Genomic DNA, 57,671 nt, shown 5'->3' on the forward strand with positions numbered 1-57,671 from the left:
TCGTAGAAGCGACGCTCAACGCTGACCGCACAGGTGTTGAGGGAGTTGATGATGGCCTGCTTCAGCACCTCGCTGTTTTCGAAGTGTGCGAAGTCAGCTGCACGGAGGGACGTGACATCACCATCGTGACCGCGACCACCAGAGATTGCACGCAAGTTCTCCTCAGAGACTTCAAGTTCGCGGTCTCGGCTGGTCCTCACACCACTCCAGTGGGAAGGGATTCCTACAGCAATGATGCGGGATCCCTGCGACTTAACAAGGTTAGCGGCGCCCATTGCTCCTTCAACATCGCGGAACTCAGTCCAGGCTCCGTCACTCATCCACTCATCGAAACGTGGGTTGCCCGGCGTCGGCATCCTGTACGTCGGGTTACCATCCGTGACCATGTACACGGCGTCGTACTTGTTGTGCGGATTAGCAGCGTTGTACTTAGCTACCTCATACAGCGCCTCCTGCCAGTTTGTTGCGTCATAGTCGTGCGGAGCTCGACTCAAAATCCTGACCCAGTTATCAATAGCGGCCCTGCCTTGCGGCGAGCTAAGATCTGCTGGCGCACTGAAGTTTCGGGGATTTCCCGCAGCGGGGGAGTTTGATGCGAAAGTGAACAGGCCCAAATGTGTCGAAGTATTCTGAAGACCGTCGGCGACGGACCTAATCACACCTTTGATCGTGCGAATACCGTTGTCACCCATACTTCCGGAAACGTCAACGATCATAGCGACGTTCATTCCACAGCGAGAGGGCATGGCTGGATTGTCACGTACTTGCTGGAACACGCCAAGGGAGCTTCGAGCGTTCGCACGGCCACCACGAGCTTCGTACATGAACGAGGCGGACTTTCCGGTACCTTGCCAGTCGGAGCCATACTTATAATCGACTTGCCAAGCGGACCCATTTCGTGTGTAGTTCACACCGGAGAAATAGGTTCGTCCACTTTCCAAGTAAGGCGTAGCATAAGCGTACCGCTTCTTCGTTCCGGGGTCGGTGTACCAGTTTCCAGAACCGCCGATACGGATGAAGGGTTGGTTCTTGAATCCTGGTGAAGCCTCCGCCATACCAACCCAGTAGTAGGAAGAGCCACGGCTAAGAGGAATATCGAATACACACTCGCCATTCGCATCAGAAGTACAGGTTGCCCACGGTTCGTTGACTTTCACCGGGCGGGCGTTGGCTGTCATGTGATGATGTGCTTCCGCATTACCGAATGTGCTTCCGGAAAGCGGATAGTACAGCTGAAGTTTTGCCCCCTCGCCAGCAGTGAAACGATCAACACTGTTGAGGCGCCCGCTTACACGAGTGGAGTTAGGGGGGTACTTGCCTGCGGAAGGCAGAACTTGGTCCCCACCCACCTGCACGACAAGGCGTGAGTAGCCAGCACGGACAGGCCCGCGGTTGGATCCATAGTTCGCATGCTGGAGACGCGCGCCACGGTAAAGCCCCCATTTGATACTACGGGGAGCAATTTGGGTGGTGTAAATCGTAGCGGTGAGGTCAGTCTCAGCGTCGAGAACCTTTGCGGCGGTGTCCAGGGTGATCACGTCACCGGTCACCTCATCGGGGATGAGCTCTTCCTCTTCCTCGGTGGGGTTTTCGGGGTAGTTGAAAACGTCGACAGAATCCTCATCAAGCTGTGCTCCATCAACCTCAGCGTCCTCGACGGACTCGATGTTGAGGGAAGCTTCGGTGCTCATGAGGGAAATTTCCTCAAGCGGGAGTGCCTGGTCGCTGCCCTCAAATGCGGGGAGGTTCAGCTTGGCTTCAAGCTTGTATTCCTCGGTGCCATCCGGAAGCGTGCGCACATGCTTGAAGGTGGGTTCCTCAGCCAGTTCCGGCTCAGTCACCGTCTTCTTCTCTTGTGTCTCTTGCTTCAGCGTGGGTACTGCTGGCAGCTCACCATTGGCGTCAGCAGCCTCATCATCTGACGGATCTTCAGGGAAGTCCGGGATCTCAGCGGCCGGAACAGCTGGCGCCGCTTCAGAGGTTGCGCCAGACTCGTCGGTCACCATCCACGTGGGGTCAGCGGTGGTGTCAACGGGTTGCGCGACGGCCGGCACCGTACCAAACAGCACCGTTGCCGCGGTGAGCGCCGCAGCGACTCGCTTCTTCAGGAAGTTCTTGTGAGCACGCATTAGTTCGCGTTCCTCCTAGAGATAAAGGCACCAAGACCAATAAGCATCAGACCAGCAATAACGATCCCCAAAACACTTGCACCTGTTTCCGGCAGCCACCCTGGTTTCCCAGGAGTTTCCGGTGGGGTTCCGGGAGGTGTTGCCGGAGGGGTAGCCGGCGGCGGAGTGGTTGTTGTCGCCGGCGGTGTTCCGGGTGGAGTGGCCGGCGGCGTTCCCGGGGGTGGTGTCGGCGGGGTCGTGGTAGTCGGCGGCGTCGTGGTGACCGTCGGGGACGGCTTCACCACCATGACGTTGTCGTAGACGAAGCGGTTCCCGTGCGCGTCGGCAAGCGGGAGCACAACCCACTGGGGTGCGGACACGTGATAGTTATGCGCGGTGTCTGGGGCGACCTCTTCAAGCAGGTACAAGGCGGGCTTGAGGTTGGTGAAGGTGACCTCACCCTTCGCATCCGTGGTCAAAGTGGCCACCGGCTCGCGCTTGATGGCGTTCCACTCTTCCTGCGTGCGTGCGCGGTTAGCTCGCTCACGGTCCGCATCATTTCTGATCAGGTAATCCGGGGCGATGTACAGCGTGAACTTCACGCCCTCCAGACGGCCCTCCGGCAACTGGCCTTCCCGGTGATCGTTGTAGGGATTGCCACGCGCCTTGGTCACCTTGAGCGACAACCCACGGCTCGTGTCCACAGACTTCATCGAGATGTTGCGGTCATTCCCGTTCGCAGGACGCGTTTGCGCATCTGCGATTCCGCATGGCACAGCGCACAGCATGACAGACATGGCTGCGCTTGCCGCGAACATCCTAGTTTTCATTGTCGCCTTCACCTTCAGCATCGATTGCTGTTTCAAATTCATCTACCTGCTCCTCAGCAGCACCATCAACCGTTTCCAAGTCCTCGACCTGTCCAGGCTGACGCTGCTTACGCAGCCACCAGATAATGCCAATAATTGCCACCGCAGCGATGGCCAGGATTAGCCACATCCACCACTGCATGAGCTTGTTCGACTGTTTGAACACGCTTTCTTCGGCCTGATCCATGGGCACACGGTGCGCATGAACCAGCAGACGGTGCGTGTTAATGCCGTATGGTGTACACGTGATCAGCGTGACTAGATCCTCACCGGCCTGCGCTTTCAGCGAATCCGTCTCATTCGGCAGAACAACTTCGATCTTGTGAACCTCGTACTTCATCTTGTGCCCGTACGTGTTCAGGTAGATCGCGTCGCCCTCTTTGACATCAATGAGGTTGTCCCACAACGTCGCATTGGTCAGACCCGTGTGGCCCGTCAACACAGTGCGGTTACCCTCCCCACCGATCGGCAGCGCCGACCCGAAGAGGTGCCCAATGCCCTGCTGCAGCACTTCTTCATCCGTGCCGTGATACACGGGCATGTTGGACTTAATCGACGGGATGGCCACCTGGGACATCGCCGGATAATCGCTGAGTTCCTTCAGGTAGTCCTGGTACTCAGTATTATCCTTGGAAATGCGAGCCAGCCATGGATCCAGGATTGGCCCATCCGTGTGCTCCTCGTTGTACACGCGGGCAGATTCCAGTGCGCGTTCCATCGCCGCTGGGTCTGTTTCCTCAGTGTAGAGAAGCTCACTGTTGTATTCGTTCACGGATCGCTGTTGCAGCCAGTTGTTCCATTGCGTTGAAACAACCGGGTAGAGCAACACAGCTAGCCCCAGCAGCATGATCAGCAACGGCATGAGCACGCGACGGGCCCCGTTTGGCTTGGCTGCGTTCTTGGCAGCACCGCCTTCGGGCGCATCTGTGTCTACCGGCACCAGCGATGACATTGGGTCTCCTCGTTGAAAAATGGGCGGGGATATTTTCTTTTTGCTTTTCGACGCCTCCCCGCGTGGGTACGCCAAGCCCCTGACTGGGGCGCAGCAGGCTCTTACTGGAAACCTGCTGCAGCTGTTCTAACCAGCAGCACCCGGTCAGTTCGGGCGGTGCCGGCTAGAACCTGCCAGTTCTCACTGGCTAGATCCGCCTAGTGTTTAGGCGTTCTTGCGGCGTGCTGCGAAAGCACCGCCACCCAGAAGCGCCAGACCAGCCAGGATCAGGGCTGCGACACCCATGCCACCGGTCTGCGGCAGCTCGAACTTCGGACGCTTCTTGTTCTCAACCTTGGCGGTGGAGCTGAAGGTCAGCTTGTTCTCGGTCTTCGGGTTCTGAGCATCTTCCTTAGTGACGCTCAGCTGACGCGGGGTGGTGTCCAGGGTGTAACCGGACGGAGCAGCGGTCTCCACGATGCAGAACTTGTTGGTTTCAACACCCGGGGTCACAGCCTTACCATCGACGAAGTCGGTGACGTGCAGGCCGTTGATGACAGCCTCGCCGCCAGTGACCTTGAAGTCCTTTTTGATCATGGTGCGGTTGTTGGTGTCAGTGCATGCGCTGGCAGCCGGTACGGAGTAGACGTCGAAGACTGCGCCGTCGAGCTTCTTCTCCTTGCCTTCTTCGTCCTTCTCGAACTTGATCACGCGAACAGCTGCGAAGTAGGACTCAACGCGGGTCTTCGGGGTCTCGAACGGCTCTTCCGGCTTGTCCTTGGAGCCTGGCTGGCCGGTGACCTTGGTCTTACCGGTGGTACGAGCGAAGTTAGTCACCTCGCCGTCCTCGATGCCCTTGCCTTCCTTGTTCTGCTGGATCTTTTGGACCTCACCCTTGAGGGTGACAACGAGCTTGTCGCCGCCCTTGAGGCTGTCAATAATGGCCTTGTCGCTCACAGTGACGGTGCGGGTGGTGTCAGCAACGACCTTGCCGTTCTCAACGACCTCTTCAGTGCCGTTGGCGACGGTGTACTGGTTAGCGTTCAGAGTCTGTCGGGTGCCGTCAGCGCGAACGATCTCAACCTTGTCGATGTTCAGGCCATTAACAAAGTCGCCGGCCTTGTAGATATCCACAGCGCTGAGCTCGGTGAGCTTGCGGTTCGGCGGCAGGTACGGAACCGGGGAGGTAACGGTGTACTCAAGAACATTGTTCCTCTCGGTGCCCTCGGTGCCGTCCTGGATCGGGTTCTTGCCCTTGTCCTTGACTTCCTTGACAGCCTTCAGCTCAGTGTTCTTCGGGTAGACGTGGACAACGCGGTTCCACTCGTTGTCCGCCGTAGCCATCGGCGCGAAGACGATGAACGGAGCGGACGGGATGTAGGTTGCGCCGTTGGCGTCTGCCGGCGGCTCCTCAGTGACCAGGTAGGCACCTGCCGGGATGTTGTCGAACGCTGCAAGACCGCTAGCATCAGTGGTTTTGGTGCCGATGATCTCGCCCAAACGGTTTTCCGGGATGTCTGCGAGACCAGACTCGGTCTTCTGCAACTTAGCTGCTTCAGCGAAGTCAGCTTCCTTGCTCAGGTCGTAGTTCAGTTTGCGCAGGGTGAACTTTGCGCCCGCCAGCGGCTTACCATCAACGTTCTCCACTGCGGAGCCGTCCGGGTTCGGGTTACCGTGAGTCTTTGCGCCGACTTTCTTGTGGATCTTGATGCAGACCTTTGCCTTGTTGATGTCTGCGAGGCTCTGCGCGCTTGCGACCGGCGCAAAAACAGCGCCAGCGGAGCCGGAGAATGCGAGACCTGCTGCCAGGGCAATAGCAGCAGTCTTCTTAGTGAAGTTGGTTGCCATGTGTGTCTGCCTTTCAGAGACTGTTCTTTTAGGCCGCCAAGCTGCCTCAGCCGACGGCAAGGATGTTCCAAGGAATTTCCTCGAGTCGGGTGCGTTTTCCTTGCAGCACCCCAACCTGGATAGGTTCCCCGCACCCGCAGGGTGCGTTTCTCGCGAGGCCATGGTGGGGGCTGCGCAACTGCCAGCTTCCTCCATAAATTCTCGGAGCAACTTTGTATTGTAGGGCCAGAAAGGGCATTTTCCTAAGGGGAACTTAAGGAAAGGGGGGAGGGCAAGATTCAATCAAGCGACCGATTGTCGGCCCCTAAGGAGGATGTATAGGGTGAACCTAACAAACTTTTATGCCCAATCAGCAATACGTAAGCGCTATACGAACTGGGCTTTCTCTTAGGTTCCAGATAATTTAAATACACCCAATTCTCATAATTCGGCCTCAGAATTCGAGGTTTTCTTAGCTTGAAAAATCGCCATAAACGGGGGTAGTTTGACACCTCCTGCGCCCCCTTTCCCACCGCTTGCCATAAGTCCATACACCTCCCGCTCACCGCGATAGTTACGATAGGTCCAGAACGAAGGCCAACTCACACGACAAGGAGCACCGCATGGCTATTGAAGTCACCATCGAAATCCCCAAGGGTTCCCGCAACAAGTACGAGCTCGATCACGAGACCGGCAAGGTCTACCTCGACCGTTACCTGTTCACCCCCATGGCATACCCGCTCGACTACGGCTTCATTGACCACACGCTTGCGGACGACGGCGACCCACTGGACGCCCTCGTCATCACCCCCGAGCCGGTCTTCCCAGGCGTCATTGTCAAGGCCCGTCCGCTCGGCGTTTTCAAGATGACCGACGAGGCCGGCGGCGACGACAAGTTGCTCTGTGTGCTTGACGACGTCCGCTTCGACCACTACCAGGACATCTCCGACGTCTCCGACTTCCTGAAAGACGAGATCGAGCACTTCTTCGTCCACTACAAGGACCTCGAGCCGAACAAGGAAGTCACTGGCTCCGGCTGGGGCGACAAGGCTGAGGCCGAGAAAATCCTCGAGGACTCCCTCAAGAACTACAAGGGCTAAACCGGGCTAAACCCTCCAGCTCAGCCCCGACAGCGCACAGGTCACCACCGACCTGTGCGCTTTGCTTTGTCCACCCCACATAGGACACCCGGATCCCACGCCCCCAGACTCGCTACTCCCTCACCGCCTCGGCAGGCACAACCCCGGTGAACTGCCACCCAACAACGGCATTCCGCACCTGCCCAGAACCGGAACCAGAACCAGCACCAGCCCCCTCCGGCTGAATAGCGCTAATGGTCAGCAACCTCCCCGGCATGGGCCCGGCTCCCCAGATGTCAGCGGACTGGGAGAGGCCTTCCTCTTCCGCCGAGTGGAAGTCAGTCGCTTGGTATTTCAGCCATTTGTCTCCAGAAGCTTCGGTCCGGAGGTACAGAGCATCATTCAGGCTCACTCCCGCTTGCCCGGTGGAGTCAGACCACAACTTAGAAAACACCGCCAGCCCATCGCCATCGGCTTGACCAGCAACAACCACAATGTCCTCCGCCGCGGATCCCGGGAGTTGGTATGGCTTGTTCTCCGCGGTAAAGATGCACGCCTCCGAGGAAGATTCCGGGTCCAGGACCCCGTGGTGGAAGCGGCAGGCCCCGTCTGAGAAGTTCGCGCGCACGCCGATCGCTGGGATGATGATCTCCACGGGACGGGACTTGTCTACTGACTCGCTGGCCTCAACACTCGCGGTCGGCGCTAAGGATTCGAAGAATTCCTGTCGGGCTTTCATTTCCCGGTCGTGCTCGCTGGGCACGCAGCAGCGGATGAACAGGAGCACCAGCAGGAGCATGAGGTAGAACGCGCCCCACCGGCGCCGTTTGTACACGCGCGCGGGTTGCGGTTTGAATCGCCGTTGCTCGGGTGGGGGCGCGATGTTCGCGCGGGGTCGCCGGGCTGGGGATCGCCGCCGCTCGTTGCGCACCCCAGACTGTCCAGACATACCGCAAACTTTACATCTAGACTGTCTCCATGCGTTCAGTACAGGTCACAGAAGTTCCCCAGGATGCTCAGCTTATCGACGTCCGCGAGCCCGACGAGTTCTCCCACATCCACGCCCTCGGCGCGGTCAACCTCCCGTTGTCCAACCTTGCGGCTTTGACGGACAAGATTGATTTCTCCCAGCCTGTGTACGTGATTTGTAAGGCCGGCGGGCGTTCCGCGGAGGCCCAGCAGTACCTCTCCACGCTCACCGAAAACCCTGTCATCAACGTTGAGGGTGGCACCCAAGCGTGGACTGAAGCGGGTCTCCCTTCCGAGTAACCCCCGTCGAGTAGCGGCGCCCATGGAAGGTCGAGCGGTACCAACCATAGGACTTCCCCACTACTGATAGATTAGGGCCATGTCCAAGAATCTCGACCTCCCCGCCGGGCTCATTCAGTCCCCTTCTTTTCAGATCGAGCGGGTCCGTCGTGCCACGAAGGACGAGGTAGAGGCCGCGTTAGCCAAGCACAAGACGACGATGCGCGAGTTCTGGGTGCTCACGTGCACCCTCGAGCACGCCGCCAGCCAGAATCAGCTTTCAGAGCTCCTGAGTGTCGACGCCTCTGACATGGTCCGACTCATCGATTCCCTGGAGCGCCAAGGTTGGGTGGAGCGCAAGCGCGACCCGAAGGATCGCCGCCGCCAGCTTGTCACCCCCACGAAGAAGGGGCACAAGATTCACTCGGAGTTAGCCAAGCTCGTGGAGGCCGCTGAAGATCGCGCGCTTGACGACGCCACCACGAAGCAACTCAAGCACCTCCGCAAACTCTCCCGCACCATCATGCACTCTTCCGACCACCCCTAAAACACGAAAAGCGGCCCGTCCAATATTCGGCCCACATTCTGCCCATATTCGTCCCGCATTCTGCCTATCCTCGGCCTCTCTCCGGCCTCTCTCCGGCCTCTCTTCGGCCTATATATGGCAAATCAGCATGCGGACAAATCTGTCCGTCAGCAACCACGCAAGACTGTGACCTGCAAAGAACCTTGATTTCAAAGCGGACACACAGTGTGTCCACTCGGGATGACCCCATTCCCACTGGCCAGCTCATCGCAAGCGCTTAAACGGACACATTTGTCCACATCGCTCCCAGCCCACACACCCACGCTGCCACCAGCGCGCGAGAAAGCGCAACAAAAAGGCCACGCTTACGGGGCTAAGCGAATGATTCCTTGATCGAGGCAATCGTCTCCGGGTCGCCGAATGCACAAACACGCGCTACTTCCACGGCAGCCTCGACATCACCCTCCGCTGCCGCGAAGCCACAAGAAACAGCGTCGGCGCAAGAGAGACGCGCCCCGGTCATGAGCAGCATGCGGGAACGGGAACCCCCCAGAAGTGCTGTCATCGATTCGGCCAACTGGCGGTCCACCTTCACACCCATGCGCGCCACGGGGATGGCAAAGAAACTAGATGAACTGACCACGCGAATATCGCAGGCAGCAGCGAGCATCGCGCCTGCACCGATCGCAGGTCCATTGACGTAAGCGATCACTGCGATGGGAGTAGTGCGAATGAGATCAATCAGCTTCACCAATGCGGGATAAATATCCTCTGGATTCCCCTCCGAAAGGTCCGCACCGGCACTGAAGCACGAGCCAGCGCCAGTGAGAACAATGGCAGAGGGGTGGGATGTGAGGGTGTGCTGGAAGGCACTAATAAGCGAGTTCAGCAATGAGCTGCTCAGCGCATTACGCTTCTCATCGCGATCGATCGTGAGCTGTGCGATGCCCTCTGCGGGCCAGGTGATGCGGATAGACACGCTATTAGCGTAAAACGCAGGCACGAATTGCGCATGCAAAAGGGCCAGATACACATGACATCTGGCCCTCAAACCCTAGAAACTAGTCCCCGATCTGGTCGCGACCACGCTTCACAATCAACGGATCGGGTTCGCCGACCACGCTGTGGTCCTTGTTCGTGTACTCGAACTTAGACAGGATGTAGCGCATCGCGTTCAGGCGAGCGCGCTTCTTGTCATTGGACTTAATGGTGATCCACGGGGATTCATCCGTGTCCGTGTAGCGGAACTGCTCCTCCTTGGCACGGGTGTAGTCATCCCACTTATCCAGGGAGGCAAGGTCCATCGGCGAGAGCTTCCACTGACGCACCGGGTCGACCTGGCGGATAGCAAAGCGGGTGCGCTGCTCCTTCTTGGTCACGGAGAACCAGAACTTGGTTAGGGAGATGCCGGAACCGAGGATCATGTTCTCCAGCATGGGCACCTCGCGCAGGAACTCTGCGTGCTGGGACTCGGTGCAGAAGCCCATGACGCGCTCCACGCCGGAGCGGTTGTACCAGGAGCGGTCGAAGAAGACGATCTCGCCACCGGCTGGGAAGTGCTCGATGTAGCGCTGGAAGTACCAGGACGTGGACTCACGCGGCGACGGCTTCTCCAACGCCACCGTGCGTGCACCACGCGGGTTGAGGTGCTCATTGAAGCGCTTGATGGTGCCACCCTTACCGGCAGCATCGCGGCCTTCAAAGATGATGATGTGGCGCTGGCCAGTATCCTTGGTCCAGTTCTGCCACTTCAGTAGCTCAATTTGCAGCGCGCGCTTCGTCTTTTCGTATTCGTCGCGCGTCATGCGCTCGTCATACGGATAGTTCTCACGCCAGGTTTCAATCGGGGTGCCGTCCGCCTGCAGCAGCACCGGGTCATCTTCATCGGAATCGTCGACGTAGTAGCCCTCGGTCTGGGTGAGGTCGATCATCGGCATATCGTCATCGTTGGCCATGCCTACCAGTGTAGTCACCCATCGCTTCCCACGCCCCACTGCGGGAGTACGGATGCACTTTTCGCCTATCGCCACCACCTCCACCCCAACAAAAAATCCCGCCGCACGAAGCGACGGGATTCATGTGCTTGCTAGTGACCTAGCAGCGCTGGCTCCTATTACGGGAGGAGCTTCAGCAGCCTGACGAGGCCCTCAGCGGAATTAACCAGCGGCATGATGAACTTGAAGGTGGTCTCGATGATCTCGCCAAGACCGTCAGAGAACTTGGAAGAACCGTCAATGAACTTGGTGAAGTTTTCCATTTTTAACTCCTTGTGGATCGATTCGTGAAAGGTGAATTACTTACTTGGAAGAGGAGCCGGCGAACAGGTCCTTCAGGGTGCCAGCACCCTTAGCGAAGCCACCTTCACCCTGACCCGGCTTCTCCTGAACCCACTTCAGGTACTCATCCCACTGGCCGAAGAACTTGGTCAGGCCACCCAGGAAGTCGTTCCAACCCTTGTTGGTGTTGATGAAGTTCTCGAGGTGCCAGATGATGTCCTTGACATCCATGTTGTATCTCCTTACGAAAGTCACCGGTTTCTTTCACCGATGAGGGTTTCTGAGTGTCAGACACCCCGATCGGGCGTCACGGCAATAATCCTGCCACAAAACACAGGACCCGCAAACGAAATTTTTAGTTTCCACAACGAACTTCCTCAAACTTAGACATCACTAAGAAGTTGAACATTGAATTAACAGGAGCCAGAAACATTTGCTGACCTGCACCTTTTCATGAGGGAAAATTAATGGAGAAAAAAGTACGTCACGGATGCGTAACGTCCGGCATCACTAAATCGATGTTGCATTTTCGCCCCTAATCTATTTCATTTTAATTTTCCTACTTCCCCAATACGGGGGTATTTTTTGGGGGTGAGCAGGACGCAATCTCCCTGACACTAAGAAGGGACTGTAAGAAAACGCGAACGGTAGCACGCTAAGAAACGCCGAAACCGGCCACCGCGCGGGGATAAGTCAGTGCGCGGGGGCCGGTTCGTCGATAAGCAATGAGTGCTTACATCATGCCGCCCATGGCCTCCGGGTCCATGGCCGGGGCTGCGGGCTCCGGCTTCTGGGCCACGACTGCCTCAGTGGTGAGGAAGAGCGCGGCGATGGAGGCGGCGTTCTGGAGTGCGGAACGGGTGACCTTGGCCGGGTCGTTGATGCCGGCGGCCATCATGTCCACGTATTCGCCGGTAGCGGCGTTGAGGCCCTGGCCGGTGGGCAGGTTAGCCACCTTGTCGGCGACGACACCCGGCTCCAGGCCAGCGTTGAGGGCGATCTGCTTGAGCGGAGCGGTGATGGCTTCGCGGACAATCTTCACGCCGGTGGCCTCATCACCCTCGAGGCCGAGGTTGTCCTCCAGGGACTTGGCGGCCTGCAGGAGGGCGACGCCACCGCCGGCGACGATGCCCTCCTCAACAGCGGCCTTAGCGTTGCGGACAGCGTCCTCGATGCGCAGCTTGCGCTCCTTGAGCTCGACCTCGGTGGCAGCGCCAACCTTGATCACAGCGACACCGCCGGCGAGCTTGGCCAGGCGCTCCTGGAGCTTCTCGCGGTCATAATCCGAGTCAGAGTTCTCAATCTCGGCGCGAATCTGCTTGACGCGGCCCTCGATCTGAGCCTGGTCGCCCGCACCCTGGACGATGGTGGTGTCTTCCTTCGTGATCACAACCTTGCGTGCCTGGCCCAGCAGGGACAGGTCAGCGGTGTCCAGGCTCAGGCCGACCTCTTCAGAGATGACCTGGCCGCCAGTGAGGATCGCGATGTCCTGAAGCATTGCTTTACGACGATCACCAAAGCCCGGCGCCTTCACCGCCACAGACTTGAAGGTGCCACGGATCTTGTTCACCACGAGGGTGGACAGAGCCTCACCCTCAACGTCCTCGGCGATGATCAGCAGCGGCTTGCCGGACTGCATGACCTGCTCCAGAACCTGCAGGAGGTCCTTGACGTTGGAGATCTTGCCGGAAACCAGCAGGATGTACGGGTCCTCCAGGACAGCCTCGCCACGCTCCATGTCGGTGGCGAAGTAAGCGGAGATGTAGCCCTTGTCAAAGCGCATACCCTCGGTGACCTCAAGGTCAACGCCGAAAGTGTTGGACTCCTCAACGGTAATGACGGACTCCTTGTTCACGGAGCCGTTGCCCACGGCGTACATTGCCTCGGCGATCTTCTTACCGATGTCCGGGTCGGACGCAGAAATACCCGCGGTGGAGGCGATCTCCTCCTCGGTCTCTACTTCCTTCGCGGTCTCCAGAAGAATCTGGGACACCTTATCCGTTGCAGCCTGGATACCGCGCTTGATGCCCATCGGGTTCGAGCCAGCAGCCACGTTGCGCAGGCCCTCACGCACGAGAGCCTGGGCGAGGACGGTAGCGGTGGTGGTGCCGTCACCGGCAACATCATCAGTCTTCTTCGCTACCTCTTTAACAAGCTCCGCACCGATCTTCTCGTACGGATCTTCCAGCTCAATATCCTTAGCGATGGTCACACCATCGTTAGTGATCGCCGGCGCACCCCAGGACTTCTCCAGGACAACGTTGCGTCCCTTCGGCCCCAAGGTCACCTTCACAGCGTTGGCCAGGGTGTTCAGACCCTGCTCAAGGCTGCGGCGTGCTTCCTCATCGAATGCGATCATCTTTGCCATGTGAGTTTGTTGCTCCTCTTATATATAGGAAAGGCGACGCCACTCTCACGTCTAAAAGGTCCAAGCAGGCGCCCGCGACGGCACGGATGGTGAGCGCTACCAACCTCACCCGCTCGAAATTGACTTTTTAGCACTCACTTGGCTGGAGTGCTAAAGCCTTTTTTAGCAGTCAACGGCCCCGAGTGCAAGGTAGGGCGCGAGACGCTGCTACTTCTCCGCCGCCACAGCTGCGGGCAGATCCTTCGCCGAGTGCGCGGTGCGCCTATAGATAAAGACAACCGCGGCGATGAAGAGGATGACGCCGAGGGCGGTGGACCAGCGGGCACCGTCGAAAATCTCGAGCGGGCTCTCTCCCTGCGAGGCGGCGATAATGCCGGCGTTGACCACGCCGAAGAGGGACTCACCCACGATGAGGCCGGTGGCGCCGAGCGTGCCCATGCGGATCACGGACTGCGGGTTGCGCTGGCCTGATGCCCAGCGGTTGTACAGGTAACCCAGCAGCGCGCCGACCGGCACCATCACAGTGACCGCGACCGGCAGGTACATGCCCATGCCCACGGCCAGCGGCGGCAGAGCGTACTTCTTCTTGGTAGTCACACCCAGGACCTCATCAATGATGATCACCACAGCACCGATGGCCACGCCGAGGAAGATGAGGTTCCAGTCCAAGGAGTCGTCGAAAATGCCCGTTGCTACGGACGACATCAGGACCGCCTGTGGCGCCGCCAACGCATCCGCACCGGCACCCTCCATACCCTGGAAGCCGAACGCGGTGAGCATGAGCTGCAACACCGGCGGAATAACCACGGAACCGAAGATCACACCAATGACCAGGGCCACCTGCTGCTTCCACGGGGTGGCGCCGACGAGCTGGCCAGTCTTGAGGTCCTGCAGGTTGTCATTGGAAATGGTGGCGATGCCGAAGACAATCGCCGCCGTGAACAACGTGTAGGCCACCAGCGAGGACGCACTCGCATCCGTACCCGCCATGAACGCCGCAATGAGCAGCGCGGACGCAATCACAGCGATGATGCCCACCGAGGAAATCGGCGAGTTCGACGCACCAATGAGGCCAGCCATGTAACCACACACGGAAGCAATGACCAGACCCGCGATGAGAATGAACAGAACCGAAATAATGGTCAGGCTCACCGCATGCTCATGGATGTCCGTGCCCTGCTGGAAATCCCACAGCAAGAAACCAATAGGAAGCATGGACACCAGGATGATGCCCAGAACGATCGGGAACGGGATGTCCTGCTCCGTCACATCCACCTCCGTGCCGGCCGCGCGCTTGCGGGAGCTGGCCAGGGAGGCACTCACACCCTTGACCACCGGGCCGGCGATCTTGATCAGGGTCCACAGTGCGGCCACCGCCATCGTGCCCACGCCGATGAAACGGATCTCGGAGGAGAAGGTGGTGGTGACGATGTCGGCGAGGTCGGTAGCGGAGGCGTCGATAAGCGCAGAGGTACGCCATGGAAGCAGGACGAAGAAGGAAATGACCACACCCACGAGCATGGCGATACCCACCGTCATACCCACGAGGTGGCCCACACCGATAAGCGCGAGGGAGAGCGAGCCGCCGAGCATCGTGGCACCCGGGCCGAATTTGAACACCGCGGAGACTTCGCTCGCGGCCGCCTTCATCGCGGCGAGCAGACCGTACGCTGCGGAGACGAGGCCACCCACGACGATCGTGCGCAGGCCCTTCACATTCTCCTCATTGCTCGGATCCCCATCCCCCACGCGGAGCACCTCCGCCGCGGCGACACCCTCCGGATATGGCAGGTCAGAGCCCGTGACCAGCGCGCGACGCAACGGGACCGAGAACATCACGCCCAAGATGCCGCCGAGTGCGCACACGAGCGTGGTGGTCCAGAACGGGAAGCCCTGCCAGTAACCAATCATGACCAGGCCCGGCAGAACGAAGATGATCGCGGACAGCGTGCCTGCTGCGGACGCAATCGTTTGCACAATGTTGTTTTCCTTCACATTGTGCCCAGCGAATTTGCGCAGCACCGCCATCGAAATGACCGCCGCCGGAATGGACGTAGCAAACGTCAGCCCCACCTTGAGGCCCAGGTACACATTGGCCGCCGTGAACACGAGCGTGATCAGGCCACCAATGATGATGCCGCGCAGAGTCAGCTCGCGCAGTTGCGTCCGGTTGTCCATGTTGAGCCTTTCTTGGGGTGCCTTCAGACTGGTGGGATGTTACTCCTGCCCTACTAAAGGTGGAAACCGGTAGAGCTAGAACTCCAGATCAAACCTGCCGCTCTTCCGGCGCAACACCACCACGGACGTCGGCTGCGGGAGCTCAAAGCGGTAGAACTTCGCCTTCATCTGCTCTATGGCTGCCTCCTGCTGTTCTGGTGGCACATTGATCTTCGGCGCGTACAGGTTGATCCAATTGCCCTGGAATACCTGCTTCCTGATGCCGTTTCGCAGCCTCCCCGTCGAGTCATCCCACCTGGTCAGCAGCTCCTCCCCCGACCCCATGCGCACGAGCATCCGCGTGTGCATGGGCTCCGAGTTCCTACTGGACAGCGGGCGCCTAGTCACCGAAATATCCACCGCCACCACATGCCCGTACTCACGCTTCACCACTTTGTCGAAGTTTTTGCGCACCACGGGCCACACAATCGAGAGCGCGAAAAACCCGAATAGCACGAAAACGAACTTGTTCTCGAGTAGGTCCGAGAACAGACGCGCGAACAGGTCCTGGAAATCCTCTAGCATCGCGGCCTCCTCTAGGTTGAGGTCCTTTTAAGTAGGCCCGATCCTAGCCACGCAACTGCCGTTTCGCTCCCCGGTGGTACGTTCAAAAACATGAACACTTTTAGCCCGAACCGCGAACGGATCTTCAACGACCTGTCCGCACTCGTGTCCTTTAATTCCCCTCACTCAGTCCCTGAATTGGCTGATCAACATGCAGCTGCCGCTGATTGGGTGGCCGCGGCGCTAGCGGAGCGGGGGTTGGAGGTGGAGAGGCACGCGACCATCGATAAGGCTGACGCTATCATCGGCCGCCGGCATGTGAGCGACGACGCCCCCACCGTCCTCCTCTACTCCCACTACGACGTCGTGCCCGCCGGCGACCCCGCCGCATGGACCGCCGACCCCTTCACCCTCACCGAACGCGACGGCCGCTGGTACGGGCGCGGCGCCGCCGATTGCAAAGGCAACGTGGCCATGCACCTCGAGGCCCTCAGGCTTATCGACGCCACCGACGGCCCCACCGCCAACCTCATCGTCCTCGTCGAAGGCTCCGAGGAACTCGGCGGTGGTGGCCTGGAAAAGCTCATCCAGGAAAAGCCCTCGCTGTTCGAGGCTGACGTCATCCTCATCGCCGACTCCGGCAACGTCGCCGTAGGCACCCCCACCCTGACCACCGCCCTGCGCGGCGGCGCCCAACTCAAAGTCACCGTGGAGACCCTGCGCGGCGCCATCCACTCCGGCACCTTCGGCGGCCCCGCTCCCGACCCGGTCGACGCCCTGATCCGCACCCTCGATTCGCTTCGCGACGCCTCCGGCCACACCACCATCGACGGCCTCTCCGACGCCCTCACCGCCACCTGGCCTGGTCAGCCCTACGACGCGGAAGCCTTCCGCGCCGACGCCGGTGTCCTCGATGGGGTGTCCCTGCTGGGTGGGGTGGAGTCGGGTGCTTCGGGTGCTCCTTCGGCTGGTGCTCCTGGTGTTGCCGACCTCGTGTGGGCCCGCCCCGCCGTCACCATCATCGGCTTCACCTCCACCCCAGTCAGCAAGGCCGTCAACGCCATCGTTCCCCGCGCCGAAGCCCAGCTCAACCTGCGCGTTCCCGCCGGCATGGACCCCGCTGCTGCCGCCGAAGCCCTGAAGCAGCACCTCATCGCCCACATCCCGTGGGGCGCCAAGGTGTCCGTAGAGATCTTCGACATCAACAACGGCTTTGCCACCGACCCCTCCCAACCAGCCATCGCCCTACTCGGCGAATGCCTGCAGGAGGCCTACCAAGAAACCGCCGGCTCTGACCCCACCGTCACCGCCCCGACTGACCTGGTCACTGTCGGTTCCGGTGGCTCCATCCCGCTCACCGCGACCCTGCAGGAGCACTTCCCCAACGCCGCGATTGCCATGTACGGCGTGGAGGACAACCAGGCCGGCATCCACTCGGTCGACGAGTCCGTCCACCCCTACGAGATCGAACGCATCGCCGTCGCGGAGGCCAAGTTCCTGCAGCGCGTGGCGTCGCTGTAGGGCTAGGGCGGGGCCCTTTCCCACTTCCAGCAAACCCCGAACTCTAGAACCCGAACCTCGTCGCTTTTTAGCCAGTATTCGGGTTCTAAGGTTCGGGGTTTGGGTTTTCTAGGGAGAATCAACGCTTGCATACCGAGTACCGCCTCGCCCAAGCTCTGCTAACGTCCCCCTAAGAGCGCTCGGGGGAGCGCAACCATAAGGGGACCACAGGGGGGACCAATGAAGAATATTGAGCTGCGCGACTTACTCCTGCCGCGCGGGCAGGCCCAGCACCAGGAATGCGTGAAACTCTCAGCTACAAAATTCATCGCAGCCGAGGACTGGAACCAGCTCAAGCGCTACCAGCAGAATTATCTCAGGTGTTATGCGATTGCGACAGCCTCACACAAAGCGATCCTTGTCGGACGTTCCGCCGCCCAGTTCCTCGAGCACTGGGTTCTCCCACTGCAGGACGAGGTCGTCGAACTTGCCCACACCTCGGGCAAGCCACCTTCCATGCAGAAGTGGCCACCTAGCACCATGTTCCACCACATGATCATCCCGGACATGGACTACAACACGTTTCAGGCCAGCGACGGCACCGGCTCTAGCATCGTGCGGGCAACGACGGTGGAAAGGACGATCGTCGATATCGCTCGTCTGCATGGTCTGCGCCACGGCGTTGCGGCGCTGGACAGTTGGCTGGAGGGCGAAGCACCGATCAACGTGCAGGTAAAACAGAATCAGATCGCAGCAACTATCGCGCGGTTGACCGGCAAGAAGGGCATCGCGGTGGCACGGGAGGCGCTCGCGATGAGTATTTCACTGTCGGAGTCACCCTATGAATCGCTCTTCCGCATCATCCTCACCGAGCACGGCATCACGACACAGCCGCAGATGCGGATCGGGCACCGCGTGCGCGTTGATCTGCTGTGGGATCAGCTCGTCATTGAGATCGACGGCGCGATGAAGTTCGAGGACCTCCCCCACGAAACGGTGATGAAACAGCTCCGCCGCGAAAACTGGCTGCGCGAGCAGGGCTACGAGGTCATCCGCCTGTTCCCCGCCGATATCCTCCGCGATGAGGATGACTGTGTCCAGCGTGTCATCACTGCTTATCGACGCTCCCAGAACCGCGGCCCCATCCTCACCCCCGCCCGGGCAAGCCGGACCCTCTAAAGGTCAGACCGACTCCATGCCTGTATCCCCCCGCCACTTTCCCCCTCCCGCCCCCTCTTACCCCTTGCCACCCCCTCTCGTCGCCCCTTGCCCAGCCAAACCCCGAACTCTAGAGCCCGAACTTCGGCCAAAAAGCAGTGATGTTCGGGTTCTAAAGTTCGGGTTTTGCGTGATTGGGGGTTGGGCGGTGATGCTGGGTGGAGCTAGGCGGAACTGGGTGACGCAGCACGGGCGCAGGACGGACGCTGTGCAGGATGCAATGCAGAGCGAGCCCACCATCAAGGCGTTCCATATAGTGGGATCAGGGGTAGATTTTTTGAGACAGCACCAAGGGGTCTGAGCTGCGACAATGTCAAAAATGGACGAAATAGCCAGAAAAAGTTGCCCCCAGTGTGTTGCGCATCACCAGACGGGTGGGCTACTGTCACAGACATGCAAAAGCAGATTCTTCTACGAGCCCTAGCGCCGCTAGCGCTAGCGGTGGTAATTAAGGCCACCGACCCCAACGCGGAGTAACCGACTCCCTGCGGTGTGGGGTAGTGGTCCTTAGCCACCCAGTACTAGCGAGTCGGTACACCCCCAACACAAACCGCAAACGTAGAAGGACATACTCGTGTCTTACACCGAGACTCAGACTCAGACCCAGCAGACCACCCAGACTCGCTTCGAGGGTTTCACCTCGGAAACTCCGGAAACCCCGGCTACCCCGGCACCGCAGCAGACGACGCAGCAGGACACGCAGCAGCATGAGGCTCTGGATCCGTTCCAGCTGCGCTACGAGACGTCGCGTCGTTTGCCGCGCGAGCTGCGCGAAGAGGCCATGGGCATGTCCTGGTCCTTGTTCACTGCCACTTACGCGCCGACGCCGACGGTTAAGTTCTCCGACATCACCGCTACCCGCGAGAACTGGTGCTACACCACCTACGCTGCGGATGTCACCCGCACATCCAAGACCTACCCGCCGCAGACGGAGCACCGTGAGGTCACGGCTTCTGGTCCGGCGCACGCTTTTGCGGCGATGTTGGCGGAGGAGGATCGTTACGTTGAGATCCTCGAGTTCCACCAGTTTGAGATCTTTGAGGCGAAGTTCACCGCCATCAAGGTCGCTCACCAGATCAACGAGCGCAACACCGCTTGGGCTGTCGGTTTTGGTACGACCAGCGAGATCTCCATTGCCTCCGCAATGGCCTCTGGTGCGCAGCGCATCTACGGCTAGACCAGAAGCTAAGCCAGCGACTCAGCCAAAAACTAAGCCAACCCTTTGTTGCCACGACACCATCGGGTAAAAATCTGTAGACTGTCTGAAGTTGGCCGCGCCTCCATGACGCGCCTTTTGATTTGGTTTCACGTGTTTCCCAAGTTGGCAGGGTGTGTTTGTTAGCTGCTGCATCCTTAACCGATTGATCGATCTTCTCGGGAGGACCGTGACACCGTGATCACCCTGCTCATCGCGCTCATTGCCGCAACTGCGGCGGCGCCAGTCCTGGTTCGTACGCTAGGCAGGCCCGCTTTTGGTTTGTTGGCTCTGGTGCCCGCGGCGGGGTTTTTCTGGTTGGTGTACCACTTCACGGCGGGGACCTTCCACAACGGGGGCGAGATCCTGGCCACGTATCCGTGGATGCCGGGGATGCACCTGAATATTGAGTTCCGGCTCGACGCGTTCGCGGGGCTGTTCGGCCTGATCATCCTGGGTATCGGCGCGCTGGTGTTGCTGTATTGCTGGGGCTATTTTGATTCGAATCCGCGGCGGTTGAGTATCTTCGCGGCGGAGCTCACCATGTTTGCCACGGTGATGTACGGGCTGGTGATCTCGGACAACATCTTGATGATGTACATCTTCTGGGAGATCACCTCCGTGCTCTCCTTTCTGCTGGTGTCGTATTACGGGGAGCGTGCGTCCTCACGAAGGGCGGCGACGCAGGCACTGCTGGTCACCACGTTTGGCGGGTTGGCCATGCTAGTGGGCATCATCCTGTTTGGCACCCAGACGAATGTGTGGAAGTTCTCGGAGATCCCCGGTCTGACCAACCTGGCGGACATCCCGGGAATCACCGCGGCGGTGATGCTCATCCTGCTCGGCGCACTCACTAAATCGGCGCAGGCACCGTTCCACTTCTGGTTGCCCGGCGCGATGGCGGCACCGACACCGGTGTCCGCCTACCTGCACTCCGCTGCCATGGTGAAGGCCGGTGTGTATGTGGTGGGAAGGTTGGCGCCGGATTTTTCGTCGATAAGCGTGTGGCATGTGGTTGTGCTTCCGGCGGGCGTGTTCACGATGCTGCTGGGTGGCTGGATGGCGCTGAAGCAGCGCGATCTGAAGCTGATTCTGGCGTATGGCACGGTGTCGCAGCTCGGGTTTATGACTGCGGTGGTGGGCATTGGCTCGCGCGAGGCGATGCTTGCGGGGCTAGCGCTCGTGTTTGCGCACTCGCTGTTTAAGGCGGCGCTGTTCATGATCGTCGGTGCGATCGACCACACAGCCGGCACGCGCGACATCCGCGAACTCTCCGGGCTTGGGCGCAAGGAACCACTGGTTGCGGTACTGGCCACGCTCGCGGCGGCGTCAATGGCGGGCATCCCGCCGCTGTGGGGCTTCGTGGCCAAAGAAGCCGTGCTCGAGACGACGATGCACGAGGAACTGCTGGTAGGCATGCCGCGCAATGTGCTGCTCGTCGGTTTCGTCGCGGGCTCGATCCTCACCATGACCTACTCGCTGTACTTCCTGTGGGGCGCCTTCGCGCGCAAGCAGCCGCGCAACGTGGGCATTGAGCTTATCCGCGGCGTCTCCCCCGCCGTCGCCACCATGAAACCCATCAACTTCCTGCAGTGGGCACCGCCGGGCCTGCTGGTGCTGCTGACCATTGTGTTCGGTCTGGTTCCCAAACCCCTGTCGGCGATTTTCAACCAGTATCTGCACGTGCGTTTCCCGCAGGGCGAGCACCAGGATCTGGCGCTGTGGCACGGCATTACTGTCCCGCTGGCGCTAAGCGCGGTGATCATTGCTACCGGTGCGCTGATGTTCTGGCAGCGTGAGCTGCTGAACAAGATGCAGTTTGAGCGTCCGGCACTGGGCGATGCGGATGAGCTCTGGGACAATATGTTGCGGGTACTGCGACAAGCGAGCCTTCGCTTGACCGCTTCGACGCAGCGCGGTTCTTTGACCATCAACCTGGCCGTGATTTTCAGTGTGCTGTTAGTGGTGCCGCTGACGTCACTGGTGTTTGGGGATTCCGCGGATGTTCACATGAAGCTGTGGGACAACCCCTGGCAGGGCATGACGGTGCTGGTGCTGATCAGTTGTGCGGTGGCGGCGACGATCATTCGGAATCGTTTGTCCATGGTCATCCTGGTAGGTTTGACGGGCTACGGCTCCGCCGTTATCTTCGCTTTCCACGGCGCGCCGGATCTAGCGCTGACGCAGGTGCTGGTGGAAACGCTGGTGATGGTCGTGTTCATGCTGGTGTTGCGCAAGCTGCCCACCGAGGTGGACGTGCGCGATACCGACAACCGTCTGCGCGCTTGGCTGGCCGTGGGTACTGGTTTCTCCGTTGTGGTCGTGGCCATCGCGGCGATGTCCGCGCGGATCACCGAACCGATCTCCCGTTTCATGCCGGACCTAGCCTACGACATCGGCCACGGCCGCAACACCGTGAACGTGCTGCTGGTGGACTTGCGTGCCGCGGATACTCTCGGCGAGATTTCCGTTCTGGTCATCGCCGCGACTGGTGTGGCCAGCCTGATTTACCGCACCGAATCCTTCACTCGTGACTCGCGCCGCCCGACGTTGTCCACCCACCGCCCGCGTTGGCTCGCCGCGGGCGTGGAAGGCGAGAAGGCACAGAACCGCTCCATCATGGTGGATGTGGTCACCCGCCTGCTCTTCCCGGCGATGGTGTTGCTGTCTGCTTACTTCTTCTTCTCCGGCCACAACGCACCGGGCGGCGGTTTCGCCGGCGGCTTGGTCATGGGCCTTGCGCTGACGTTGCGCTACCTCGCCGGTGGTCGGGAGGAGCTCGAAGAGGCGCTGCCGGTGGATCCGTCGAAACTGCTCGGCGCGGGCCTCCTGCTCTCCGGCCTAGCAGCGGTGATCCCGATGTTCCTCGGCTACCCACCGTTGACCAGCGGGTACATCGAGCCGGTGTTGCCGCTTATCGGCGCAGTCACCATCCCGTCAGCCCTGCTTTTCGACGCTGGCGTGTACACCATCGTCGTCGGCACCACCATGCACACCTTGACTTCCCTTGGCGCACAAATCGACCGTGAGGAAGAGGAACGCAAGGAACGCGCACGCGATCGTGCCCGCGCGCTGCAGCAGAAGAATGAGGAGCGCCGACGGGCACGCGAAGCGGCCAAGTCTGCAAAGGCCGCTCAGACCCCTGTGTCCCCGATCAACTCTGAGGAGGCGAAGTAATGGAAGCGAATCTGTTCCTCCTCATCGCATCTGGCGTGCTGATTACCGCCGGCGTGTACCTGATGTTGGACCGGGCGATGACGCGCATGCTGCTTGGCGTCATGCTCATTGGTAATGGCGCGAACCTCCTCCTGCTGCAGGCTGGCGGGGAGGCTGGAGCACCGCCGATTGTGAACCGCGATTCCGCAGCCGCTGAGCAATCCGCAGACGCTTTGGCCCAGGGCATGATCCTCACCGCGATTGTGATCTCCATGGCGCTGGTGTCCTTCATCCTGGCGCTGATGTACAGGCAGTACCGCTACCGCACGGACGATGTGATTGAGCACGACGCGGAGGACCAGGCCATTGCGGCCCGCCCCGCCACCCCGGCAGCGGCACCGGATGCGGACGCGTCGGATGACCCAGAGACCGGCCGTATGAGTAGTAGTGGTGATGCCTTTGGTCCCCGCTCCTTTGAGAGCCCAGTGAAGGAGGTCGACGATGAATAGCGCGGTGAACGCTCCCACGCTTTTTGAGCAGTACGTTGACTTCCTGCTCCCCTACATGCCGTACCTGATTCCCCTGCCGGTGCTCATCCCTGCGTTGGCAGCCGGGCTGATCTTGTTGGCTGGTGGCCACCGTGGGCTGCAGCGCAACATCGCGTTCATCACCTTCTTGGTGCTGGCCGGTGTCGCCGCGTCCATGATTTTGGTGGCGGATATCTCCGGCATTCAAACACTGCAGATGGGTGGCTGGGACGCCCCCATTGGCATCACGTTTGTGGCGGACCGGCTCTCCGGCATCATGCTCTTTGTGTCCGCCATCGTGCTGTTTTGCGTGATGTGGTTTGCCATCAGCCAGGGTATCCGGGACGGCAATGAGAATGACCCGGTTGAGGTGTTCCTGCCGGTGTACATGCTGCTGTCCATGGGCGTGAACTTGTCCTTCCTGGCGGGCGACTTGTTCAACCTGTATGTGGGCTTTGAGATCTTCCTGGTTGCCTCCTACATCCTGCTCACCATGGGTGCCTCGCCCCAGCGTGTGCGCGCGGGCATCAGCTACGTGATGGTGTCCATGTCCTCGTCGATGGTCTTCCTGTTTGCCCTCGGCCTGGTGTATGCCTCCGTGGGCACGGTGAACATGGCGCAGGCGGGCATCCGGTTTGAGGACATCCCGGATGGCACCCGCACCGCGATCTTTGCCACTTTGCTCGTGGCCTTTGGCATCAATGCGGCGGTGTTCCCGCTGGATGCGTGGCTGCCGGACTCCTACCCCACCGCCGCATCCCTGGTCACCGCTGTGTTCGCGGGCTTGCTCACCAAGGTCGGTGTGTACTCCATCATCCGGGTGAAGATGACTATGTTCCCGGATGGCTCCTTAAGCACCCTCCTCATGTGGGTCGCGCTGGCCACCATGGTCATCGGTGTGATGGGCGCGCTTGCCCAAAACGACATCAAACGTCTGCTGTCCTTCACCCTGGTCAGCCACATCGGTTACATGATCTTCGGTGTCGCCTTGGGCACCCCGCACGGTTTGAGTGGCGCGATCTTCTACGCGGTCCACCACATTCTGGTGCAAACCTCCCTGTTCCTCGTGGTCAGCCTTATCGAACGTCAGATGGGCTCCTCCCAGCTGCGCCGCCTCGGTTCACTGCTGTACACCGCGCCCGTGATCGCGTTGTTGTACATGATCCCGGCTCTCAACTTGGGCGGTATCCCGCCGTTCTCTGGCTTCATCGGCAAGGTCCTGCTCATCCAGGCCGGTGCTGAAGAAGGTTCGTGGCTGTCCTGGGTACTCATCATCGGCGCTGTGGTTACCTCGCTGCTCACGCTGTACGCGATGATGATCGTGTGGTCCAAAGCCTTCGTTCGCGACCGCAAAGACGCCCCCGAAGGCAATGTCGTCTCCGTCCGCGTCAGCCCACTCGGGGACATCTCGGACACAGTCTCGCTGGAAGATAGCCAGGACGCCGGTCGCGTACCCGCCGGAATGCTTGCCTCCACCGCTACGCTCGTCGCGGCATCCGTGGCCATCACATTCCTCGCGGGCCCCATCGCTGCGATCACGGGCCGCGCCGCGGACTCCTCCTTCGACACCAACCTTTACCGCACCGCGGTCCTGGGCACGGACTGGTCGAACCCCTCCCGGACGCTCGATCAAGGATCGCTTAACGACGACTCCGATGCCCTCCCCAACCGCCGCCACCACATCGAGGAACCGAGTGCCGGCGTGACCACCGTTCCGGTACCGACGCCGGCCGAGAAGACGACCGGAGAGGAGGCCTCCCGATGAGCCCCACTCGATTCACCCCCAAACGCCGCTTTGGCCGTAACCTCGCTGACCGCTTCCGTCCGTGGTTCATCGTCTGGCTCACAGCCATGTGGATCCTGCTCATGGGCGAGCTCACCTGGGCTAACGCCTTGGCGGGTCTGCTGCTGGGCACCGCCATCACGATGCTGCTGCCCCTGCCCAAGCTGCCCACCAGTGGTATCCGGGTGGATTTACCCAAGCTGTTTGTTTTTGTCATCCGCTGGGTCGGGCAGCTCATCGTCGCTGCCATCAATGTCTCCTGGCTGGCCATTCGCCCTGCGGACCCACCCCGCAGCGCCATCTTCAAGGTTCCCATGCGCCTGGATTCAGAGCTGGCACTGTACTTTGCCACCTGCGCGTATAACCTCCAGCCCGGTGGGTGTGTGACGGATATTGATCTGGCTAATCGCACCTGGACCATTCACGTGTTGTCGGCGGGGACGCAAGATGACGTCGAAAAGGCATTGGCTGATGTGCAGAAACTGGAACGCTCAATGATCGAGATTTTTGAGAAGCGAAAGGGCCCCAAACATGGATGACGCGATTTATAACACCGTGCTCGCCTTCGCGGCGATCCTCCTCGTGGCTGGGTTTTTTGTCACCACGTGGCGCCTGATCATCGGGCCGAACTCGCTGGACCGCGTCATTGCGATGGACGGCATCGTCGCCTCCATCCAATGCGCCCTGGCCACCTACATCTGTTGGACGCTAGACACCACCGTGGTCAACGCCATGTTCGTGGTAGCCATGCTGGGCTTCATCGGCTCCCTGTCCGTCGCCCGCTTCCGTAAGAGGGACGGTGCACTGTAACCATGTGGAACCTCGCTTTTATCACCGATGTCCTGTCGCTGATTTTCATCGTCGCCGGCGCCCTCCAGGTGTTCTTCGCCTCCGTAGGCATGAACCGCTTCCGCAGCACACTGGCGCGCGTTCACGCGGTGACCAAACCACAGACCGTGGGCCTGATCATGGTCATCATTGGAGTCATCTTCCGGCTCATTGGGGATGAGCATTTCGACGTCGGCCAGCGCGGCGACGTTGGCATGCTCCTCCTGCTCGTCCTCTTCGCGCTCATGACCAACCCGGTCACCGCGCAGCGCCTTGGCCGCGTCTCCCGCCGCGAGGGACTCTACGGTGAGGAAGAGGACATTGCTATCAACGAGCACCCGGGGGACCTTCACAAATCGCTTTAATCGTAGGTCGGACTTATCCGACCTACGGGTGCCCGGCGCGCAGTTCCTCCACCGCCTGGTCCACCGCACCACGCCAATCCCCCGTGGCCTCGAACACAGCGCGTTGACGCTGGTAGGCGGCACCACCGTCGATGATTTCGTTGACGATGTTCAACTCCTCCACACACCCCAACCGCTCTGCGATCGGCTGGAGCTCCTCCACTAAGTCGCGCAGATCGTCCGTGACTAGGCGCTCATCGGTGTCGCGGCTGGTGATGATCTCAGCTTCCAACCCATAGCGAGCACCCCGCCACTTATTCTCCGCCACATGCCACGGTTGGAGGGTGGGGAGGGGGCGGCCTTGGTCCAACATGTCGTCGAAAAGCACAACGAGGCAGTGTGTGAGGGCGACGACTCCGGCGAGCTCACGTAGGTTCGTGGCGGCGTCGGAAATGCGCACTTCGATGGTGCCCCATTTGGCGGCGGGGCGGACGTCGAAATGCATGGAGCCCGTGTGTGACGTGACGCCGGAGATAGTCTGGTCGCGCATGAAATCGACCCACTCCTGCCAGCTGCCGAATTGGTACGGCATGCCCGCGGTGGGAAGCTGCTGGTAGAGCATCGTGCGGTTGGATGCGTAGCCCGTGTCCAGGCCCTCCCACGCGGGGCTCGATGCGCTGATGGCCAGCAGCTGCGGGTACTTCGTCATGATCGCGTTGATGATCGGCCACACCCGATCCTCATGCCGGATCCCCACGTGCACGTGCGTCCCCCACAGCAGCATCTGCTGCCCCCAATACTGCGTGCGGTTGATGATCTCCTTGTACGTCGGCTTATCCCCCACCGGCTGCGTACGGAAATCCGCAAACGGGTGGCCGCCGCCCGCCCACAACTGCAGGCCCATATCGTCCGCAACCTGCTGGATCTTGTCCTTCGTCTCCGCCAGATACGCCATTGCCTCGCCCGTGTTCTGGCACACCGGCGTGACCAGCTCGATGGTGTTCTTCAGAAACTCCTTCTCCAAGTGCGTGCCGGGCCAACGCTTCTCCACTTTGTCGATCACGTCCGCCGCAAACGGCACCAAATCCCTGCTCAGCGGGTCAACTAGCGCGATCTCCCACTCCACGCCCAACGTCGGACCCGCCGAACGGTTGAAGTCACGGAACGGATCCATGTGTTGGTTCAACGTCATTCCTCCTACAGGGCAACCGGGCCCGTGAGCACCAGCGTCAAAGAGCCAGGCTTCGCCGCGTTCTCAGGCACCGACGCATCATTTGGCTTAGCGACGCCCCCCACTCTCTCCGCCAGCACCCTCGCCCGCTCTTCCGCCCCCGGCGTTGCCGGGTCAAAGAACACGGTGTTCTCAGTCAGAATCGCCTGCGCCTCGGTGATATTGCCCACCTCGCCGATACGCGTGCCCTGGTCCTTCAGCGTGCCAGACACATCCGCCGCCAGATTCGGAACCGTGGAGTTGTTAAAGACGTTCACCGTCTCATTCTCCGCCGTCATCGGCTCGTTGTTATTGGTGGCGCCGTCTGCGCCGTCCGTGCCGGCCTGGTCAGCCCCTTCGGTCCCTTCAGCCGGGCTGTTCGGATCCGCCGGATCCGCCGGGTCCACTGGGTTGCCGCTATTCGGGCCACGGTTCGTATCGCCTGGGTTCCGGCCCTGGTTCTGACCTTGGTTCTGGCCCTGCTGTTCCTGCTGGTTCTGCTGCTCCTGCGCGGTCGTGTCCCCACCTTCCTTGCCAGACTGCGTCATTGCGTAAACACCCCACAGGCCAAGGAGGATGGCCACGGCAATGAGGATCATCGCCAGCCCACGCTTCGGCACACCACTCACAGCGGCCGCCCCGCCGGCGAGCGCTGCACCACTGCCGGTCGCTGCACTGCTGGATACGGTGCCAGCACCTGCACCAGCCGCACCCGCTGCACCCTCCGCACCAGCCGCAGCTGCGTCGCTTTCCGCAATGCTCGCACCCATGGCTCCGGCTGCGAGGACGCCTCCGCGGTCATCCTCTTCCGATTCTTCCAGTTCAGCCACGTAGTCGTAGGGTTCGTCGGCGTAGCCGTCCTGGTCGTAGTCGTCGTAATCCTCGTAGCCTTCAACGTCCTCGAACTCGACGTCTTCCACCCGCTCCAAACGGTGGTGGCGGCCAGCAGCGGGTTCGTCGTAGAACTCCTCGAAGGCCTCGTCGAAGGAGCCGTCCGCCGCCTCCTCATACAGATCGCGGGCGCGGTCAGCGCCCTTACCGGAGTTGTCGCGGTTGCCATTAACAGGATTCACATTAGTCACAACCGTCACCCTAATGTGGGTCGCGCGACAGGCCCCGAGCGACGCGCCGGTGGGCCAGCTTTCCCCGCCCCACAAGCTCTCAAAGTACCCATCCGAGAAATCTCACACCGGCCCGAACGCGACCTGGGCGAATACGGACCCACAACCTCGTGGGGCGTGAGAAATATCGACCCCGACCCACAAACCCCTACCCCAGGGCCCGCTGGTCGCGGATGCGTTGGAGGCGGCGGACGAGTTGGGGGCGAGCGGCGAGGGCGGAGGGGTCGTCAATAAGCGAATTGAGCTTTTGGTAGTACCTGAAGGGCGACATGCCGAGCTCAACGCGGATGGCTTCCTCGCGGGCGCCGAGGCTGCGGGGCGCGCGGGCGGCGAAGTCGAGGATGGTCAGGTCGGAGGGCTCCACGCCCCCACCTTATACTGGCCCCATGATCCGACCCATTGTGATTTACGGCGACCCGGTTTTGCACAACCCTACGGAGCCGGTGACGGAGCCGATTGAGGAGCTCAAGCAGCTGATCGCGGATATGCACGAGACGATGGACGCCGCGCACGGCGTGGGGCTGGCGGCGAATCAGATCGGTGTGAACAAGCGGCTGTTTGTGTACCACTGCCCGGATGGGGACACGATGCGTCGGGGCACGGTGATTAACCCGGTGCTGGAGACCAGCGAGATTCCGAAGACGATGCCCAGCGACGACGATGAGGAAGGTTGCCTGTCGGTCCCGGGCGAGTCCTTCCCCACGGCCCGCGCGGAGTGGGCGAAGGTCACGGGCCTGGACGAGAACGGCAACGAGGTCGAGGTCGAGGGCACGGGCTTTTTCGCGCGCTGCCTGCAACATGAGGTCGGCCACCTGGATGGCTTTGTGTACCTTGACGTGCTCACCGGCCGCTACAAGCGCGAGGCGAAGCGCGCGGTCAAGCGCAACGGCTGGGATCACGCGGGTAACACATGGTTGCCGGGGACGGATCCGGACCCGTTCGGTCACTAGTGGTGTTTCGTCAGGGCCCGGCGCAACCGGGTGATCGGGTGGTGGTGCGGCGCCGCGCGGGTTCGCATTTGACGGATGTGATCGGGCACGTGGTCTCGCTGGATCCGCTGGTGGTACGACCGCAGAAGGTGGGCGGGTTGCCCTCCGAAGCCGAAGCGATCCGTATCGACGACCCGCTGATCGTGCGCCGGATGAGCCCGCGCCGCATCCGCAATTCAGACATTCGCGCAGTTGAAACCGCCTATGCCCGCGCGTTTCCAGGCCAATCGCGCATGCTTTTCGACGACTGGCTCACCCGCGCCGGCTCCGACATCGCCGAACGCTCCAACTCCGCAACCCCAATTGGCCATTCGGGTGGTTTCCGGCAGGTGCCGCTGGACCAGATCGTGGAGTTTTACCGCGAACGGGGCCTGCCAGCGCAACTGCTGATCCCGGAGCGGATTGGTGCGCCGGCACTGCGAGCGATTGAGGGCCGGCCGGAGTGGACGATCGGGCCGGAGATTCTGGTGATGACGCGCTCGTTGTCAGACCTGCCGACGTCGACGCCGTTGGACTTCGAGTTCCACATCGACCCTCACCCCGACGCCGACTGGCTAGCCATGTATCACTTCCGCGGGCAGCCACTGCCACCGGAAGCGCTGGCGGAACTCGCCGATGAGATTGAGGGCGAGCTCGGTTTCGGCCGCCTCACCCACCACGGCGAGACCGTGGCCGTCACCCGCGGCACGATCACATCTTCCGATGATGGCCGGGTGTGGCTCGGCTACTCCGCCGTCGAGGTGGCACCGGCGTTCAGGCGCCGTGGACTGGGCACGCAGCTCGGGGCGGAGATGCTCGCCTGGGGCCAAATCCGCGGCGCTACCGATGCGTACCTCCAAGTGTTGGCCAGCAACGATGCCGGTATCGGCCTGTACACCAAGCTCGGATTTATCGAGCACCACCGGCACCGCTACGCGCGCTGTGATCTAGGCTAGTGCCCATGCGAATTGCCACGTGGAACATCAACTCGGTGCGCACGCGCGTCGACCGCGCCGTCGCATTCTTAGAGCGCAACGACATTGATGTGCTTGCCATGCAGGAAACGAAGTGCTCAGACGACAAGTTCCCCTACTCGGCGTTTGAGGCCATCGGCTACGAGGTGGCACACGTGGGCTACCACCAGTGGAATGGTGTGGCGCTCATCTCCCGCGTCGGTCTGGAGGACATCAAAGACCACTTCCCCAACCAGCCCGGCTTTGACAAGAACCCGGACAACCCCCAGAACCGGGAAGCCCGCGCAGTCGGCGCCACGTGCAACGGGGTGGAGATCTGGAGCCTCTACGTCCCCAACGGACGGGAGATTGCGGATCCCCACTATGACTACAAGTTGGAGTTTTTGTGGAGGTTGGGGGAGGTCGTCGATAAGCAAAAAATGCAGGTCTTGTGCGGCGACTTCAACATCGCACCCACCGACAAGGATGTGTGGGAGCGCGCGTTCTTTGAGGGCAAAACGCATGTGACCGAGCCCGAGCGCGCGGCGTTCCAGCGCGTCGTGGAATCCGGGTTGAAGCAGGTCAGGCACGAGGAACCGTACTCCTACTTCGATTACAAAGGCATGCGGTTCCAACGCGGCGAAGGGATGCTCATCGACTTCCAGCTCGCCTCACCCCAACTGCCCGCGCGCGCATGGGTTGACCTCGAAGAACGCGCCGGCGAGAAAGCCTCCGACCACGCGCCAGTCATCGCGGAATATGACTTGAGCGCCCTGCTTATCGACGAAGTCCGATGAGCCTCTCCACCCTCCAACTCGTCCTGATGGTGATTGACTACACCATCAAATTCGCCGTGATCGGCGTGATCCCGGAAAACCGGAAACCCTCATCCGCGAACGCGTGGCTGCTGGTCATTCTGCTCATCCCATTTCTGGGATTGCCGCTGTACTTCTTCCTCGGCTCGACGTTCCTGTCGCGGCGACGCCACCGCATCCAACGCCAAGCCAACGAGCTGCTTAACGACGTCCACGAGAACTTCCCCGACTACCCCGCCGGCGCATCCGTGTCAGATGAGGTGGCGTCCATGGCGCACCTCAACCGCACACTCACCGGCTTCCCCGCTCTGGACGGCCACGTCAAAGCTGTTTGGACGGACTACCAGGGCACCATGCGCCGCCTGGCCGAGGCCATCGACACCGCCGAAAGCCACGTCCACGTGGAGATCTACGCCATGGCCTGGGACTCCACCACCGCCCCCGTGTGGGAAGCCATGGAACGCGCCGTCGACCGTGGCGTGGCCGTGCGAGTGCTGCTCGACCACATTGGCTCCCAAAAATACCCCGGTTTCCGCGCCTTCAAAAAGCGCATGACCGCCGCCGGCATCGACTGGCACCTCATGCTGCCCCTCCAACCACTCCGCGGCACCTTCCGCCGGCCGGACCTGCGCAACCACCGCAAGCTGCTGATTATCGACGACAGCGTCGCGTTCATGGGGTCTTTCAACCTCATCGACCGCTCCTACCTCATGCCCAACCACGTGCGGAAAGCCCGCCAATGGGTGGACACGTTCGTGGAGCTCACCGGGCCCATTGTCGCCTCCCTTGAAACCATGTTCGCCGTGGACTGGTACACCGAAGCCGGCGAAATCCTCTCCATCCGCGCACCTTTTGATGATGACACCGCTGACCACGACCAAAACGTCCTCCAACTCATCCCGTCTGGCCCCGGCTACTCCACCGAACCAAACCTGAGGATGTTCAACACCCTCATCCACCACGCCCGCCACCGCCTCGTACTCTGCTCCCCCTACTTCGTCCCCGACGACTCCATGCTGGAAGCCATCACCACCGCCTGCTACCGCGGCGTCCGCGTCGACCTCCTCGTCGGCGAAAAAGCCGACCAGTTCATGGTCCACCACGCCCAATCTGCCTACTACCAGCAGCTCCTCGAAGCCGGCGTACACATCTGGCAGTTCCCCGCCCCCTATGTCCTGCACACCAAGTTCGCGATTGCGGACCCGGCGGTCTGGACCCAAGCTGAGTCTGGGGCTGGGTCTGAGTCTGAGCCTGAGCCTGGGTCTCACCGCAACGAAATCGCCATCGTTGGCTCCTCCAACATGGACATGCGCTCTTTCTCCCTCAACTACGAGAACAGCCTGTTTATCCTCGAAGGCCCCCTGATCACCCAGCTCTGCGATCTCGCCGCCTCCTATCTCTCCGTCTCCCACCAACTCACGCTCGAGGAATGGAAGAAGCGGCCCTGGACCCGTCGCTACATCGATAACGTGATGAAGTTGACGTCGGCGGTGCAGTAGGGGCGTCGATAAGCATTTTAAGCTTTTTGAGCACGCTCGAGCGCGCGACGCACATCTGCAATGAACGTTCTGGGCTGCGCGAACACCTGCGTGGAGGAGTAGCGAACAACCTGAAAACCCCTGTTCAGAATGAGTTTCTCGCGCCGGCGCTCCTGGCGGATCGCCTCCTCGGGGTCCTCGTCGTATTTGAGCTCGCCGTCAATCTCCACCGCGACGCTCCCGCGAACGAGCAGATCGATCGCGTACGGCGGCACCACCTTCGCCTGCGGCTTCAGCGGCCCGATGCCCTCCTCGATGAGCAGCGCCCGCGCGTAGCTTTCCCCCGGCGCATCCGAACAATCCACCGCCTCCCGCAAGCTCCGCCGCGCGTGCTCGATCCCCTTCCGCATGCCCACCTCGCGTAGGTGTTTCTCCAGCTCCGAGCGCTTGTGCTTGTTCGCCAGCAGCCAATCCGCCGCCACCAGCCCCGCCCGGAACCCCTCCGCGCACGCGGTCTGCAGCCACGCACTCACCGGGTCCACCATCGCCGCCCCCAAAATCTGCACCACCTCCTCCGGTGGCGGCTCCTTCCGATACACGCAGCCCGCCGGCCACTTCGTCCGCGGCGGCACACCACCCGACCGCGTCGCCAGCGTGATCCGCTGCGCCACGTCCACCGTCCACATCCCGAGCACCCGCGCCGCCGAACTCCCCACCAGATACGAGCTGTTCACCGACTGCGCCGCCGCCAACGTCATCAGTATCTGCCGCTGATATCGCCGCAGCGCCATCATGTCTTTCCGCCGCACAAAGCGCCGGCTGGCCACCTTAATCAGCTCGCCGCGCTCAATTTGCTTCTCGACGCCCCTCGGCACCCTCCTCCCCACCCCCACCAACAACGAATTCAAATAAGGCAACTCTGGGTGCATGCGTTTATTGTCGCGGGGCCGCGCAGCGGTTTTCAAGGGAAAATTGTCCACTCTTGTGGACCTTCCTCGTCGCACCCCTACCCTGTTGCCGCCTTTTGCCGCCTTTTGCCGCCTTTTGCCGCCTTTTGCCGCCTTTTGCCGCCTTTTGCTGCCTGTTGCCGTCTGTTGCTGCCTTTTCAGCTGCCGCAGCTGAAGCCTATTCACTCCCGCCCCACGCGTTTCACATAAGTTTGCCAAACTGCCCAAAAACGGCCGTTTTCAGGCCAAAAATCGCGAGTTTGGCAAACTTAGGTGCAACTGCCGTGACAGGTGGGATTTGGAGGCGCGAGGAAGCGCGTAGAAGGCCACAAAAAGACCCGCCGACCACGGCCGGCGGGTGCGAATAAACGGGGCTAAACGTCGCGTTTCTCTAGAAGCAGCAATCCGATGCCGTACAGCACCACCGCCCACACCCCGAAGAGGAGGAGGGACTGCCATAGTTCGATGGGGGCACTCACCCCCGGCTCCGGCCCGGGGTTCTGGATGTTGGAGGTGAAGTACTGCAGGTTCGCAAAGGGCGCGTAGGCCTGAATGTCCTTGCCCACTTTGGGCAGGAACCCAATCAGTGGCTCGACGGCGAACTGCCAGCCCAGGTACGCTACCAAGGCGCCGGCGGTCTGGCGCACAATCCAGCCAACACCCTGCACGAGCAGCACCGATACGAAGGTGGCCAGCGGGACCGCCCAGAGGGCGCGGCGGCTGTAGTCGTTGGAGGTCCAACCAATGGGGTTAGCAGCAATGAGGTCGCCGATGACGAAGCAAAGTACGAGGATCAGGAAGGACAGTGCGGCCGCGTAACCCCCGTAGACGATGAGTTTGGACAGGGCGACCTTCCATCGCTGGGGTGTCAGCGTCATGTTGGTGGCACTGACTTTGTAGCGGTACTCGGTGGTCACCACCATGATCGCCTGGATCATGAGCGTGAGCATGCCGAAGCTGAGGAAACCAGCGACAACCATGGCGCCGCCATAGGCCGGCATGTCTGGGGTGTCCAGGGACGCCATCAGGATGGCCCAACCGATGCTCAGGGCAATGGCGATGCCGGATGTCCACCAGAAAGAGGCGGTCGTGCGGAGTTTGGTCCACTCCGAAATGATGGTGTTAAGCACGGTGCGCGCCTCCTTGAATATCTTGAGCAGCCGGAACAGAAGAAGCCGAAGGAGCCGAAGAAGCCGAAGGAGCCGAAGGCGCGGCAGGAGCGGGCGCCCGACCCCCGGCTAGCTCAGCGGCGGCGTACTGCACAGCCCCCTCGGTGCGCCGGATGTAGGCGTCTTCGAGGGAGGCGCGACGCTCGGTGAGTTCGGTGAGCATGACGCCGGTAGAGAAGGCGAGGGCGCCGATGTCTTCGGAGGACTGGGAGGGAATCTCCAGGATGGGACGCCCCTCGGCGTCCACAGACTGGGTAAAAGCAATGCCTTCCGCAGTCAGGGCCGACCCAAACTCGGCAAGATGCGGGGTTCGCACAACTGTGGTGAGGGCGGAGTTTTCCTTGATGAAGTCGTGGACAGAACCGGCGGCAACAAGGCGGCCTTTACCAATCACGATGAGGTGGTCGGCGGTCTGCGCCATCTCGGCGAGCAGGTGGGAGGACACGAGCACGGTGCGGCCTTCCGCGGCGAAGCGGCGGAGGAGTTCGCGGACCCAGCGGATGCCTTCGGGGTCGAGGCCGTTGACGGGCTCGTCAAGAATGAGGTACTCGGGGTCACCCAGCATGGCGGCGGCGATACCCAGGCGCTGGCCCATACCCAGGGAGAATCCGCCGACTTTCTTACCCGCCACGGACGTCAGTCCGACGAGGTCCAGCACCGCATCCACACGCGAAGTGTCAATGCCGGAGGCCTGCGCCTGCCACAGCAGCGCATTGCGGGCGCTGCGGTTCGGGTGGATCGCCTTCGCGTCCAGCAGCGCACCTACCTTGTTCAGGGGGTTGGGGAGGGAGCGGTAGGGGGAGCCGTCGATAAGCGCGGTGCCCGCGGTGGGTGTGTCGAGGCCGAGAATCATGCGCATCGTTGTCGATTTTCCTGCGCCGTTCGGCCCGAGAAATCCGGTGACTACGCCCGGTTCGACGGTGAAGGTCAGGTCGTCCACAGCGCGGACCTGCCCGTACTCCTTCGTCAGGCTGTTAACTTCGATCATGGTTTTCAGCGTGCCATAGAAGCATGCTTAACGACGATTCAAATCCCCCATGCAACTCAAACTCCCTGATCTTTTCCAGTGGAACCCAACGCAGCTCCATAGATTCAGCGTTTGGTTCAAGCGGAATCGGCTCGCCGGTGGCGGTGCGGGCGAGGACAGTGGTGTAGGTCCAGCCGGGGGCTTCGCCGGCGGTGACCACAGCGGAGTCAATGAGCACGAGTGCTGGGTCAATACCGCATTCCTCCACTGTTTCGCGCAGGGCTGCTTCCTCGACCGTTTCGTGCGAGTCGCGGGCGCCGCCGGGTAAAGCCCACGTGCCACCGTCCGCGACCCAGTGCGCGCGGTGTTGGAGAAGAACGGTGTTTCCGGCGCGGAGAAAGAGTCCGGCCGCACCGTATTTGCCCCAAACCTGTTTGCCGTGTGGGCCTTCGACCCAACCGTTTCCGTCGCCTTCCATAAGCGCTACCCTACCCGCGAGTGTTGTTTAGCCCCACCTGTCACAGACGCACGGTAGTCTGAGGGAATGGCGCGCACGGAGGCGGCCGGTCAGGCCAGGGATAACGCGGGAGGACGCTCTCGCGTGCGATTGCCACGATTCAGTCCCCGGAAATCACGGCCGATGGTGAACGTCCAAGAGCATGAGGATGCGTGGCTGGATTCCCTCGAAGAAGCACCGGCGCGCACCGGCCTGCGGGGCCTGCGGGATAAGTTCTACGAGTCCCTGGGCGGCACCGGCCGCTGGATGGGCGACGCATGGAATTTCCTCAGCACGAGTCTGGGCCGGCTGCTGGCCTTGATGGTGCTGCTCAGCGTCATGCTTCTGGCCAGTGGCTATGCCATGAGCCAATCAGGCGAATCACGCGAGCACGCTTTGACAACACTGCTGACTGCCACCGAGCCCACCAGCGATTCGGCACACACCTTGTACACGAGTTTGAGCCAAGCGGATACCTTGGCCACCACGTCCTTTGTGCAGCCTGGGCTGCAAACGGCGGAGTCTCACCGGCGATATGTCACCACGATTGATAATGCTGTGATTGCGGCGGACGAAGTCGTGCGCGGCAGCGCAGTGGCCGGCGATCATTCGGAACATGCCGCGGAAGTGCAGGCGCTTGTCCGCGACATTCAGCGGATGCTGCCGCAGTACACCGGGCTGATGGAGCGCGCGCAGGCAAACCAACGCGTAGGCAATCCGCTGGGCGTGGCGTACATGACGCAGGCGTCCACTCTGATGCGTGAAACGATGCTGACCAAGGCGGAGCGCCTGCTGAACATCACCCGCGACCAAGTGGACGAGGAGATGCGACGGCTCACCCTGCCACAATTTGTTCCGCTATCCGGCCTGCTCGCAGGAATTGCCGCGCTGGTGTTCACGCAGTGGGTTTTGTGGCGCATGTTCCGGCGTCGCCTGAACCGTGGCTTCCTGGTGTCCACCGCCTTGATGTTGGCAGCAGCAATATGGGTGATCAGCGCGAACTCGGCGTCGTGGATAGCGGGAACACGAGGTTTTGAGGCGGCAAGCGACCAACTCGAGCAGCTCACCAGCGCCCGAATCACCGCGCAAGAAACGCGCACGACTGAAACGCTGACGCTGCTCACACGCCGCACCGGTGATCGCTCCGGCCCAGTAATGGGCGACACCGCCAGCGAGGTCACCCGCGCGTTGGATGTCGTCGCCCCCACCGCGGATCCGGAGCGCGTAGCCACCACCCGGCGCGCACTGACGGATTGGCGCGTCTCGCACTCACGCATGATGACATCGCTCCAGCAAGGCGATTACTCGCGCGCCGTGGACATCGCCGCATCGCCAGAGCTTGTCGACGCCTCCCCTTCCACCGCCACCTCCTTCCAAACCCTGGATAAAGGCTTGACGGATCTGATCTCCCAGTCCCGAACAGATCTGCGCGCGCACATCACGAACAGTTTGAAAGCCTCTGACAGTGTCGCGCCTGGCGTGATGGTGCTTACTATCTTGGCTTTCCTCATGGCGTGGGTGGGCGTCCGCCCTAGGATTCAGGAGTACCTGTGATGAAACAAGAGACGAGTCCGCTGGGGATGCGTGTGCGGAAGGCGGGGGTTAAAACCAGGACCCTAGTCAAAGGGGCTGCCGTACTATCAATCGTGGCGGGAACCTTAGCTGGCTGCTCTGTCACCCCTGTACAACCCCTGCAGCCGGGATACGGGGAGGAGCAGGAACCGTCGGCGTTGCAGGACCTTCCACTGCCGGCGGGCGCCGTGGTAGACCCACCGGGACACGCGCCGGAAACCGAGGTAGAGCCCTATAACTGGCCTGGATCTTTGCGCCCAGACCGGGAGTCCCCGGAGAAGCGGGTGCCGGATATTTTTAAACGTGGCCGCCTCATTGTGGGTGTGGATCAGTCCCAATATTTGCTCAGTTTCCGCGATAACGCGACGGGTGAGCTCAAAGGTTTTGAGGTGGATTTAGCCCGGGAGATCTCGAGGGACATTTTCGGGTCTCCCGATAGGGTTGATTTCCGCTTTGTGGATTCCTCGATGCGCACGGAATCTTTGGTCGCGGGGCAGGTGGACATTGTGATTAGGACGATGTCCATTACCAAGGAGCGATCGGAAGCGGTGGATTTTTCGGCGCCGTACCTGGATTCGTCGGTACGCATGCTCGTGCCAACGAGCTCTCACATTGATGGGGCAGATGACCTGACTAATGAGCGCATTTGCGTCGCCGCGGGGTCCAACATTGTGGATATTGCGCGCTCGAACTTTCCGCATCAGGAGCTGCTGCGCACGCGTACGTGGACGGATTGTCTGATGGCGTTGCAGCAGTATCAGGCGGGGCTGCTGGTTGGCGATGAGACAATTCTGGCGGGATTTGCCGCGCAGGACCCGCTAACCACGGTGGCTGGCGAGCCTTTTGCCGAGCAGCGTTACGCGGTGGGTATCCCGAAGGGGTATGACGGGCTGACTCGCCAGGTGAATTACACCCTTAACCGCATACGCACGGATGGGACGTGGGATGCAATGTTCAACCGGTGGCTTGGCAGGCACATTGCGCCACGCACCGCGCCGCAGCCCGTCTACCGGGAGGAGACCAATGACTAAGGACAAACTCACCCAGGACGACCCGGACGCAACCGACGGCACGTGGGTCCCCGACCGGGATATTGACCAGGCCACTGAGCACCTGCGCAACGAGCCAGCGCGCACAGATACGACTGAGAGCACTCCCGACGAGGCAGAGCACACCGAGGCTGTCCTATTCGATCCCTTCGCGGACGAAAAGGAGGAAGACGAAGCGTTCGACGCGGACACGCTGTATGAGGGCACCGGTGAAATAGCCAACCTCCTCAAAGACTTGGATGCGTTGAGGGATTCCCCAGAGGCAACGCAAGCGACGCAGGCGACTCCACCTGAGTTCACCGAATTCACGGAACACACCACCCAGGGCACAGTGACCGGTGCAGGCAGCACCACGAGCGCCGGAACGCTAGCGGGGTTAACGCCGCAGCAGATTGCGGAGTTGCAGGCGAGTACGTCGGAACGCTCTAGGCGCGAGGCTTTGGAGAAGTTCAAGGAGCTGCGCGGGGCACAACGCCAAGCCCGTTCGGTGGCCGACGGCATGGTGGAGTTGCCGTGGATTGCGCCGTCGGAGCCGAAGGAGGCGCTGCGGGATCCCACGGAAGCGGTGGTGAACAAGGGCATTCCGGCTCCGCAGCTGCAGCAGGGCGACGTGGTTGCTGGGCAGTATGAGATCCAGGGTGTCATCGCACATGGCGGCATGGGCTGGATTTACCTGGCGCAGGACCACTATGTGGCGGGGCGCGTCGTGGTGCTGAAGGGCCTGCAGTCGGAGAAGAGCGAAGACGAGACGAACGCGGCGGCTGCAGAGCGGGAGTTTTTGGCGGATATTACGCACCCCGGGATAGTGAAGATCTTCAACTTCATTGATGATCCGCGGGTGGCGGGTGGCTTTATTGTGATGGAGTTTGTGGGTGGGCCGTCGCTACGCGAGCGTCGTAACGCGCAGCGCAACCACCTGCTCCCGATTGACCTGGCCATCGCGTACATCCTGGAGGTTCTTCCAGCGCTGGGCTATCTGCACAGCCGCGGGGTGGTGTACAACGATCTGAAACCGGACAACATCATTGTCACCGAGGACCAGGTGAAGCTCATTGACCTAGGCGCGGTCAGCGGTATTGGGGCGTATGGCTACATCTATGGAACAAAGGGGTACCAGGCGCCGGAGGTGGCGCGGGAGGGGCCGTCCATAGCCAGTGATATTTACACGGTGGGCCGTACGCTGGCTGCGCTCATCCTGGATTTACCCAAAGTCGATGGCGTGTTTACGCATGAGCTGCCTACGCCGAGTACGTCGAAAACGTTGCGCCGCTACATCTCCCTGTATCGCCTACTCGCGCGGTGCTGCGACCCGGATCCGACGCAGCGTTTCCAGTCCGTGGATGAGCTGGAGGTGCAGCTGCTCGGCGTGTTGCGCGAGGTCATTGCTATTCGCGATGGGATTGCTCACCCGTCGCAACACTCGCTGTTTTCGCCGCAACGTACCACGTTTGGCACGAAGCACCTGGTGTTCCGGACGGATCAGCTTATTGATGGCATCGATCGCACCGTCGAAATCACCCCCTCCGAGGTGCTCTCCGCCCTGCCCACACCGCTGATTGACCGTTCCGATGTGGGCGCCGGTCTGCTCTCCGGTACCTCCTATGCGGAACCACAGGAGGCCCTGGAATCCCTGCGCCAGGCGATGCAGACTCCTGAGTATGAGCATTCCGCGGAGATCCCCTTCGGCGTTGTGCGCGCGATGTTGGACTTAGGCCTGACAGCGCAGGCACGTCACTGGCTCAGCCAATTCGATGACCGCCTGCGCAACAACTGGCGTTTCCACTGGTACCGCGCGCTCACGGAGCTCTCTCGCGGCGATTTCGTGGCAGCTCAGGAAGATTTCGCGCAGGTGCTAAGCATTGTGCCGGGTGAGGCCGCCCCGAAACTCGCGCTCGCTGCGGTGGATGAGCTCATGCTGCAAGAAAGTGGGCACCAGCAGGAAGAGCTTATCGACGACACCCTTCCCCGCCACCTCGCCTCCATCCGCACCGATCTTGGCGAGCTGCCCAATTCCTACTTCCGTCGCCTCGAGAAAGATGGGGTGCTCACCCCAGAGTGGAGCCACGTCTCCCTCAACCCGCAAACGCTGCGGATGAATGCCATGCGCCTCTATGCCTTGGTGTGGGCAGCGAATTCCACCACGGTGTCTTCTGCATTCGGTTTAGCCCGCCAGCTCATGTTTGAACGGGAAGTGGAAATGGCGGTAGCTGCCCTGGACAAGGTGCCACAGCAGTCCCGCCATCACCGAATGGCTAAACTCACCAGCATTTTGTACCTGGTGGGGGACACGTTGACGGAATCCCGTATCCGCCGCGCTGCGCGCCGACTGGAGGAGATCCCCACGAACGAGCCACGCCTGTTGCAGATCAAGATCGCAGTGCTGCGCGCGGGACTGACCTACCTCATGGACAACAACGTAGAGTCCGCGAGCTCCAAAACGCAGCTTTTCGAGTTCGCCTTCACCGTGAAAGGGCTCCGTCGCGGACTCGCCATCACCTTGCGGCAACAGGCCCGCCGCGCGCCCTTTGCCAAGCACCGGTACGCCCTGGTGGACACGGCGAACAAGGTGCGCCCTGCTACGTGGTTCTAGTTGCCTGGAGGCAGCTAAAACCACGTAGCAGGAAGAGGGATAGAAGACGAGAAGACAGCCCCCTAGTTGTAGTTGCCGAAAGGCAGCTACAACTAACCCGCGATTGCCGCGGACTTCTGTGCGATGGCCAGCTCCTCATTCGTCGGCACAACCAGCACCTTGGTTGCCGAATCATCGGTGGAAATGATGCGGGCGCCAGAACCTTCCTCGTTCTTGGCCGGGTCCAGCTTGATGCCAAAGCCTTCGAGATTGGCCAGCGCATCGGCGCGGACCTGCGCGGCGTTTTCGCCAACGCCGGCGGTGAAGGTGATTGCGTCGACTCGCCCGAGGCCAATCATGTATGCACCGATGTAGCGGCGGAGGCGGTGGACGTAGACGTCATAGGCGAGCTTGGCCTTCGCGTCACCATCAGCGATGCGGGCGTTGATCTCGCGGAAGTCGTTGACACCAGCCAGGCCCTTGAGGCCGGAGCGACGGTTGAGCAGGTCATCGATGTCATCAATGCTCATGCCGGCGGTGCGGTAAAGGTGGAAGATCACACCCGGATCAATATCGCCGGAACGGGTGCCCATGACCAGGCCCTCCAGCGGGGTCAGGCCCATCGAGGTGTCCACCGGCTTGCCACCCTGGACGGCGGAGACGGAGGCACCGTTACCGATGTGGAGGACAATCTGGTTGGTCTCCTCCTCCGACTTACCAATCAGGCCAGGCACCTGGGAGGATACGAACTCGTGGGATGTGCCGTGGAAGCCATAGCGGCGAATCTGGTGTTCGCGCGCCAAATCATCATCAATCGCGTAGTGCGCAGCACCGTCCGGCAGGTCACCGAAGAAGCCGGTATCAAACACAGCCACGTGCGGAATGTCCGGCAGGAGCGCGCGGGCCACATCAATACCGTCGATATTCGCCGGGTTGTGCAACGGAGCGAGCGGGATGAGTTCGCGGATCTGGTCAACCACCGAGTCGTCAATAAGCACTGGTTCGCCGAACGTCTGGCCGCCGTGCACGACACGGTGACCTACGGCGATGATGTGCATCTGCGTCGGGCCAACGCCGTTAGCGTCCAACATCGCGATGGCCAGCTGCAGACCACCGCGGTGGTCACGGATCGGCATGGTGGAGCCGACCTCGCGGCCTTCAATCTTGATGCGGATGTTGCCGGTTGGCTCACCGATCTGCTCCACCAGGCCGGACACGAACGGGGTGTCCGATGCGGATGCGGCGGGGTCCACAATCTGGAATTTGATCGAGGAGGAACCGGAGTTGAGAACGAGGACGTAAGACATGTTTATGCTCCTTGTGCCTGGATAGCAGTAATAGCCACCGTGTTAACAATGTCGGGGACCGTCGCACCACGCGACAGGTCATTGACGGGTTTGTTCAGACCCTGCAGGATCGGCCCCACAGCCAGCGCATCGGCCGTGCGCTGGGCGATCTTGTAGCCGGCATTGCCTGCCTCAAGGTCGGGGAAGATGAACACATTTGCTTCGCCGGCCACCGGGGAATCCGGGGCCTTCTTCTTGCCCACACCCGGGTCGCACGCCGCATCAAACTGCAGCGGGCCATCGACGGCGAGTTCTGGGTCCAGCTCGTGCGCCTTCGCCGTCGCCTCCACAGAGCGGTCCACGTCCGGGCCTGAGCCGGAGGTGCCGGTGGAGTAAGACAAGATGGCCACCTTCGGGTCGATGCCGAACTGGGCGGCGGTCTTCGCGGACACGACGGCGATCTCACCGATCTGATCTGCCGTCGGGTTCGGGTTCACCGCACAGTCACCGAAAGCCCACAGGCGACCACGCATGACCATGAGGAAGATAGAGGACACAACGGAAGCGCCCGGGACCGTCTTGATGATCTGGAAGGACGGCTTAATCGTGTGTGCCGTCGTGTTCGCCGCACCGGACACCATTCCGTCAGCCAGGCCCTTGTGCACCATCATGGTGGCGAAGTAGGAGATGTCCTTCATGGTCTCCCGTGCCTCATCCAGCGTGATGCCCTTGGATTTACGCAGCTCCGCGAAGTCCGCGGCGAACTCCTCCAGCAGCTCGGAGTTCAGGTGATCAATGATGTGGGCCTTGGACAGATTCAGGCCCAGGCTGTCTGCGCGACGCTGAATGTCCTCAGCCACGCCCAAGATGGTGATCTCCGCAACGTCTTGCGCGAGCAGTTGGTGCGCGGCCTGCAGAATGCGGTCATCCTCACCCTCCGGCAGCACGATGTGCTTGCGCTGCTCCTTCGCGCGGGTAAGCAGCCAGTGCTCAAAAACAGCAGCCGACATGACCGGCTCGGTCTCTGTCTCCAGTGCCTTTGTCAGAGTTGCCTTATCGACGTCCTCGACCACACCCGCGATCGTCGCACCGAGCTGCTCAATGCGCACCTTTGCCCGTTCTGCCGCGGCGGGGCAGCCCGCCACAACGAGGAGAGGCAGGCCAAGCGCCGATGCCACGTCAGCGTCAAAGTTGTAATCGCCGGAACCCTGCACCAGCGTGTCGCCCGCCACTAGGTCCGCCGCAACAATCGCCGCGACATCTGCCTCCTGCTCCGCAAGCTGGACAAGGTTCAGGTTGGTCTCCGCCGCGAGTCCCGCAACATCGATGCCGTCAAAATTTCGGCCGACCGTGGTAATCAGGACAGACCTGTTAGCCATGCGTTCCCTTTCAATAAAACAACACAATGCTTATGAGCGCTTATCAACGTTCCCTAGTCTAACTATGTCTCCACCAACACGTTGCCGGTTTACTGTGGGCTTTCTCACTCATCTCACCACAATGGGACCCACATCCCCCCTACCAAACGCACTGCTAGGCCTATTTGTCATGCCCGCTATCATGTCGGATAGATATTTAGGTATTCAGCAATAAAGCAATTGAGCATTTCTAAGGATGTAGCGAAACCAATGACCACGAAGTCCCCTGATTCTCTCCGCGTCGCCGTCGTCGGTTCCGGCCCAGCCGGCATCTACGCCTCTGACCTTTTGGTGAAGTCAGACCTGGCTAAAAACGGCACCCCGGTACGCGTGGACCTGTTTGAGCGCATGCCTGCCCCCTTTGGCCTCATCCGCTACGGCGTGGCGCCGGATCACCCGCGCATCAAGGGCATCATCAAATCCCTGCACAACGTGATGGATAAGCCGGAGATTCGCCTGCTGGGCAACGTGGATGTGGGCAAGGACATCACCGTGGAAGAGCTGCAGGAATACTACGACGCGGTCATCTTCGCCACCGGCGCTGTCGCCGACCGCGACCTGAACGTGCCGGGCGCGGACCTCGATGGCCACTACGGTGCTGGCGAGTTCGTCGGATTCTACGACGGCAACCCCAACTTTGAGCGCAACTGGGACCTCACCGCAGAGAAGGTCGCCATCGTCGGCGTGGGCAACGTGGCCCTGGACATCGCCCGCGTGCTAGCCAAGACCGCGGATGAGCTCAAGGTCACGGAGATCCCCGACAACGTCTACGACAACCTGAATGCCTCAGCCGCCAAGGAAATCCACATCTTCGGCCGCCGCGGCCCCGCCCAGGCGAAGTTCACACCGCTGGAACTCAAAGAACTCGACCACTCCGACACCATCGAAGTCATCGTGGACCCGGAGGACATTGATTATGACGAGGCGTCGGAGCAGGCTCGTCGTGAAGCAAAGAGCGTCGACCTCGTCTGCCAGACCCTCGAAAACTACGCGATGCGCGACCCGAAAGGCGCCCCACACAAGCTCTTCATCCACTTCTTCGAGTCCCCCGTGGAGATTCTTGGCGACGAAAACGGCAAGGTCACCGGTTTTGTCACCGAACGCACCGAACTCGACGGCAAGGGCGGCGTGACGTTGACCGGCAAGACCACCACCTGGGATGTTCAGGCCGTCTACCGTGCCGTGGGCTACCGCTCCGACGCCGTCGAAGGCGTGCCTTTTGACGACCTGCATGCCGTCATCCCCAACGACGAAGGCCACGTGCTCACCGAATTCGGCGGCGACATCATCCCCGGCCTATATGCCACCGGCTGGATCAAACGCGGCCCCATCGGCCTGATTGGCAACACCAAGTCCGACGCCAAGGACACCACCACCATGTTGCTGGATGACTTCACCGCTGGCCGCCTCACCCCCACGAGCCACCGCGATGACCAGGCTATCCTCGACCTGCTCGCCGCCAAGGGCATCAAACCGACAACCTGGGACGGCTGGCACAACCTCGACGCCGCCGAGCGCGCCCTTGGTGAGGCCGAAGGCCGCGAGCGCAAGAAGATCGTTGAGTGGGAGGACATGGTCAACGCATCCCACCCGGAGTAGAGCGCCTTACCTCTCCATGACGTCGTTACGCACGATCGTCTGATCACGGCCGGGACCAACGCCGATGTAGCTGATCGGCGCACCAGACAGTTCCTCAAGGCGAAGGACGTAGTCCTGGGCCTGCTGCGGCAGGTCCTCGAAGGTGCGGCAGCCGGTGATGTCCTCGTCCCACGCCGGCATGGTTTCGTAGATCGGCACGGCGTGGTGGAATTCGGTCTGGGTCAGCGGCATTTCGTCGTGGCGGACACCGTCAACATCGTAGGCAACGCAGATGGGAATCTCCCCGATGCCGGTGAGCACATCAAGCTTGGTCAGGAAGTAGTCAGTGAAGCCGTTGACGCGGGTAGCGTAACGAGCAATCACGGAGTCATACCAGCCACAGCGACGCTTACGGCCGGTGTTCACACCGACCTCACCGCCGGTTTCCTGCAGGTAGTCGCCCCATTTATCAAAGAGTTCCGTGGGGAACGGGCCAGCACCCACGCGAGTGGTGTACGCCTTGATAATGCCCAGGGACGCCGTGATCTTCGTCGGCCCAATACCGGTGCCCACACAGGCACCACCAGCGGTCGGGTTGGAAGACGTGACAAATGGGTAGGTGCCGTGGTCGACGTCCAGCATCGTCGCCTGGCCGCCTTCCATGAGCACGTGCTTGCCTTCGTCGAGAGCCTTGTTCAGCTCAAATTCCGCATCAATCACCATCGGCTTCACGCGGTCGGCGTAGCCCAGGAAGTATTCCACCACCTCATCCGGGTCGATGGCCTTGCGGTTATACATCTTCACCAGCATCTGGTTTTTCACGTCCAGAGCGGATTCGATCTTCTGGCGGAGGATGGATTCGTCGAAAAGATCTTGGACGCGGATACCTACGCGGGCGACCTTGTCCGCATACGTCGGGCCAATGCCGCGGCCGGTGGTGCCGATCGCGCGCTTGCCCAGGAAGCGCTCCTGCACGCGGTCGAGCGTCTGGTGATACGGCGACACAAGGTGCGCATTCGAGCTGATCTTCAGCCGGCTCGCGTTCGCGCCACGGGCCTCCAGCCCATCAATCTCCTCGAACAGCGCCTCCAGGTTCACCACCACGCCATTGCCCAGCACCGGGGTGGCATTCTCGCTGAGCACACCAGCGGGGAGAAGCTTCAGCTCGTATTTCTCGCCCCCCACAACAACCGTGTGACCAGCGTTGTTCCCGCCATTTGGCTTCACCACGTAGTCAACCCGGCCACCAAGAATGTCCGTGGCCTTACCTTTTCCCTCATCGCCCCACTGGGCACCGACGATGATGATGGCCGCCATAGAAACGCTCCCTCATTTACGCTGTGTGTCACAGCTGTCATATGCGTGCTCATTGCGGGATCACGCCCGCAAAAGTCCAGCGTCAGTATACCGCCACCCTGCTGACGGCTTCACAGTGAGCGCCAGAAAGACCTTCCCCCAGCAAGGCTTCCTGGGACACGGGCCTCAATGAACACAGCACTCATCCGCCGATGTAGCGTGACCGCCATGAGGCTTGTTCATTGCGCGTGCGCCACCGGCACCACCATCGACGGTGCCGAAAACCATCAGCTTCCGGCCATTCCCACGCGAAAAGATCTTCGCTTCCTCGATGACATCGCACGCGAGGCCCTGCCCGTCGACCCAACCCCATCGCTGCAGGAGATCGCGGCGTCACCGTCAGTGTCGCATCTTGGCGAGCCCACATTCGCACCCCAACAGCCCAACGAACGCCTACGCATCATCGTGTCCGGCACAGACGCTGCCCTGAGCGCAATCCTCACACGCATGATGCGCGGGGATTATCTATGGGCCGAGATCGCCTATCTCCCCACCGACCCTTCTTCCCCCGCCGCCGTGCTCTGGGGCATCCCCACCGACGCGCAATCGCTCGCACTTACAGGGCCGGTCCGCCCCATCCCCTGCATCCGCAACGACGCTGGTCTTGTCGTCGCCGGATCAGCCACACTCACGCACACAGACGGTAAGCCGTTCTTCGGGGAGGTCGTCGTTGACAATGACGTCCTCATCCGCAGCGACGGCCACACCCGCCTCTACGGCGCACGCCTCGTGCCCACCACCCACGCACCAGGGCTCGCTGCAGCTGTCATCCGCAAACCGCGCTTTCGCAAGCACATGCTTATCGACGCCACCCACACCCCCTCCGGCCGCGCCCTCCAATCCGGCGGCCACGCCATCCAGGTCACCGTGGATGATGTCCCCGCTAAGCGGCCCGTTGAACGCGTCACGTTCTACCGGCACCTGCGCGATATCCAAGTTGTCCGCGGAGATGGGTAAAAGGGCACGGCGCGTTGAAATCCTTCACCGGCACCGGAACTAGTCCGGGCCGGAGTCACTCTCCTCCTCATCATTCGAGCTACCCGCGCTCAACTCTGGCGGGTACGCCGGCGTCTCCGACGTCGGCTTCAACATCGCAACCGCGGACTCCCGGGACCACCCACAGATCTGCAATAGATCAACAATGAGTGACCGCGACTGAGCCAAGATCACCGCGCCGGATAAAGTAGCCTGGCCGGGCTCACCAGTCACGTTCACACCGGAGTGCAGCCCCTTAACCGGCGAGTACGGGCCACGCGGTGGCTGGCAATCCAAGTCGAGGACCTCCAGCCCTGTCTCCGCCGCCAATGACCGCAAACGATTCGTCACCGAAGGCATGCGCTCAGCCAGGCTGGCCTTCGACGTGATCTCAAAAAGCTCCGATAAATCAAGCACAACCGCAGAAAGCTGATCCAAGATCCACAACTGCTTTGGGGAGACAGTGCCCTGGTCCTCCACCAGCACAAGCGCACGACGAGCAAGAACACGGGTACTCCGGACAGCATTGTCCGTAGGCGGCACCGTACGAGAGAGAGACTGGATATACCCGCGCGACCCCCAGAAAAACGGCGACAGCTGGGTAGATTCCCTGCCAGATTTCGTTGCGGTGGAGATCGCATCAATATCAGACTGCGTACCGCGAATCGCCTCCAGCGCCAAGGACAGTTCGGAGGGGTCTTGGTGGGAGATGCCGGTGGAGACGTCGTCAAGCACAGAGCTCAAAATTGAGAGAACCTTGGAAATTTCCTGGCGCGCTGCCGCGAACGGCGCTGAAGGCACAAGCGCAACAACCGCAAGACCGACCGCCGACCCGATAAACGCGTCCACCGCGCGATCGAAGCCCGTCACAGCAGCGTCGGGCGGCATGATCGTAGAAATCAAAATCGAACCAATAGCCACCTGATTGGCCACCAAAATGGATTTGGAGAAGAACGACGCAAACAGCATCGACCCACACACCGCCAACGCAATCTGCCACCCTCCCGGGCCAAGAGGCGCAAACACGAGGTCGCCGACCAACACACCCAGGATGCACCCCAGCGACATATCCAACGCGCGTTTGATCCGCTCACCGCCCGACAAACCGACGATGATGACCACACTGATCGGCGCGAAGAACGGCTGCCCGTGGCCCACCCACTCAAACGCAATGAAATACGCAAGGCCCGCCGCAACCCCGACCTGGAGCGCCGGCAAGAACCGCTGAGCCACACGCTTCAAACGCGCTTCAAGCGAATCCTCCACAGCGGCCATGCGCTCACGCGTAGTCATGCGCACGCGTTTGGTTTGTTTATCCATCAGCACCACATCGGTTCTTCGCAATACAAAAGGCCAGGCCCCAAACAGGCCTGACCTTGACGGTAAACGCTATTTACCGGGAGACAGACTTGCCCACAGATTTCAGATCCTCACACGCCTGGACAACGCGCTCGGACATGGACTGCTCAGCCTTCTTCAGGTAGGAGCGCGGATCGTAGGCCTTCTTGTTGCCCACCTCGCCGTCGATCTTCAGCACGCCGTCGTAGTTCTCAAACATGTGGGAAGCAACCGGGCGGGTGAACGCGTACTGAGTGTCAGTGTCAACGTTCATCTTCACCACACCGTAAGTCAGGGACTCAGCGATCTTCTCCGGCTCAGACCCAGAGCCGCCGTGGAACACGAAGTCAAACGGACGCTCACCAGCGGTCAGACCAAGCTTCTCCGCTGCTGCCTTCTGGCCCATGTCCAGAACCTCCGGGCGCAGCTTCACATTGCCCGGCTTGTACACACCGTGCACGTTGCCGAAGGTTGCTGCCAGCAGGTAGCGGCCCTTCTCACCCGTACCAATTGCGTCGATGGTCTTCTCAAAATCCTCGCGCGTGGTGTAAAGGTTTGCGCCAGCCTTCGCCTCAACGCCGTCCTCTTCACCACCGACAACACCAATCTCAACCTCAAGAATGATGTTCGCCTTACGAGCCTTCTCCAACAGCTCCTGCGCAATCTCCAAATTCTCATCGATCGGGATAGCGGAACCATCCCACATGTGCGACTGGAACAGTGGCAGCTCACCACGGTCCACGCGCTCCTGCGAAATCGCGATCAGCGGGCGCACATAATCATCCAGAACTTCCTTCTGGCAGTGGTCCGTGTGCAGCGCCACGTTGATGTCATACTGCGCCGCAACCTTGTGGGCAAACGCCGCGAGAGCCTCCGCGCCCACAACCTTGTTCTTCACCGACAGACCGGAACCAAATTCAGCGCCACCAGTGGAAAACTGGATGATGCCGTCCGAGCCCGCCTCAGCGAAACCACGCAGCGCAGCGTTAATGGTCTCCGAGGAAGTGCAGTTGATGGCTGGGAAAGCAAAGCCTTCCTTCTTGGCCGTGTCCAGCATTTGGTTATAAACCTCAGGGGTTGCAATAGGCATGGAGAGTCCTCTCACTCGAATGCGGTTACGTTATCCAGTATGCCCGCTTTGCGCGACCCGCGCTGCCGCCTCGAGCAACATCCAGCCAGAAAGTTGCACAGAAAGATCGCGTTCCGGAATTTCGGGGCCTTTGCTTATCGACGCCTCCCCGCCCCCATAAATCCTCGGCAACCTCGCCCCCTCGGCCCAGCGCACCGGGAAAACAGGCAATCCGTCCACTTCAAGGCGGTTATTCCACATCGCGGCGGCTGATGCCAAGACCAGCCGTGCTGCCTCTTTCTTTGCTGCCCGTCCAGCCGCCGTCCTATCCGGGAGACGCACAGCCACGTCAGCAAGATAGCGCGCAAGAATCCCCTGAAACAGAGCGCCATCCCCACCCTTATTGGGTGCGCAGTCCCGCTGGTTATCAATCACTCCGACAGGCGTAGCCATGTTTTTAGCCACCGCCCGAACCAAGTCCTGAATCCGCGCAATGTAAAACATCTGCGTATCCCCAGCGTCCTCAGATTTTTCCGCTTCTTGGTTTTCCAGCGCAATGGCAATTTCCAGCGCCGCGCCCAAAACGGTGCCCTGGTTGTAGGAGTAGGTAATGCCTGTCGTCTGTGGCCCGTCCGCGTGAAGACGGATCCCGTCCTGCACGAGCCCGTTATCCGCCATGACGTTGTCAAAGATCCAGCCCATGACCTCGCGAGCTTTATCCAGACGCCCGCTCCTCGCCATCATGATCGCCGCCGGGCCATTCGCCGGGACGTTGAAAAAGTTGTCGTCCGTCCGCCATGGAAGAACCCCGATGACGTTATCCAGACCTGCAAGAATGTTGAATTCGAGTTCCTCCAGCACGCGGAATCGTGTCACCGGTCGACGCCAAAACCGCGCCACCTTGGATATTCCCGGCAGCCGCCACAGGCCTGCCGTTTTCACTGCTGGATCTTCAACACTTGCTTGATCGTCGTGTCCGATCCGCGCCAATGCCAACGCCAGCCATGCTTTGTCGTCGTAGTAACGGTTGCGCGTCAAATCCCCACGGTTACGAATCCGTATTCCCCGTACCGTGCGCACGATGGTGGCACGCCGAGCCTTCGTCGACTGACGACGCTCCGCATCCACCAAACAATCCAAATAATGCGCCTGCCACCAGTAGTGCCAAGTCACAAACGCCTTTTCGCGCGGTGTTGCCGGCCAGGCCACGACTGCCAAGTTTGTTCGCGGCAGTCGCCACAACGGCGAGGCATGACGTTCAGCCACTGCCGCTTCCGCGAGGTCAGCGCGGTACGCCCACATTTCCGCAGGGTCGGAAACGGATGATTTCGTGCGTACCACTTGGCCTCCTTCCCTTGGCATTGTTTTGTTGTGCTCTTATTAGCTCTTTATCTATGTTTTACCCCCTTTTGTTACGGGGAGCCAACCGCATTTTCACCGTTTCCCCTGCGCTTTCCGCGTTCCCATTCCTCCAGCAACCTGGGAAGAAAACAGCGAAGCAACAAACCCCACTCCCCTCCTAACGAAAGGCACAGATACAAGAGCACATCCCTAAGAGCACCGATACAAGAGCACATATATAGCTGAAATGATATGCGGACAAATCTGTCCATCGGTCCATCAAGAAGGTCACAACCTGCATAAACGCGAGACTTTCAACCGGACACATACTGCGTCCGCTTCTCTAGCCTTCATTAAGGCCGGTCAGCGCCCCACCGGCCCTCAAACGGACACCTATGTCCGCATCGCTTTTCACGCATACATCCACGCCCTCATTGCACGCATCGCGTTGCACGCATCGCATCACACGCATCGCATCACACGCATCGCATCACACGCATCGCATTACACCAACGCAGAGATCGCCCACACTGCGCGAAGCCTCGCGAAAGCCGCGCGAAAGCCTCGCGTGAGCCTGGTGTGGTGGTGAGTGGGTGGGGCCTACCAGGCGTCATCAAGATTGGCGTGCTGGCGCACCCAGGTGTGCATCGCAATACCTGCGGCGACCCCCGCATTGATGGAACGGGTGGAGCCAAACTGGGCAATCGAGCAGGTCATCAGCGCGGATTCTTGCGCCTCGGGGGTCACGCCGGGGCCTTCTTGGCCGAAAAGGAGCACGCAATTTCGTGGGATATCAGCGGTTTCGAGTGGGACTGAGCCGGGGGTGTTGTCAATCGCGATCACGGCGAGGTCTCGTTCGGCAGCCCAAGCCATCAAATCAGCAACGGTGTCATGGTGAATGATGTGCTGGTAACGGTCCGTCACCATCGCACCGCGACGATTCCAACGACGGCGCCCCACGATATGCACTGCCTCCGCCAAAAATGCGTTCGCGGTGCGGACGACGGTGCCGATGTTCATGTCGTTCTCAAAGTTCTCAATCGCGACGTGAAACGGGTGGCGACGCTGGTCTAGATCAGCCCGGATAGCCTCCATTGACCAGTAACGGTACTGGTCAACAACGTTGCGGGTGTCGCCGTGCTCCAAGAACTGAGGGTCGAAACGCGAGTCCGTGGGCCACTCACCCTCCCACGGCCCAACACCATGGCGGCCCTCATTCCACTCCGTTGGCCCCTTGTCCGTTGGATTAGGCGAGGCCAAGATCGTTCAAACCAAGCAGATAGCGGTACTCCAAACCTGCATCCAGGAGCACTTTGTCAGCGCCAGTCGCACGATCCACGACCGTGGCCACAGCAACGACCTCTGCACCCTCCGCACGACAGGCCTCAACAGCGGTGAGCGGTGAATTACCGGTGGTTGTGGTGTCCTCCACAACCAGAACACGCTTGCCCTGAATCGATGGTCCCTCAATTCGGCGCTGCATCCCGTGCTTCTTCGCCTCCTTACGCACTACGAAGCTGTCGATCGGGCGACCATCTGCGTGCATCACGGCGGTGGCCACTGGGTCCGCACCCAAGGTCAGTCCACCGACTGCATCAAAGTCCAGATCAGAGGTCATTTCACGCACGAGGGAACCAATGAGGCGGCTCGCCTCATGGTGCAGCGTGGCACGGCGAAGATCAACGTAGTAATCGGCTTCTTTACCGGAGCTCAAAGTCACTCGGCCATGAACGACAGCGAGCTCCCCAACGAGCTCTGCGAGGCGGGCCTTGGCGGCGGCGTCAATAGATGTGGCACTCATGCCTCCAAGGTTAGCCACCCCGGGTGAGCCATTACGGGTTAGTCCCCGAAAATAGACGGCGGATCAAGTTTGCGGGCAACCCGGGTCCCGTCGTTTGGCTGGGGCTCTTCTTGGCCGGTTCCGATGGCGTTGACCTCGTCAGACCCCACTTCATGGTCCGCGACGTCTCCCTTCACACTGCCGGTCATCCGAGTTGGCATTTCCAGGGGCTCCTCGGGGCGTGCGATGGGGGGATGGGAGGGGTGGGAAGGGGTGGGGTGAGAGGGGTCGTCGATAAGCATGGGCTTGCCCATCTCACGCGACGTGCCCTCAAGTTGCAGGCGTGGCCACGTTTCGGGTGGGAGCGTGCGCGCGGCGTCCGCGAGGAGGGCGAGTGGCGCGAATACTGTGTCCCAATCCGTGGCCTCGATGCATTCTGCGAGGACCCACTCCGATTCGAAACAGACGGCACCGATCTGAGGCGGCAGCTGCTCAAGCGCCGTGTGAACGCGGATCTCCAGCATGCGTTCTGCTGGACCTTCCTCCGAAGCGAAGACGGCGAAGCCTTCAATGTGGGCAACCTCGACGAGGTCATCGGAGAGCTGCTGCGTCAACGGGAGGCGGCGCATATCCACAACAACGTCGCTGGTCATGCCTGTTCCCATACCAATGACGGTTGTACCTGCGATGTCCGCAATCCGGGTTTCGTGGCCGAACTTCGTGCCTGTGAGGACGTCTTTGATGGGAGCGCCGCTGGCCGCTGCGCCGCGGGTCCATTCGTCCTGCAGGAACTCATCTTCGGCTGTGTAGGTAAAACCGTTGGTGGTGGCCCAGTCCCGGCGGGCACGACGCGAAAGCTTGTGGAACTTATTGGGTTTACGGGTGGCCTTAGGCGCAGGCTTAGCGGGTTTGGTTGTGGCAGGCGCCTTGTCCGCTTTGTCCTGGGAATCCGCGCGCCACAAAACGGTCGCCCCGACCAGGGCGAGCGCGGAAAGCGTTAGCAATAGAAAACCCATCGGTTAGCACTGTAACGGGCGGGATGGACATTCCCGGGTAGGCGCGGGCGTGTGGTTGGGGTTGGAGCCGAGCCTGATTGAGGTGGCGGTGTGTGGAATTTTACATTGTCTCGGTAACTATCTGACAGCAGAAATCCGTGGCCTGCGGGTTTATTTCTGTCCCGAATGGCCGATGTAACTTTCTACACAGCCCGAGAGGTGGGACCGAAATGGCAGGAGCCAATGAAGCTCGTAGGCCAGGGCCAGGTCACAGGGCCTTTAGATCTCGCGCGATACTGGGTTGGTCACGTCCGCGGCCCACTGGGACCAGCCACCGATGTAGTGAGTGAGCATCGGCAACCCTGCATGCACTGCGGCGGCGAGCAATTTCGCGGAGTGGTTGCCGGAACCGGAATAGACAACGGCTGAAGCAGGATCGGTGGTGTGAGTAACACCGAGCTGGGCGAAACGTTCCAGAATTTCATCCGAGTCTTTGACCATGTCATCACCGTCAAAAAGGTCCTGGACTGGCAGGTTCCGCGCCCCCGGGATGTGGCCAGCTTTCTTGTCTAAGCGTTCTTTGATGCCGCGGTAGCGGTTGGGCTGGCGTGCGTCGATAAGCAGGCTCTTGTAATCGTGCACATCGTCGATCGTGGGGGCCTGGCCGCGCCGCGCGACAAGCTCCGAATGGACGTTGACGGGGCCCGGGCCAGCAACTGTGTCGTACCCAAGGGCTTCCCACGCGGCGAACCCACCGTCGAGGATGCGCACGTTTTCAACGCCCGCCCAGCGCAGAGTCCACCACACGCGGGCAGCGAAAACGCCATGGCCAACGTCATACACAATGACGGGGCGGTCCTCCGCGATGCCCCAGAAGCGGAACGTCTCACTCAACCGAGTCAGCGACGGCAGCGGATTGCGGCCGACCTGCGCAGTGGGTGTGCCCACGAGGTGCAGCGACATGTCACAAAACTGGGCGGTGGGGATGTGCGCAGCGTGAAACGTGGACCGTGCCTGGCCCGCGCGCGCATCCCACAGCGCGGCCAACAGCGTGAGCTTTTCGCCGGTGCGGATCAGTTCGCGCAGCTCTTCGGAGGAAACGTAGACGCTCATGGCGCCCACACTACCTACGCAAGCGAGATGATGCCCTGCGTTTCAAGGCCTTCAAGCCATTCGCGGATCCCATCCTTCGGGGCATCGGGGCCGAGGGAGGCGCCGAGCATCCCGCCGGGGCCGAGCTCCACGCGGCAGCCGAAAGCCAAGAGGGTCTCCGCAATATCATTCGGGCCGGGCCGCTGCACCAAGATCCGGACAGTTTCTGCACCACCCTTCACCACCACCTGGTTGATGTGCAGGCGGCCGCCGACGTGGACACATTCGACGATGTCACCCACATTGATGCTCGTATCCAAAAACGGCACCGAGGCCACCACGAAGTGGCCGCCACCAAGATCGTGGGCGGCCAACTCCTCGTTCTCCACGCCGGGCAGCAGGGTGCGGGCGTAGATGGTGGTCAGTGGTTGATGCATGGGGATGAGTCTAAGCCAGTTCACCATAAAGCCGAGAACACTCTGGGCACACAGGCAAATTGGCATGATCCCTCGATGGAACAAAACTCACGCCACAAAGTGATCTCACTGCCTTGCCATCAATTGTTTTGAAAGCAAGATGCTCGTGATGAGCGTAATGGCTCTCCTGGCCTGGCTCTGGGTAGGACAGCTCTCCCCTATCTATGAGCTGCTCTAGCTCAGCGACGCGTTGGGTCCAAGCACCAGGTTCACCGATGTTCGCAAAAACGAGACCAGTTGTATCCCAGCCTTGAACGGGTGGAGCGATCGAACATAGAACACGAACAATGAGGTCCCACAGGTGGGCATGTCCTGCAAATTGAGGTGCTGGATGGACTTCCACGACGATGTCATCCGAATCAACGCCGTCACCACGATGCTGCTCGACCGTTAGCTCTACTTCCGCCAGTTTCTGGCCGACGATGGGCAACACCACCTCGAAACTCCCACTCCCCCCTTGGTGGATTGCTTTGAGGAGAACGAATACTTCCTTTTGAATATACAAAAACCAGTCGGTTTTCAGGCGAGCAGCTGTCTCTAACTTGAGCAATCGGACATCTTTTTCCGTCGGAAGCCAGCTTTCACAACCATCCGTAATATTTTGTCGTTCTACCTGCTTGTAGAAATCATGAAAATCTTCATGGTTCCCTTTAGCCAGACCGGCGGCTACGAGCCAGCACACACCCGTATCTTGATCTACCCATACGGCGCCACGCCACTGTGAAGTCTTGATCTCCAGCAAAACCTTTTCCGTGGCGGAGGCAATGCGCATTTCAAATTGATCTTCGGCTTCATTCTCACTGAAGCATTCACTAGCGCGTCGAATGATGGGATGCGGTAACTCGCTCAGGGGATGCAAAGCATCAAGACGTCCCTCCTCCAATGCTCGCTTCGGAGCTGGATCCTCCCATGCGGAATTCAAGTCCTCTCCGAGAACTCTCAAGGTGGGCCGAGCCCGTCGGTTGTGCATACCTTTATGATGCCAAACAGCCCGCACCGATCTAAATGCGGGCTGTTGAAGGAAAACCCTTCAGTTAGAGGAGGTCTGCCAGGGACTCATTCGAAACCGTAGTGGTTTCGCGGTGGTGCGCGAAACGCTCAGCGAGCTCGAGCTGAGCGGCATGGCGCTTCTCATTGAAGGCCACGAGG

General features: G+C 60.8%; 53 protein-coding genes (2 of these 53 cut by a window edge). 21 read left to right on the forward strand and 32 right to left on the reverse strand.

Annotated features, from left to right (window positions below):
• From QP994_RS03310 to QP994_RS03325, 4 genes are all read right to left on the reverse strand, one after another.
• A protein-coding gene (locus tag QP994_RS03310; protein WP_284865371.1) for a SpaA isopeptide-forming pilin-related protein crosses the window boundary here: on the reverse strand, positions 1 to 2,129 show its 5' portion. It extends 979 nt beyond the left edge of the window; 2,129 of the gene's 3,108 nt are visible here — the first part of the coding sequence; it begins with the start codon at positions 2,127 to 2,129; its stop codon lies beyond the left edge, outside the window.
• Entirely contained in the window at positions 2,129 to 2,938 is an 810-nt protein-coding gene (locus QP994_RS03315; RefSeq protein WP_284865372.1) for a pilin N-terminal domain-containing protein, read from the reverse strand. Before QP994_RS03315 ends, QP994_RS03310 begins: the two co-directional genes overlap by 1 nt.
• Complete coding sequence (locus tag QP994_RS03320; protein ID WP_284865373.1) at positions 2,928 to 3,929, reverse strand: class C sortase; 1,002 nt, start codon at positions 3,927 to 3,929, stop codon at positions 2,928 to 2,930. The genes QP994_RS03315 and QP994_RS03320 overlap by 11 nt, the downstream gene beginning before the upstream one ends.
• Positions 3,930 to 4,133: 204 nt before the next feature.
• Positions 4,134 to 5,756: a SpaH/EbpB family LPXTG-anchored major pilin gene (locus QP994_RS03325; RefSeq protein ID WP_284865374.1), complete on the reverse strand. Its 1,623-nt coding sequence runs from the start codon at positions 5,754 to 5,756 to the stop codon at positions 4,134 to 4,136.
• A 602-nt stretch (positions 5,757 to 6,358) separates the two neighbouring features.
• Between QP994_RS03325 and QP994_RS03330 the strand changes: the two genes are divergently transcribed.
• On the forward strand, positions 6,359 to 6,835 hold the full coding sequence (locus QP994_RS03330; RefSeq protein WP_284855196.1) for an inorganic diphosphatase: 477 nt from the start codon (positions 6,359 to 6,361) through the stop codon (positions 6,833 to 6,835).
• 112 nt (positions 6,836 to 6,947) lie between these two features.
• Here QP994_RS03330 and QP994_RS03335 read toward each other — a convergent pair whose 3' ends face one another.
• Positions 6,948 to 7,649 (reverse strand): hypothetical protein, encoded by a 702-nt coding sequence (locus QP994_RS03335; protein ID WP_284865375.1) that lies wholly within the window; start codon positions 7,647 to 7,649, stop codon positions 6,948 to 6,950.
• 143 nt (positions 7,650 to 7,792) lie between these two features.
• Between QP994_RS03335 and QP994_RS03340 the strand changes: the two genes are divergently transcribed.
• Positions 7,793 to 8,083 (forward strand): rhodanese-like domain-containing protein, encoded by a 291-nt coding sequence (locus QP994_RS03340; protein WP_284855198.1) that lies wholly within the window; start codon positions 7,793 to 7,795, stop codon positions 8,081 to 8,083.
• A gap of 79 nt (positions 8,084 to 8,162) precedes the next feature.
• Positions 8,163 to 8,609, forward strand: coding sequence for a MarR family winged helix-turn-helix transcriptional regulator (locus QP994_RS03345; RefSeq protein WP_284855199.1), 447 nt, complete (start codon positions 8,163 to 8,165; stop codon positions 8,607 to 8,609).
• Between the two features lie 352 nt (positions 8,610 to 8,961).
• On the opposite strand, the gene QP994_RS03350 is transcribed toward QP994_RS03345, so the two are convergent.
• The 7 genes from QP994_RS03350 to QP994_RS03380 form a co-directional block, all read right to left on the reverse strand.
• Positions 8,962 to 9,567: an enoyl-CoA hydratase-related protein gene (locus tag QP994_RS03350; protein WP_284855200.1), complete on the reverse strand. Its 606-nt coding sequence runs from the start codon at positions 9,565 to 9,567 to the stop codon at positions 8,962 to 8,964.
• 82 nt (positions 9,568 to 9,649) lie between these two features.
• Entirely contained in the window at positions 9,650 to 10,543 is an 894-nt protein-coding gene (ppk2, locus tag QP994_RS03355; protein WP_034662138.1) for a polyphosphate kinase 2, read from the reverse strand.
• A gap of 158 nt (positions 10,544 to 10,701) precedes the next feature.
• Positions 10,702 to 10,845, reverse strand: coding sequence for a hypothetical protein (locus QP994_RS03360; protein ID WP_284865376.1), 144 nt, complete (start codon positions 10,843 to 10,845; stop codon positions 10,702 to 10,704).
• Positions 10,846 to 10,885: 40 nt separating this feature from the next.
• Positions 10,886 to 11,095, reverse strand: a complete 210-nt coding sequence (locus QP994_RS03365) for a hypothetical protein (protein ID WP_284855202.1) — start codon at positions 11,093 to 11,095, stop codon at positions 10,886 to 10,888.
• A gap of 502 nt (positions 11,096 to 11,597) precedes the next feature.
• Positions 11,598 to 13,232: a chaperonin GroEL gene (groL, locus tag QP994_RS03370; protein WP_269965974.1), complete on the reverse strand. Its 1,635-nt coding sequence runs from the start codon at positions 13,230 to 13,232 to the stop codon at positions 11,598 to 11,600.
• Between the two features lie 207 nt (positions 13,233 to 13,439).
• Positions 13,440 to 15,410 (reverse strand): OPT family oligopeptide transporter, encoded by a 1,971-nt coding sequence (locus tag QP994_RS03375; RefSeq protein WP_284865377.1) that lies wholly within the window; start codon positions 15,408 to 15,410, stop codon positions 13,440 to 13,442.
• A gap of 75 nt (positions 15,411 to 15,485) precedes the next feature.
• Positions 15,486 to 15,974 (reverse strand): hypothetical protein, encoded by a 489-nt coding sequence (locus QP994_RS03380; RefSeq protein ID WP_284865378.1) that lies wholly within the window; start codon positions 15,972 to 15,974, stop codon positions 15,486 to 15,488.
• Between the two features lie 90 nt (positions 15,975 to 16,064).
• Between QP994_RS03380 and QP994_RS03385 the strand changes: the two genes are divergently transcribed.
• The 9 genes from QP994_RS03385 to QP994_RS03425 all read left to right on the forward strand — a co-directional run bounded on the left by QP994_RS03385 (position 16,065) and on the right by QP994_RS03425 (position 26,525).
• Entirely contained in the window at positions 16,065 to 17,474 is a 1,410-nt protein-coding gene (locus QP994_RS03385; protein ID WP_284865379.1) for a M20/M25/M40 family metallo-hydrolase, read from the forward strand.
• 219 nt (positions 17,475 to 17,693) lie between these two features.
• A complete protein-coding gene (locus QP994_RS03390; RefSeq protein ID WP_284865380.1) occupies positions 17,694 to 18,632 on the forward strand; it encodes an endonuclease domain-containing protein in 939 nt (312 codons plus the stop codon).
• Positions 18,633 to 19,245: 613 nt separating this feature from the next.
• Entirely contained in the window at positions 19,246 to 19,848 is a 603-nt protein-coding gene (locus QP994_RS03395; protein WP_284865381.1) for an acetyl-CoA acetyltransferase, read from the forward strand.
• A gap of 216 nt (positions 19,849 to 20,064) precedes the next feature.
• Complete coding sequence (locus tag QP994_RS03400) at positions 20,065 to 23,043, forward strand: Na+/H+ antiporter subunit A (protein ID WP_284865382.1); 2,979 nt, start codon at positions 20,065 to 20,067, stop codon at positions 23,041 to 23,043.
• On the forward strand, positions 23,043 to 23,531 hold the full coding sequence (locus QP994_RS03405; protein ID WP_284865383.1) for a Na(+)/H(+) antiporter subunit C: 489 nt from the start codon (positions 23,043 to 23,045) through the stop codon (positions 23,529 to 23,531). Before QP994_RS03400 ends, QP994_RS03405 begins: the two co-directional genes overlap by 1 nt.
• The gene (locus tag QP994_RS03410) at positions 23,524 to 25,314 is read left to right on the forward strand and encodes a Na+/H+ antiporter subunit D (protein ID WP_284865384.1); all 1,791 of its coding nucleotides are present in this window, start codon (positions 23,524 to 23,526) and stop codon (positions 25,312 to 25,314) included. Before QP994_RS03405 ends, QP994_RS03410 begins: the two co-directional genes overlap by 8 nt.
• Positions 25,311 to 25,871, forward strand: coding sequence for a Na+/H+ antiporter subunit E (locus QP994_RS03415; protein WP_284865385.1), 561 nt, complete (start codon positions 25,311 to 25,313; stop codon positions 25,869 to 25,871). The genes QP994_RS03410 and QP994_RS03415 overlap by 4 nt, the downstream gene beginning before the upstream one ends.
• Positions 25,864 to 26,142 carry a monovalent cation/H+ antiporter complex subunit F gene (locus tag QP994_RS03420; RefSeq protein WP_284855212.1) on the forward strand — a complete coding sequence of 93 codons (279 nt, stop codon included), beginning with the start codon at positions 25,864 to 25,866 and terminating at the stop codon, positions 26,140 to 26,142. The genes QP994_RS03415 and QP994_RS03420 overlap by 8 nt, the downstream gene beginning before the upstream one ends.
• 2 nt (positions 26,143 to 26,144) lie before the next feature.
• Positions 26,145 to 26,525 (forward strand): monovalent cation/H(+) antiporter subunit G, encoded by a 381-nt coding sequence (locus tag QP994_RS03425; protein WP_284865386.1) that lies wholly within the window; start codon positions 26,145 to 26,147, stop codon positions 26,523 to 26,525.
• Positions 26,526 to 26,547: 22 nt separating this feature from the next.
• On the opposite strand, the gene QP994_RS03430 is transcribed toward QP994_RS03425, so the two are convergent.
• The 3 genes from QP994_RS03430 to QP994_RS03440 form a co-directional block, all read right to left on the reverse strand.
• Positions 26,548 to 27,678: a glutamate--cysteine ligase gene (locus tag QP994_RS03430; RefSeq protein WP_284865414.1), complete on the reverse strand. Its 1,131-nt coding sequence runs from the start codon at positions 27,676 to 27,678 to the stop codon at positions 26,548 to 26,550.
• Positions 27,679 to 27,701: 23 nt separating this feature from the next.
• Positions 27,702 to 28,796 (reverse strand): LytR C-terminal domain-containing protein, encoded by a 1,095-nt coding sequence (locus QP994_RS03435; protein ID WP_284865387.1) that lies wholly within the window; start codon positions 28,794 to 28,796, stop codon positions 27,702 to 27,704.
• Positions 28,797 to 28,983: 187 nt separating this feature from the next.
• A complete protein-coding gene (locus QP994_RS03440) occupies positions 28,984 to 29,199 on the reverse strand; it encodes a DUF3263 domain-containing protein (protein WP_102723475.1) in 216 nt (71 codons plus the stop codon).
• A gap of 22 nt (positions 29,200 to 29,221) precedes the next feature.
• On the opposite strand from QP994_RS03440, the gene QP994_RS03445 reads away from it, so the two are divergent.
• Genes QP994_RS03445 through QP994_RS03460 form a run of 4 tightly spaced genes read left to right on the forward strand, consistent with a single transcriptional unit; the run spans position 29,222 to position 33,070 of the window.
• Positions 29,222 to 29,785, forward strand: coding sequence for a peptide deformylase (locus tag QP994_RS03445; RefSeq protein ID WP_284855216.1), 564 nt, complete (start codon positions 29,222 to 29,224; stop codon positions 29,783 to 29,785).
• Positions 29,746 to 30,759, forward strand: coding sequence for an N-acetylglutamate synthase, CG3035 family (locus QP994_RS03450; protein WP_502869997.1), 1,014 nt, complete (start codon positions 29,746 to 29,748; stop codon positions 30,757 to 30,759). The genes QP994_RS03445 and QP994_RS03450 overlap by 40 nt, the downstream gene beginning before the upstream one ends.
• Before the next feature lie 5 nt (positions 30,760 to 30,764).
• The gene (locus tag QP994_RS03455) at positions 30,765 to 31,553 is read left to right on the forward strand and encodes an exodeoxyribonuclease III (RefSeq protein ID WP_284865389.1); all 789 of its coding nucleotides are present in this window, start codon (positions 30,765 to 30,767) and stop codon (positions 31,551 to 31,553) included.
• Positions 31,550 to 33,070, forward strand: a complete 1,521-nt coding sequence (locus QP994_RS03460; protein WP_284865390.1) for a phospholipase D-like domain-containing protein — start codon at positions 31,550 to 31,552, stop codon at positions 33,068 to 33,070. The genes QP994_RS03455 and QP994_RS03460 overlap by 4 nt, the downstream gene beginning before the upstream one ends.
• Positions 33,071 to 33,087: 17 nt before the next feature.
• Here QP994_RS03460 and QP994_RS03465 read toward each other — a convergent pair whose 3' ends face one another.
• From QP994_RS03465 to QP994_RS03480, 4 genes are all read right to left on the reverse strand, one after another.
• On the reverse strand, positions 33,088 to 34,029 hold the full coding sequence (locus tag QP994_RS03465; RefSeq protein ID WP_284865391.1) for a putative endonuclease domain-containing protein: 942 nt from the start codon (positions 34,027 to 34,029) through the stop codon (positions 33,088 to 33,090).
• A 341-nt stretch (positions 34,030 to 34,370) separates the two neighbouring features.
• Positions 34,371 to 35,126 (reverse strand): ABC transporter permease, encoded by a 756-nt coding sequence (locus QP994_RS03470; RefSeq protein ID WP_284855220.1) that lies wholly within the window; start codon positions 35,124 to 35,126, stop codon positions 34,371 to 34,373.
• The gene (locus QP994_RS03475) at positions 35,119 to 36,153 is read right to left on the reverse strand and encodes an ABC transporter ATP-binding protein (protein WP_284865392.1); all 1,035 of its coding nucleotides are present in this window, start codon (positions 36,151 to 36,153) and stop codon (positions 35,119 to 35,121) included. Before QP994_RS03475 ends, QP994_RS03470 begins: the two co-directional genes overlap by 8 nt.
• On the reverse strand, positions 36,140 to 36,610 hold the full coding sequence (locus QP994_RS03480; protein WP_284855222.1) for an NUDIX domain-containing protein: 471 nt from the start codon (positions 36,608 to 36,610) through the stop codon (positions 36,140 to 36,142). Before QP994_RS03480 ends, QP994_RS03475 begins: the two co-directional genes overlap by 14 nt.
• Before the next feature lie 162 nt (positions 36,611 to 36,772).
• Here QP994_RS03480 and QP994_RS03485 point away from each other — a divergent pair, with 162 nt between their 5' ends.
• From QP994_RS03485 to QP994_RS03495, 3 genes are read left to right on the forward strand one after another with little or no spacing between them, the layout of a single operon-like run.
• Complete coding sequence (locus tag QP994_RS03485; RefSeq protein ID WP_284865393.1) at positions 36,773 to 38,182, forward strand: GlnX family signal transduction membrane protein; 1,410 nt, start codon at positions 36,773 to 36,775, stop codon at positions 38,180 to 38,182.
• Positions 38,183 to 38,208: 26 nt separating this feature from the next.
• A complete protein-coding gene (locus tag QP994_RS03490; protein WP_502870001.1) occupies positions 38,209 to 39,231 on the forward strand; it encodes a glutamate ABC transporter substrate-binding protein in 1,023 nt (340 codons plus the stop codon).
• Positions 39,224 to 41,839 carry a serine/threonine protein kinase gene (locus QP994_RS03495; protein WP_284865395.1) on the forward strand — a complete coding sequence of 872 codons (2,616 nt, stop codon included), beginning with the start codon at positions 39,224 to 39,226 and terminating at the stop codon, positions 41,837 to 41,839. The genes QP994_RS03490 and QP994_RS03495 overlap by 8 nt, the downstream gene beginning before the upstream one ends.
• Before the next feature lie 92 nt (positions 41,840 to 41,931).
• Here the strand turns inward: QP994_RS03495 and QP994_RS03500 are convergent, their stop codons facing one another.
• Together QP994_RS03500 and pta are read right to left on the reverse strand one after the other, a co-directional pair.
• Positions 41,932 to 43,125 carry an acetate kinase gene (locus QP994_RS03500; protein WP_284865396.1) on the reverse strand — a complete coding sequence of 398 codons (1,194 nt, stop codon included), beginning with the start codon at positions 43,123 to 43,125 and terminating at the stop codon, positions 41,932 to 41,934.
• 2 nt (positions 43,126 to 43,127) lie between these two features.
• Positions 43,128 to 44,483, reverse strand: a complete 1,356-nt coding sequence (pta, locus tag QP994_RS03505) for a phosphate acetyltransferase (protein ID WP_284865397.1) — start codon at positions 44,481 to 44,483, stop codon at positions 43,128 to 43,130.
• Positions 44,484 to 44,732: 249 nt separating this feature from the next.
• On the opposite strand from pta, the gene QP994_RS03510 reads away from it, so the two are divergent.
• A complete protein-coding gene (locus QP994_RS03510; RefSeq protein WP_284865398.1) occupies positions 44,733 to 46,121 on the forward strand; it encodes an FAD-dependent oxidoreductase in 1,389 nt (462 codons plus the stop codon).
• Between the two features lie 6 nt (positions 46,122 to 46,127).
• Here the strand turns inward: QP994_RS03510 and QP994_RS03515 are convergent, their stop codons facing one another.
• Positions 46,128 to 47,417, reverse strand: a complete 1,290-nt coding sequence (locus tag QP994_RS03515) for an adenylosuccinate synthase (protein ID WP_284865399.1) — start codon at positions 47,415 to 47,417, stop codon at positions 46,128 to 46,130.
• A gap of 207 nt (positions 47,418 to 47,624) precedes the next feature.
• Here QP994_RS03515 and QP994_RS03520 point away from each other — a divergent pair, with 207 nt between their 5' ends.
• Positions 47,625 to 48,413, forward strand: a complete 789-nt coding sequence (locus QP994_RS03520) for a hypothetical protein (RefSeq protein WP_284865400.1) — start codon at positions 47,625 to 47,627, stop codon at positions 48,411 to 48,413.
• Positions 48,414 to 48,452: 39 nt separating this feature from the next.
• Here QP994_RS03520 and QP994_RS03525 read toward each other — a convergent pair whose 3' ends face one another.
• The 10 genes from QP994_RS03525 to QP994_RS03570 all read right to left on the reverse strand — a co-directional run.
• Positions 48,453 to 49,751, reverse strand: a complete 1,299-nt coding sequence (locus QP994_RS03525; RefSeq protein WP_284865401.1) for an FUSC family protein — start codon at positions 49,749 to 49,751, stop codon at positions 48,453 to 48,455.
• A 73-nt stretch (positions 49,752 to 49,824) separates the two neighbouring features.
• A complete protein-coding gene (gene fbaA, locus QP994_RS03530; protein ID WP_284855232.1) occupies positions 49,825 to 50,859 on the reverse strand; it encodes a class II fructose-bisphosphate aldolase in 1,035 nt (344 codons plus the stop codon).
• Between the two features lie 30 nt (positions 50,860 to 50,889).
• A complete protein-coding gene (locus QP994_RS03535; RefSeq protein WP_284865415.1) occupies positions 50,890 to 52,140 on the reverse strand; it encodes a glycoside hydrolase family 76 protein in 1,251 nt (416 codons plus the stop codon).
• Between the two features lie 639 nt (positions 52,141 to 52,779).
• Positions 52,780 to 53,439 (reverse strand): TrmH family RNA methyltransferase, encoded by a 660-nt coding sequence (locus QP994_RS03540; protein ID WP_284865402.1) that lies wholly within the window; start codon positions 53,437 to 53,439, stop codon positions 52,780 to 52,782.
• Complete coding sequence (gene pyrE, locus QP994_RS03545) at positions 53,426 to 53,980, reverse strand: orotate phosphoribosyltransferase (protein ID WP_284855234.1); 555 nt, start codon at positions 53,978 to 53,980, stop codon at positions 53,426 to 53,428. Before pyrE ends, QP994_RS03540 begins: the two co-directional genes overlap by 14 nt.
• Positions 53,981 to 54,018: 38 nt before the next feature.
• Positions 54,019 to 54,975 carry a TtfA family protein gene (locus QP994_RS03550; RefSeq protein WP_284865403.1) on the reverse strand — a complete coding sequence of 319 codons (957 nt, stop codon included), beginning with the start codon at positions 54,973 to 54,975 and terminating at the stop codon, positions 54,019 to 54,021.
• 258 nt (positions 54,976 to 55,233) lie between these two features.
• Positions 55,234 to 56,067 carry a sulfurtransferase gene (locus QP994_RS03555; RefSeq protein WP_284855236.1) on the reverse strand — a complete coding sequence of 278 codons (834 nt, stop codon included), beginning with the start codon at positions 56,065 to 56,067 and terminating at the stop codon, positions 55,234 to 55,236.
• Positions 56,068 to 56,081: 14 nt separating this feature from the next.
• A complete protein-coding gene (locus QP994_RS03560; protein WP_284865404.1) occupies positions 56,082 to 56,483 on the reverse strand; it encodes a DUF4265 domain-containing protein in 402 nt (133 codons plus the stop codon).
• Between the two features lie 10 nt (positions 56,484 to 56,493).
• The gene (locus tag QP994_RS03565) at positions 56,494 to 57,444 is read right to left on the reverse strand and encodes a DUF3039 domain-containing protein (RefSeq protein WP_284865405.1); all 951 of its coding nucleotides are present in this window, start codon (positions 57,442 to 57,444) and stop codon (positions 56,494 to 56,496) included.
• A gap of 112 nt (positions 57,445 to 57,556) precedes the next feature.
• Positions 57,557 to 57,671: the 3' end of a helix-turn-helix domain-containing protein gene (locus QP994_RS03570; RefSeq protein ID WP_284865406.1), read on the reverse strand. Its footprint extends 281 nt past the window's final position; only the last 115 of its 396 coding nucleotides appear in the window; its start codon lies beyond the right edge, outside the window — the gene reads right to left on this strand; its stop codon occupies positions 57,557 to 57,559.

It is taken from the genome of Corynebacterium sp. MSK044 (assembly GCF_030232825.1).
Taxonomy (GTDB): Bacteria; Actinomycetota; Actinomycetes; order Mycobacteriales; family Mycobacteriaceae; genus Corynebacterium.

Excerpts from the sequence above, each read along its gene's own strand:
- groL (WP_269965974.1), bottom strand. The coding sequence starts at position 13,232 with ATGGCAAAGATGATCGCATTCGATGAGGAAGCACGCCGCAGCCTTGAG.
- QP994_RS03390 (WP_284865380.1), top strand. The coding sequence starts at position 17,694 with ATGAAGAATATTGAGCTGCGCGACTTACTCCTGCCGCGCGGGCAGGCC.
- QP994_RS03515 (WP_284865399.1), bottom strand. The coding sequence starts at position 47,417 with ATGGCGGCCATCATCATCGTCGGTGCCCAGTGGGGCGATGAGGGAAAA.
- QP994_RS03425 (WP_284865386.1), top strand. The coding sequence starts at position 26,145 with ATGTGGAACCTCGCTTTTATCACCGATGTCCTGTCGCTGATTTTCATC.
- pyrE (WP_284855234.1), bottom strand. The coding sequence starts at position 53,980 with ATGAGTGCCACATCTATTGACGCCGCCGCCAAGGCCCGCCTCGCAGAG.
- QP994_RS03495 (WP_284865395.1), top strand. The coding sequence starts at position 39,224 with ATGACTAAGGACAAACTCACCCAGGACGACCCGGACGCAACCGACGGC.
- QP994_RS03485 (WP_284865393.1), top strand. The coding sequence starts at position 36,773 with ATGGTGAACGTCCAAGAGCATGAGGATGCGTGGCTGGATTCCCTCGAA.
- QP994_RS03525 (WP_284865401.1), bottom strand. The coding sequence starts at position 49,751 with ATGGATAAACAAACCAAACGCGTGCGCATGACTACGCGTGAGCGCATG.
- QP994_RS03380 (WP_284865378.1), bottom strand. The coding sequence starts at position 15,974 with ATGCTAGAGGATTTCCAGGACCTGTTCGCGCGTCTGTTCTCGGACCTA.
- QP994_RS03520 (WP_284865400.1), top strand. The coding sequence starts at position 47,625 with ATGAGGCTTGTTCATTGCGCGTGCGCCACCGGCACCACCATCGACGGT.
- QP994_RS03550 (WP_284865403.1), bottom strand. The coding sequence starts at position 54,975 with ATGGGTTTTCTATTGCTAACGCTTTCCGCGCTCGCCCTGGTCGGGGCG.
- QP994_RS03410 (WP_284865384.1), top strand. The coding sequence starts at position 23,524 with ATGAATAGCGCGGTGAACGCTCCCACGCTTTTTGAGCAGTACGTTGAC.
- QP994_RS03480 (WP_284855222.1), bottom strand. The coding sequence starts at position 36,610 with ATGGAAGGCGACGGAAACGGTTGGGTCGAAGGCCCACACGGCAAACAG.
- QP994_RS03325 (WP_284865374.1), bottom strand. The coding sequence starts at position 5,756 with ATGGCAACCAACTTCACTAAGAAGACTGCTGCTATTGCCCTGGCAGCA.
- QP994_RS03415 (WP_284865385.1), top strand. The coding sequence starts at position 25,311 with ATGAGCCCCACTCGATTCACCCCCAAACGCCGCTTTGGCCGTAACCTC.
- QP994_RS03555 (WP_284855236.1), bottom strand. The coding sequence starts at position 56,067 with ATGAGCGTCTACGTTTCCTCCGAAGAGCTGCGCGAACTGATCCGCACC.
- QP994_RS03315 (WP_284865372.1), bottom strand. The coding sequence starts at position 2,938 with ATGAAAACTAGGATGTTCGCGGCAAGCGCAGCCATGTCTGTCATGCTG.
- QP994_RS03500 (WP_284865396.1), bottom strand. The coding sequence starts at position 43,125 with ATGTCTTACGTCCTCGTTCTCAACTCCGGTTCCTCCTCGATCAAATTC.
- QP994_RS03375 (WP_284865377.1), bottom strand. The coding sequence starts at position 15,410 with ATGGACAACCGGACGCAACTGCGCGAGCTGACTCTGCGCGGCATCATC.
- QP994_RS03535 (WP_284865415.1), bottom strand. The coding sequence starts at position 52,140 with ATGTGGGCGTACCGCGCTGACCTCGCGGAAGCGGCAGTGGCTGAACGT.
- fbaA (WP_284855232.1), bottom strand. The coding sequence starts at position 50,859 with ATGCCTATTGCAACCCCTGAGGTTTATAACCAAATGCTGGACACGGCC.
- QP994_RS03365 (WP_284855202.1), bottom strand. The coding sequence starts at position 11,095 with ATGGATGTCAAGGACATCATCTGGCACCTCGAGAACTTCATCAACACC.
- ppk2 (WP_034662138.1), bottom strand. The coding sequence starts at position 10,543 with ATGGCCAACGATGACGATATGCCGATGATCGACCTCACCCAGACCGAG.
- QP994_RS03460 (WP_284865390.1), top strand. The coding sequence starts at position 31,550 with ATGAGCCTCTCCACCCTCCAACTCGTCCTGATGGTGATTGACTACACC.
- QP994_RS03450 (WP_502869997.1), top strand. The coding sequence starts at position 29,746 with ATGGTTGCCGGGGACGGATCCGGACCCGTTCGGTCACTAGTGGTGTTT.
- QP994_RS03345 (WP_284855199.1), top strand. The coding sequence starts at position 8,163 with ATGTCCAAGAATCTCGACCTCCCCGCCGGGCTCATTCAGTCCCCTTCT.
- pta (WP_284865397.1), bottom strand. The coding sequence starts at position 44,483 with ATGGCTAACAGGTCTGTCCTGATTACCACGGTCGGCCGAAATTTTGAC.
- QP994_RS03430 (WP_284865414.1), bottom strand. The coding sequence starts at position 27,678 with ATGGATCCGTTCCGTGACTTCAACCGTTCGGCGGGTCCGACGTTGGGC.
- QP994_RS03560 (WP_284865404.1), bottom strand. The coding sequence starts at position 56,483 with ATGCATCAACCACTGACCACCATCTACGCCCGCACCCTGCTGCCCGGC.
- QP994_RS03405 (WP_284865383.1), top strand. The coding sequence starts at position 23,043 with ATGGAAGCGAATCTGTTCCTCCTCATCGCATCTGGCGTGCTGATTACC.
- QP994_RS03320 (WP_284865373.1), bottom strand. The coding sequence starts at position 3,929 with ATGTCATCGCTGGTGCCGGTAGACACAGATGCGCCCGAAGGCGGTGCT.
- QP994_RS03420 (WP_284855212.1), top strand. The coding sequence starts at position 25,864 with ATGGATGACGCGATTTATAACACCGTGCTCGCCTTCGCGGCGATCCTC.
- QP994_RS03385 (WP_284865379.1), top strand. The coding sequence starts at position 16,065 with ATGAACACTTTTAGCCCGAACCGCGAACGGATCTTCAACGACCTGTCC.
- QP994_RS03475 (WP_284865392.1), bottom strand. The coding sequence starts at position 36,153 with ATGATCGAAGTTAACAGCCTGACGAAGGAGTACGGGCAGGTCCGCGCT.
- QP994_RS03360 (WP_284865376.1), bottom strand. The coding sequence starts at position 10,845 with ATGGAAAACTTCACCAAGTTCATTGACGGTTCTTCCAAGTTCTCTGAC.
- QP994_RS03510 (WP_284865398.1), top strand. The coding sequence starts at position 44,733 with ATGACCACGAAGTCCCCTGATTCTCTCCGCGTCGCCGTCGTCGGTTCC.
- QP994_RS03445 (WP_284855216.1), top strand. The coding sequence starts at position 29,222 with ATGATCCGACCCATTGTGATTTACGGCGACCCGGTTTTGCACAACCCT.
- QP994_RS03455 (WP_284865389.1), top strand. The coding sequence starts at position 30,765 with ATGCGAATTGCCACGTGGAACATCAACTCGGTGCGCACGCGCGTCGAC.
- QP994_RS03330 (WP_284855196.1), top strand. The coding sequence starts at position 6,359 with ATGGCTATTGAAGTCACCATCGAAATCCCCAAGGGTTCCCGCAACAAG.
- QP994_RS03490 (WP_502870001.1), top strand. The coding sequence starts at position 38,209 with ATGCGTGTGCGGAAGGCGGGGGTTAAAACCAGGACCCTAGTCAAAGGG.
- QP994_RS03340 (WP_284855198.1), top strand. The coding sequence starts at position 7,793 with ATGCGTTCAGTACAGGTCACAGAAGTTCCCCAGGATGCTCAGCTTATC.